This is a genomic window from Ralstonia pickettii (genome assembly GCF_000607165.1).
GTDB lineage: Bacteria > Pseudomonadota > Gammaproteobacteria > Burkholderiales > Burkholderiaceae > Ralstonia > Ralstonia holmesii.
This window is the reverse complement of the sequence record NZ_JFZG01000034.1, coordinates 1-55,526: the sequence shown is the minus strand read 5'-3', so window position 1 is coordinate 55,526 and position 55,526 is coordinate 1. Positions and strand designations below refer to the sequence as shown.

Here is a 55,526-nt window from a genome sequence, read left to right as displayed (position 1 = left end):
CACCGTCGCCGGCAGCATTCCGATCCACTCGTGTGCATCAGCAACTCCAACGCCGGAAGGACCAATGCGGTAACCGTTGTGCGCAGCTTGCACCGTCATCGCCTTCCACATCCCAGCACGATTGCGGAATGCTTCTTCTGCGAGTGCAACAACGCTCGAGTCGAGCAGCTTCGCGGTCGGAAACACCACTGCCTCTTTCGGCAAGCGCCCCGACAGCTGGGGACCAACTCGCCGAATCGACTTGATGCGGTACCGAGGGAAGTACTCGCTGAAAATGATCTGCTCTACAACGCCACGGTAGGTGACGCCGAGGACTACGCACCGCCCTTCAATTCGATCGCCAACGTTGATACGAGGCATTTGGGCGGAGCCGGCATCTTCAGCAGCAGAGTTCGATGCCAGATAGACGGCAGCGGGCCGGCTGCCAAGGAAACCCTGGAAAGAGGGAACAACAGTAGATTGAGTGGATGCTTGCAATTTCGACTCCTGGTAGAACGCCAGGCAGCCGACCCGTCATACGGGTGCGTGCCAAGCGCTAGGAAATGGGGTATGGGGGCCGGGAAGAGGCCATGGATTCACCTGCGCAAACGCGCAATAGATTTGATGCAACGCGAAAACGCACCTGCGCTGACCTCGATTCGAGGCGGCAAAGCGTATTTCGACTGGAGTGAGTGCGGGACGGTTGCGGCGCGCCGGGCAGCAGCTTCGTATCGATAAGTCGACGTCGCAAACTTCCGAAGGCGTCCAAAACGGCCGATAGCGACCGTAGTGTCCCAATACAAGCAGTGTGTACGCTCAGCTTGGAGCGTGCGGTCCCTTGAACCTCAAGGGTAAGTGATTCGCGACTGTGGAAGATCGCTTTGGCTGGATTAGGATCGGCCCAGCTACCGAGTACAACGGCACCACTATACTCGAAGAAATTCCTAACAGGAAGCTATTCCACCCCTACAAAAGGAGGGGACGGCGAACAGGCTTTCCGACGTAAAAGCCTGCGCCCCCCGTAATCCCGCAAACCCTGCATGGCTCCAATTCAGAGCTCGCGAATGTTCCAGTCGTCCATGTCGTCCTTGGATTCAAGCGGATAGCCGCCTTTCCAACCGGCCAGATTCGCCCGAATATAGGCGTCATTGTCCTCGCTCGCCTGCTCCGGAGTCAGGCTTGTCACGCGCCAAACGAGAAGCTCTTCATTGACCTGAAGTACTAGCTCGCTTCGATACTTTGCACGATTTCGATAGAACTCGGCCGGATCAATCTCCGACCGTGGCGGCAGGTTCAGTGCTACGGGAACGACTTGGCCTCCCGAAACCTCTTCCATCACACGGGCCGTGTAGCCTTCATTGGTCGACGTGATGCGAATCATGAATCTCCGCTCTCGCGCGTTCAAGAAATAGACTCTGCTCTTCATTCATAAATCCTTATGATTGCACTGCCGGAAGGTTAGCCGTTCTCTTGCGGTGGCAGAACGCCTGCCTTATCTCGACGGCGCGCGCAAAAGCCGACCGAACGGGCGCTCCGCCGGCGATCCAAGCCTGCGTTCCAATTACTTCCTACCGAACATTCTTCCCGCGCAGATAAAGAGCGGAATGCCCGTGACGACAAGTGCAACGCCGACGATGATGGGGTGCGCTCGCGAAGTCGAGACCAACCACGAAGCAAAGCCAGTCTCCACCATCAGGTAAGGGACACCCAGAACCACGCCCACAAACACCACAACGGCTACCACAGCTGGCAGCAGGTGCGCCACAACGTCTTGGGACGAATTACTCATTGCATCTTGTCCTTCGGCTACCGGCCGGTTGCGGGGTGCGCGATCGCATCCAGTCAATTTCTCATCTCCCGGGAATCCTGATTCGCGAGTCATTGGACCCCCATTGGATCGGTGTGGCTGATGTAGGTGTGCCCTTGGTAGTAAGCAAACCCGCAACGCAGAACCCACACATCGTCCTTCTTGTAGATCTCAACCGACTCATCCTTGCACGAAGTGGCCCGCAGCCTGGCGAGCCCCACTTCATCGAGGTTGCCGGTGTCTTCCGCGAGAAAGCTCGGATAACTGCTGCCGTTGACCAGATACAACCGCTCCAAGGTAGCAACAAGACCGACGGCCATTGCGATGACGATCAGGATGTTTATGCCAACTTTGATCATTTCGGATCTAGTCTCTCATCAATGAAAGATGCCATCACACATGCCACCTCCAGGCACGGCGAAGCTACACACTTGTCGCCAGCGCGCCGGCGACTCAATGCGCCCGCACTTTGAACACCGCACGGTCGAAGCATCTGGCAGCATCTGTTCCATCCCCGAATGCAAGATGAATGCTTCCTTGCTTACCTCCTCACCGTTCAAGAGGTACACAGGCGTTTCGCCCCGGAGCTGCGCAAGGAAGAAGGCTGTCTGCTTCTGACTCTTCGCTTCTTCAATCAACTCTTGCCGTTGCTGTTGCAGGTAGGCGATGTCTTCCGATTCCATATTTCCCCCTCAACCCTGACGACTTGGCGATAGCTCACGTGGCGACCAATGCATTAGCGGCTCACGAAGCGCTTGCTCCATTTGGGGCTGGCAAGGCGCCTGCACTGGTATGGTCAACGGGCAGGGCTGTGGGAGTCCCCCGGTGCAGACCGTCGCGAATCACACCGGCAAGGAGGATATCGACCAGCGTTCCCCCGCTGGCCCCACCGCTGCCGTTTGCAACCACATCGGGAACCAGCTTGACGCCGGCACTCGCAAGTGCCTCGGCCACCTGGACCACGGCGTAGTTGTCGCTTTGCATCGAATCAATCTTCTGCTTGATCACAGCGGCCTCGGCCATCCCGATTGCTTCGACCTTTTTCGCCTCCGCTTCACCGACGGTCTGAACGACCTTCGCATCCGCTTCGGCATTGATCGTCTTGGCCTTGGCCTCGCCTTCTGCGCGCTTCACAGCAGCCTGTGCATTGAATTCTGAGATGGAAACCTGGCGCTCGGCATCGACGACATTTGCCTGCGTGTTCGCGAGAGCAGTCGCTTGCTCAAGTTCCTGCCGCACAGCCTGAGCACCCTTCTGTGTCTCGTATGTCACTCGCTCCTGCTCAGCGAGCTTTCGATCCGTCAAAGTTTTCATCAACTGCTCAGGGGGAACGATGTCCCCGATCAGCGTGTCAACGGCACCGACGTTGTACTCACTCAACGCTGCGCCGATCGCCCCGCGCGCTTCATTCTGCCGCTTTGAACGCTCCCGCAAGAAGTCGATGATGTCCGAGTCTTGTGCGCTGTTGCGGAAGTAGTTGCCGATAGTCGGCTCAAGGACCTGCGTCACGAGCGCTGCCATATCGCCAAAACGGGCAATCACCTTCGGCGCATCGTTTCGTGGGATGTGGATGATCTGGCTGACATCGAGATTGAACTTGAATCCGTCAGCAGACCGCACAGTGATCGTGGACAGATTGGCGTCCAGCTCGTGTGCTTCCGACTTGCCGTTGGCCCAGTTGAGGACCACATTGGCAGTTGGAACGTTCTTTATATTGTGGGTGTACGGGTTGATCGGATATTTGCCTGGATCGAGCGGTTCAATCCATACGCCCTTCTCACCTCTCGAGACCAAGTTCGCGTGCTTGAACTCCTCACCGGTGACGTCTTTGCCGTCCTTACCTACGTATGAAATCACGACACCGACATGCGCAATGGGGACCTCTGTCATGTCGACCGTCTCGACGGTTGCAAAGCGCGGGTTGATGAAATAACGGCCTGGAAGTAGGACCTGCTCTTGCATCCCCTTGCAGCCGCCATTCCTAATGAACGCTTCAGGGTTCTGGAACATGTTGTGGTCGGGCACTTCAGGGCCAGCGATCTCTGCTCGCTGCAGTGGCTGGCCCTCGCGAGTCGTTACGATGCCAACCTTGTTGTCCGGAATATCAACCACCGAAGTAACTTCAATGGAAAACAAGATGGGGTTCACCCGATAAGAGCCTGCCGTAATGATGCCGCTTTGGGCGCCACGTTCACCACCGTTCTCGAGAAACGCCGCACCGTCCTGGTACGAGTCGCAGGACACTTGCTTGGCAATAACACGACCCGCCTGTAGCGGAGAACCATCGTGAGCCTCAACTACGCCGATCTTCCCCTGCGGCACCGACGTCATCTGGGCAAGCGTGATCTTGAACAGAAGCGGGTTAATACGGTACGTCCCTGGTGGGATCACGTCGAGCTGAGGACCGCGTTGACCGCCGTTCTGCAGAAACATGCGAGCGTCTTGGTACATGTCGCAATCCACACGTTTTGCCAGGATGCGGCCACTCGGGAGCGGTTGACCATCACAGGCCTCTACGACCCCTATGCTACCCACCGGAACCTCAACGAACTTGACCAGTTCGACAGCGTATTGCCAGGGCCACAAGGCCAAATGCAGACCCGGCGCGAGCGTATCAGCCTGGTAGCCTGCCTCTCCGTTGAGTGCAAGAATCCGTCCATCCGGCAAACTTCGATGCGAGCCAAGCAGGACGAACTTCTTCGTGACGACACCGACGCTATCGTCGGGGACAATGATGACACCGACGAGCCACAACACCTGGCGATAGGCAGCCAAGATGCCGAGAATCGCGACGGCGCCGACGATTTGCCAGACATGATCGAGAATGAAGTCCAAGATGGAGAGCCCCTTGTAGTGAACGTGATTTGAGTGGAGTCGCGTTGCCGCACGAGGCACAAGCCTCAAGCGTCGGACGTGTCGGCGATGTCGATCAACGTCAGGGGTGCTGAGCACACCACCTTTGGCGGATTCGATCCTTCTTGTTTGGTGTGTGCCGCCCGGAAGCCATTTACGCTGCCGTTGAGCACGTCTACGACGACCCCAGCCCTTTCGAACATTTGCTTGTTATGTGTGTTGGCGAGGGCGTTCGGTTCTTACCCGAATGTCGATTGGCTAGATCGACGGCTCGCTAATCGCCACGCTGGTGAGCCGGCGGCCCGACTCCAGCAGTTCCTGCGCGTCACATCCGCGCTGCGCCCTCGAAAGCTGTTGCGTCGGCGGAGTTGGCCAGCCACCTCAAACAGCAATCAGGAAGTCCTCCAGCTTGCGGCCGCTTTTAATGGCCGCATTCAGCCACCCGGGCCGATGTCCGCGGCCGGACCAGGTATTGCCGCTGTCGTCCTTGTAGCGGATGGGCACCTTCTTGCCAGCGAGCGAAGCTTTGCCCTTCAAACCGAGCTCTCCAGCCGTGAACTCGAATACGGCGATCTGCTCTCGGACCTCCTTCAGTACTTTTGACCGTTCTTCGGCCTTGAGCATGTCTGCTTGCTTCTGCAGCTCCTCGATCTGTTTGATGATGTCCTTGTAGCGGGGCTGAGTGCTAGTCATAGCGTGTGATAGTTGTTTGTCGTTGCGCCGAAATCAGATAACCCCGTGTAGGCACGTTTCCACGGGTCAAATTGCAACAGGGTGGCCTGTCACCGCCCTTCAATGGGTTGCTGGGAAACTCTGGATAGCCACACTGGATCAAGAGCCTTGATCGGCCCCACCAAAGGGGCAAGGGCTCTGGCCATTTCGCCATCTGGCAAACGCCCCATAATCCCTGCAGAGAAGCTACCCCACCACCTATCGACATGGCTCTCGAGCTTTCCCAACTCTTCTGAGGCTTTTGACAGCTCGCCCAGTTTCTTTTGGAGCTTCGTAACAGCGTTGTTCAACTCAATCTTGCGATCCTGTAAGCGGATAAGACGATGCAGGTGACCGAGCTTCGCAACCATTTGGAACTGCTTGTCATACTCGCCCCCATCCACGAACCCCGTAAAAAGCGCTTGGTAGCTCTCAACCTCACGGCTCATGTCTTTGGACACGTATTTGATGGTCGACGGATCCCAGTCAAGAAAAGAAGTTGCGGCCGCTCGAAGCTTGGCAAGGTCGAACCTCGACGCAGCAGAATCGAGCGCAGCGATCGTCGGCTTGCCTAACCCCGCACGTGCGTCCCAGAAGCCGGGCTCGATCAATTCTTCTAGAGCGGACAGGGGTTCAAGAATTGCAACAGCTGCGCTTTGCACCTGTTCGCGAGCAGTCCGAACTGCAGAGACCCGATCGGACAGCTTTTCCGATTCAGCTTGCAAACGGCCAATCTCCTCTCGGACAGCCTCAGATGTGACAGTGCGAGCTACGCGGGCCAAGTGGTCAATTTGGAATAGCGCCTGGTCTGAAGCATTCGCCTTAACAACTTGATCTGCGACCGCCAAGATTTCCTTTGCAACCCGAATAGGACCCCGTTCTCGAATGAGATTCACGAGAACTTGTGCGTTCTCCACAGCATCGTTTGCAAACTCTGGCATCGCGTTTCTTTGTATTTTGACCCTTATGTGGCCGCCCAGCACCACGGTGTCAGAAAATTATTAAGTTCCCAGCAGGAAGTAAGCGGACTATACACCATGTCAACCCTGTTCCCTGCCCCTAGGACGCCCCTTTTTAGGGGGGTATTCGCAAACCAGAAGGCTTTCAATAATCAGAAGGCAGCCATCCCCTCCCAAGTAGGGTGGCAACCGATAATCCTCCCGCTGGACAGTTAGTCCAGTGCTCGGACCCTCTCGATAGCCTCTTCAATCCGATCCACGGTAATGACATCCAGTCCATCAATGGGCTGCTTTGGTGCATTCGCGCGGCAGATCATTGCGGTTGAGAATCCTAGTTTCGCTGCCTCCCTAAGACGATCCTGTCCGCGTGGAGACGGACGAATCTCGCCAGCCAGACCCACCTCACCGAATGCAATAAGCCCCTTTGGAAGTGGTTTGTTTCGCATCGACGAGTGGATTGACAGCAAAACCGCCAGATCTGACGCGGGTTCCGTGATCTTCACGCCCCCTACAGCGTTCAGGAACACATCCTGGTCGAAACAGGCGACACCGGCATGGCGATGCAGGACGGCCAGCAGCATGGCGAGCCGATTCTGCTCGAGCCCCACTGCGAGGCGACGGGGGTTAGGGGCATGGGTGGCATCCACGAGCGCCTGAACTTCAACAAGCAGCGGTCGGCTACCTTCTTGCGTGACCATGACGCATGAGCCTGGCACCTGCTGATCATGCTGTGAAAGGAACAAGGCCGAAGGATTGGAAACGCTGCGAAGCCCTCGCTCGGTCATGGCAAACACGCCCAGCTCGTTCACTGCACCAAAGCGGTTCTTGAACGCACGCACGAGTCTGTACGACGAATGTGTGTCGCCCTCGAAGTACAGCACCGTATCCACGATGTGTTCGAGTACCCGCGGTCCGGCCAGACTTCCTTCTTTTGTCACATGGCCCACCATGATGATGGTGGTGCCGGAAGACTTGGCGATTCGAGTGAGTTGAGCTGCGCACTCCCTTACTTGGGCTACCGATCCCGGTGCGGACGTAAGGGCCTGTGAATAGATCGTCTGTATGGAATCGATCACGGCAACTTCTGGCTTTCCTGCCTCTATCGTCGCCTGAATGCGTTCAAGTTCGATTTCTGCAAGAAGCTCCAGGTCGCGCGCACGCGAGTCCGATTCGAGCAGCGAAAGACGCTGCGCTCGCAAGGCAATCTGTGAGTCCGATTCTTCTCCGCTGACGTAGAGAACCTTGCGCTGACTGGCCATCTGGCCAAGCGATTGCAGCAGTAAAGTTGACTTGCCGATCCCTGGATCACCGCCGATTAGTACGACGCCGCCGGCGACGAGCCCGCCACCTAGCACTCGATCGAACTCGCCAATTCCACTCGAGAAGCGAGGTACATCTGCCGCGTCGATATCAGCTAACTTGCGGACCGGCGCGCTTTTGGCAAGTGACTTGAAGCGATGCGCTCCGGTCTCCGCGACAGACTCTACAAGGGTATTCCAGGCGTTGCATCCAGGGCACTGCCCCTGCCACTTCGGCGCCGACGCGCCACACTCGGTGCAACTGAAGATTGTTTTCGCCTTGGCCACGGCTGCCTCCCGCCAGAGCGTGACCCACTGTCAAGTCGATGGATCACCTGGTTCATAGAACGAGAAGCAATGGTTGCAGATAGCAACCCGGATTCAAGCCTCGTCGATGTTTCCAGAGATGGCTTGCAAGACGGACTGAGATTTGAAGCGCCCACGTTCCAGTAGGGAGCGCAGGGCATCCGCGACCTGAATGGCGGCGCTTAAGCTGCGTCGGACGACGCGCCCTTGAACTCGGCAAGTTGGAAGTCTTCAAACCCCTTGCTTCTGGAGTGAATAGGCGCCGCGGTAGACGATGCTTTGCGCCGATCCAGAATGCGGTCAAGATGGCGAATAGACGCTGCCCTTCCGACTTCGTCGATAGTGGCGCGGGACCGACCCGCTTCCAGCAAGCCTGCGATTGCTCGCCCAATTCGAATGGAATTTAGCTTCTTCATGGGAAGTAATATAGCAAAAGTCCCTGCGAAAGGTTGTCCGCTCTCGCCGGCCGGCCCCAGCCGCATCTTGAATGGAGTCTGCTCACCCGAGCCGATGAAGCCTGCGGGGCGGCGCTGTCCGACACCGAATTGCAAATCTCGATCCCTCGAAATGCAAGACACCGGGTGCTCTTGCATCGAAAGGAGCAATGCCTGAGGTGCGTCGGTATAGTGATTGGGCCAGACGACGACAGCCGTTTCTAGAGGGAAAGAGAGTGCATCGGCCATAGCTTTCGTCTGGCCACTCGATCGTTTGCAATCGAGCGAGATATCCAGACGAATCGAGTGACGCAACTTTCTCGGTACCGGAGCCTATGGTGCTTCCAGCGTCACGTCTGTTCACTCTTGACGCTTACGAGCATGGCGCGCCGAGCTTGCCAAATTAGCCCGGCCTCGCGGCGCCCAACTTCTACTGCTCCCAACGATACAGCGTGGAGCCGTCGGCGCTCGGTCAGATCGTAGTGAGGTGCTACGGGCGGATGTTGAAACCAGGCACGCTTCATTCCAAGCAGTGCCGCAAAAGCGTGCAACTCAGAAAGATCCAGGCTTTCGGTAAACAAGTGGCATGATTTGACCTGGTGGCCCCTTAGAATCCATCCCCAGTGCCTAAGCGGGTCCACGTAGATAGTCACCTTCTCATCCCTACAGATATCGTATTCGAACGGCTGACCGCACGATATTCATCGCCAGCCTTTGGAACTCCTTCGCTTAGATCTCCAACGGCAGCTCAGAACACGCCCCGTATCGATCGGATGCCTCGCGCCTCTCTGCTGTGAACCGCCTCTGTAAATCATCGAGAAATGCTTCTCTCTGCTTGTCGGTCTGCTTGTGCGGGTCGATGAGGTACGCGAATCGCCCCGCCCAGTAGACCGCCCAATGCCCGCTTGGCCCTGATACAACTACGGTATAGGCCGGCGTCATAGCCTGTCCACCGAGGCCCCCAAAGCCGAGAGCAGTAGAACTCCACGTTTGCGCAAACATTGCGTATATCTCGCATTGCCGAACATCAGGCCTTCGAACCGCTGCTTTCTCGGGCGCTACGTTTGCCTTCACGGCATCGTAGCTCTCCTGAGACGTCCAGTTCTTCATTGCCTCATAGTCGCGGGTTCGATAGTGGATGTCGGGGAAGGCAGCAAGAGCCGCGTGATGCACCGCACTGGCCACGGCGTCAATTGGTGATGACAGTTGCATAGCTGGTCTTAGGCGTCATTGTGTGAGGGTACAAGCTGAATGCGTCTATTCAGGTGAGGTTTCGTTACATGCCTTCGCAGATTCTGGCCCCGACCCGGACCGCGCAGGTCCACCGGCCAACGCTGGCGCGATCCGGTTTAGATCAGGCGGAATAAACTTGCTCCATCGCCGTGCATTCTCATCACTTGCCCATACGGAATTCCACCCCAACGCATAAGAGCGCTCTGGCTCACAGAGGGCGGACTCATCTCGGGGCAAGATCGGTAGCGTGCCCGCATCCAATGCGGCCTTGGCAGCAATGCGACCAGCCTCATATGCTTCCGTTCGGGCCGGTTCAATCTGTTCCATCACGGGAATCTCTGCCAGCTCAGGGAGCGGTGGGGTCAAGAAGCGCCGATGGCACGTCGAAGAAACCTTGCATTCCTCTGAACGGAGCTGGGGTCGGCAACAGGACCGGGTCAGAGGCTCGCCATGCGAATCGGCCCGGGCTGAAGTCCCCGAAGTTCTTGTGGTTCTCGGCGGCCTGGGTCGGCACGCACTCAGACAAAACCACTGTGCCGAGGATGCACCCCCTCGGTAGATCGGCCAGTGTCGCGAATCCGCAGCCGGAAACTGCGCGCACGTAAGCCTCAATGCTCTCGTCCGCTTCCGATCCTGCTTGCCGTCCCAACAAGTACTTCTCGATCTCTCTCAGGTCGCCATCCGCTTTAGCCGCGTGGATGGCAACGCGAGTCCCAAGGATGGATCGCGGAATCGGCCACCCGCGCGTTTCGAAGGGCTTAAGACCAAGCATCAAGAGCGACGCGTGTGGCTGCCAGATGGAGATGGCTTTCATCGTGTCCTCGTTACCCGTTCTTTGCGGCCTGGCGCAGCCACGTCGCACCTAGCGCGGTCAGTTCAACCTCCCCGACGTGGCGCACAACCAAACCCTTCTTTGCCAGGCCGGATACCGCTCGCCCTTCCATGTGGTCGTACGATACGCTCGATCCGGCAGAAGCCGGCCCAGCTTCCTTAAGCACTGATTGCATGAATGCTTCTTCTCCGACCGACAGTTTGACCGTGCGCGAAGTCGAAGCGGAGTCTGAACCGGCCGGGACCGCCTTAACCCAGCAGTCGGGCTTCTGATCGTCCAAGCGCTTGATCACCCCCTGCCTCTCCAACCCCAAGAGCAGAGTTCGAACTGCAGCGCTATGTACGCGCCTGTTGTGGCCAAACTGGTAGTCGATTCGTTCGGCGACCTGCCCAGTCGTATAGCCACCAGGGCCGTCGAGCACTTTGAGAATTGCTGTTTCAAACTCTGCAAGCGGCATGGTGCTGGGACCTCCTAGGGGGCTATCGGAACGGGTGGCTGCGCGCAATGCGCAGATGTCCACCACATCATTCCGGAGCCGATTGCTATTTCTAGCCCCTTTTTGCTCCTACACCATCACCTCTCGTAGCAGGCACCCAAACTCAACAATCAGTCGAATTCCACCTGCCCGGAGCCAGATCGCTCCACTGACCTCCGCATGGGATTGCCCGCAACGCGGATATCACCTGAACCGGACATCGTCACCCGGGCGGCATCCGAAGCGTATGCCCGCACATTGCCACTACCCGAAATGACGCCGCTGAAGTCCTTGGCCTGCAATGCCCGTACATCCACATCGCCCGATCCCGAAACGGTGACACTCACCGAGTTCGCCTTGCCGGCGGCGACAACTGTCCCTGAACCCAAGATATTCAGATCGAGTGATTTACCTTGGAAGTCGTCCAATTTCATCGCGCCGCTGCCTACGATTCGCACGGCACGCAGGTCTGGTGCGACCACTTGGACTTTGAGCGGTTTTCGCATCGATACAGCACCTTCAATCCCAATCGTCAGCTTCCCGCCTCGAACCTTCGTTTCGATGAGTGGCAAGATGTTCTGCGGCCCTGAAATCGTGATGCTCGGGACTGCCCCTGGTGAATATGTCGCGTCCGCCGGGACAGCCAGCTCCAAAGAATCGAACAATTCAACCTTTCGGACATCGGTGCCGTCCGGGCCGGCCGCTTTAAGCACTTTCCCATCTGTGAGGGCCTGGCCATTCACAATGACGACGTTCGATGAGTTGCGACCACTCGACGACTGGACAACGGCATTTCCGTTTCCGGAAACGATCATGCTTGTGGTTCCTCCAGTGACGACAACATTTGCAGAGCCCGCCCCAGTAGATGACTGAACGATCTCGTCGGCATCGGTTGTCGCGACTGCTGTAGTCGGGCCGCTTGTCGATGAACCAGTTCCGGTCACGATAGTTCCATTGTTGACGGCAATTGCGGTACCGCCATTGGAAGCGGACACAGTCACATTGTCTGGCTCGCCGCTCTTGCTGCAGCCAAACAACGCGACCACCATCGCAACGGCGAAGTATGTTTTCAGGCTTCGTTGCTTCATATTGGATGCTTGTCCCATTTTAAGTTCTACCTGCGAAGGCGGCGAGTCTGCATTCCGCCCTGGAACCCCAAATCTCTGCACTTGAGGGGAGAGGTACCTTACGGCCGAGTTCCTACTTGCTATCTGCCTGCTTTCGTTTCTCGAAAGCAAGCCGGACAAAACGTTCGTACCACTCCTGTACCAGCGGAAGAGCGAGTTGGTTCAGCGGAAGGTCGCGAGCAAAGTACTCAGTGCCTGCTCTGCTGCAGAAGCGGCAGTCCACATCGCCTCCGGCGAACGCCTGGATGATCAGGGTGTACTCGTTCAATGGGCCAAACACCGGATCGTCGTTCAATTTCTCACCCGCACACGGGACGAAAGTGATCGACGCGCTCGCGCGTCCAGCGACGCCCTCAGCAGAGGATCGGCACCAGAAGCTCTCCGCGCGCATTGCTTCGGCTTCCTGGCTCAAGAAACTGTGGATGCCGATGTTCTGGAAATGTGCCTGCGCAGCTAGTACGCGTGATTCCAGTTCAGACGATGTGAGCGCGGCCTGAATGGTCTTTCTGGTTTGCTCGTGAGCATCAGCTTCGCGAACTTCTTGAAGGATTCTGTTGAATGAAGACATGGTTGGTCGTTCGGGTTCTTGATTGGAGTTCGTCGAGCGTCTGACGGCACCCCGTGCGGCGCGATTATTCCCGCGAGGCGATTTCTTCGGTGCCAGTGAATCATGATGTCACCAAGAGCTCATGCTAGAGCGATTTCGAGCCAAATCTAGCCTGTACCGTCTTCGCATGGGAGTGTCGCCCCCTTCGATTGGAGGGGGGGCAGACAAGGCTCACCTTCAACTCCTCTGTAACGGCAGGGCAGCCGAAAAATACAGCATTGTTTGTTCTTGATAGGAATCGAATGTGTGGCCAGCCGGCGGTGGGCAAACATTCGCCCCGGGGTAGCGGACTTGACGCACTTCAGACTGACGCTGGATCGACTACGAGGCCAGACCGTACCCGTTTCTGCGGATCCAGCGCTGTCCCCTGCACCAACGTGTGCAGACATACTGGACACGGATCTGGGCGCGCTTTCCTATGCTTGGCGTAGCAAATGACCCTGGTGGCAGTCCTTGCTGACAACACAGTCCATCTCCCACCCTGCATCCCGTCATCCAGTAGACAGGAAAGCGAACCCATTTCTGCGTAGGTCGCGCGATATTGACGGTTGGTTGGGCAAGACGCTGGGGCACGTTTTCGTGAGTGTCGTCGCCTCAAAAAGCGTAGAGACCGTCGCGCCAGCGTCGCGCGATCTGATACTGAGCCTGAGGCTGCGCTCACGATTGTCTCAATGCCATCCGTGTGGAGGTCATACTCGCGGCGCATTGAGAGGCCGGTGTGCCTCGGCTAGCGAACGGCTTGGGATGGCGCCATTTCAGCAACCAGTCTGTAATACTCGTCGTACGAGTGAGAGGCGGTCGGAGCGGCGTCGATCAGCGATCGGCAAACCCGAATCAGTGCCGCGTAGAGAGACGCTTCATCGCTCGGCACGCCACCTGCATCACGAAGCTTCTGGTACTTGCCAGTTTGTTGAAACCAGTCGAGTTCTGCTGCGTGCCACAAACTTCGCACAAACACGTCAATTGGTTCTGGATGCGAAGACTCGGTCTGCGCCAAAACTGCCGCTTGAGCAAAGGCCTCGAACTCCTTCGTCGGCCGGAGCATGATCATTTGGTCCATGTTTTTTCGTTCTGCAGTGTTGCCTTGGGTCGGGAACCTCATGCGAACGATACCCGCCAAGTGATGCCACGATTCCGACACTCCCGCCTGGTTACACCCTGGCGGGGCCGCAGTCCCAACCGCGACGAAGTCCGTAATACCTGCTTGCCTAATCCGGCGCTCCGCCTTTTTTCCGAGCGCCGCGACAATGGCCCCTGTAAAGAGACTGATCTGCGGAACCAGGAATCGATTCGCACACGCGCGCTCAACCTTTACTGGAATTCGTCCGCCCTCCTTCTTCGCAGAACACAGCACCGAATCGGTAATCCAGGTCCAGCGCATCTGCGTCTCGAAGTCGGCGCCCGGCCAGCACAGGTCGAGAATCGTTCGCAGATTCCGGTGAAATCGGTCGTTGCCATTTCGGACGCATTCCCATGCATAGCGAACGACAGAATCCAGTCTTCCCGCCGGCGTACCATCACTTGCATGGTTCTCCGATGGATGGGGGTCGCCTGGCTCAGCGCAGACCAGAACCAGCCGGATCTCGTTGGCTCCGGCGGTTGCCCCGCAGAATCCTCGAGGTACGTGCCCGGCATGTGGATCCCAGCTGTTTTGAGCGCAGGCTCCCTCCCGGAAGCCGACACAGGGCTCGAATGCGGGCTGTAGGAGGCGAAGAACGTCGCTAGTCGGAATCATAGCGAATCAGGGGCCTACAACTCGCCCGGCGGGCCTGCACGTGTAATTCCCATCGAACCGCTTCCCCATGTCGAACCTTCTAAGCTTCAGGTCGCCCGTGACCTTTTGCAGCGCGCCGATGCGCGATGGCTTTCCAGACCCGCAGATCTTCTCAACACCGTATTCGAATTCGATTTCGTCTCGGCTTTCCGAGCACACCCCGTACGCAACGCCATCAAAGGTGTAGGTGCTTCCGGGGCGTCCCTTGATCTCAATGGACCCATCCTCGATTCTCAGGAAAAACCGATCAGCAAAGGACACTTCCCCGTATTCGACATGGCCGGAACAGATCAACTCCCGTGCTTCTTTGCCGTGAGCACTAGCGAATGAGACTAGCAATCCGATCACCACAGCAGTCAATCTCCCAAGCCTTTGACGTTTCATTGCTCTCCCGCTTGCAGTTCGATGCCCCCAAGTTCGACTGGCCATACTGCTGTTGGCAAGCCTGCTGTCCGCTTCACTCCCTTTAGTAGGTGCGCGAGCTGCTCGAAATCAAGATATTCCGCCTCTTCCAGCCTGTCGGCTATCCTCATTACGGCGGCCCAGTTGACGCGCAGGAAGCGGGTGACCGCGACCAGCATTTGCTTTTTCAGGGTAACGAGCTCGCGCTTGTTGGATTCCATCTCAAGGTCGCTCTTGGGTTCCTCGAAGAAAGTGATGTCCGTACGCAAGAGCAAGTAAGGAATTGCCAAGTCCTGCCATACGCGCATATCGCCGCCGGCGCCGAACCCGTGCGTTCCTGAGTCGATCTTCTCTGCCACTAAACCCGCTAGGCAGGTAAACAACTTCCACTCGAGCAAGTCATAGGAGAAGTCACCGTTCCTTCCTCCCGGGAATGAGACTTGGCCGACCGAGGGAGAAAGCGTGTCGGTATCGATGAACGCCGAGGCGTCCTCCGGGATTCTCGCTCCGAGGGCGTACATCAGCGCATGGCCGGCCTCGTGGACAGCGGTCTGACGGAAACCGCCAGTTCGTGGCCGAACGGCAAGTATCTGGTGGTACGGCGTCTCGAAAGCATAGTGGTTTGCTGTCGCCCGCATAACCAGGAAACGAGCAAAAAGCGAGAGGGGATGTCCAAACGCCACCATCACCACGACCGACAAAAGAATGAAGGTTGTGAGCGATCGTGGATCGCGCGCAGCGAGGTCCACGGCATGCCGCCACCCAAACCAGCACAGCGCGACGCAAAGGAACCCGTAGCAGACCGATGCAACGACCTCGCCCAGCAGGACAGATCGTTGAAACGCGGGCATGAGGAACCATGTTGCGGCCACAAAGAGGAGCGCAAACCCGGTGATCGCTCCCCCAAGCCGGGCGGCGATTGACGTCGCCGTGGTACCTCCATCCATTCCGAATACGAGTGCCAAAAGGGCCACCCCTGCTACACCGAGCATGCCGTGGAAGGCAATGACCAGCGTCCGTGTGTTGTCGTCGTAAGTGGATCGTAGACGGTACCGCAACATCACGTAGATGAGCCGGAAAAGTTCAACCGGGCCGCGGTGCCTCAGGGTGTCCCACAAGGTCTTGGCGACAATAAAGCGGCCGTAAGGCTTCGAATTTGTGACGCGTTCGGGTTGGGTCTCGCTCATCCTGCATACTTAGGCGCCTTGGGCGCCGCACCAGCAATCAACTTATCGATCGTCGTGTGCACCGACTGCCGACGTTCCAAAGGGCGGCAGCAGCTCACCGAAGAGGCGCTGGAGAACGGCGTCGAGGGACGCAAGCCGCTCAAAATCTCCGCGGCGCAAGATTCTATGTCCTGAGCGGTCCGCCTTCACTCCGTCCTTGTTTGCTCTGGTCTGCCGAGCCTGCCTTTTGCCACCAATGTCAGGCAGAGCCTGTCCAGGCTGCCCACCAAACCATCGGTACCCGCGAAAGTCCAGTTGATCGTCCACAATGATCCAAAGGACGCATCCCGAGGGCTTCTCTGCAAGCTTCAGACTGACGCTAACCTCATTTGTCTTGCCGCCCTCGATCGCGGACTTCAACTGAACGTGGCGAACAACGTCTTTGTAGCTGAACACCACGTCATATCCGCCGGCGTCGAACTCGGAACGGAGCACTTCGACCTCAGCGACACCGAGCTGCCAAAGTCTCCGAAGGGCCTCGCCCACGAAGACATGCTCAATGATTCTTTCACGGAGCACCGATTGAAAGGAGTGCTGCTCTTTCGATCCGGTCCCGTTTCCTGTTTCGCGCATATCAGCTTCCCTACCTTGCCAGATCCCCCATTTCGCGGGAACGTCGCTGACAATCCTAATCGAATGCGGGAATGGCGGGCAGCTTCCGATCGTTGCGTCACTACGTGCCTTTGCGGCACCGTCCCCTACTTGCTCGTCCACGTCGCCCGAATTGAATCTGGCGCAGCGGCCCGAGCTTCTTTGAGTTGCCTCGAAAGTTCGCTCGACACGACAGGAAGCACGGCGACGATAAAATCCTGGGCAGCATCGAAAGAGACTCGATCCTGGTTGGCGGCCACTTCGATCGCCAGACCTTGAGGATTATTCTTGGCCTTGAAGAGGAATCCGGTACCGGCCAACAATGGAAGATCGAACTGATAGGAGTACAGGTTGCGAGGTTCCTGCTCGCCCAGCCGGTCAAAAGGATTGGAGGCAGGGCCGCCGATGGGGATATTCCAGCCAATGACTTTTCGCCCAACGTCTTTGGGCGCCTGCCCCCTCAAACTGGCGTTGCAGAGGACGCGATCCTGGAGGACTAGCGGCTTTTCAGCCCAGCATTGAAGTTGCTCAACATCGGCCGACAGACTCGAAAGTGGGCGGACTGCGTCTGTCAGTTTCTGGTTGAACTCAGTTGCCGGTGGCCAGTTTTCCTGCTTGCCGACGCACGCAGCAAGTGCCGCGCTGAACGTGACCACAGACAAAACCCGAATGGCTTGGTGGCTGATCATGGGCATCTTTCCCTTGAATTTCGAATGGGGGGCGCCGGCCATTGTTCAGCCGGCGGCAGGCCCGAACGCGCGGCCCAAGTAGGTGCCGCTCTAACCTCTACTTTGCGGGTGGCTTTTCACCTGCGGCGGCCGAGCGAAGGATGTAGCACTCACCCTCGACAGTTGTGATCTGACCTGAATCACTCAACGTCCAGCACGAAGGCCCCGCGCTCTTTACGCCACCGTCGACAATCTGAATCGGAGGCCGCCGTGGTTCGCGGTCTTGGGCAAGGGAGCCCGGAGCGGGAGTCGACTCACTGTAGAGAGTGACGACGGTCACATTCCGGCTGTCTTTGGAAGGAGCCTCTTGTCCTTCGGCTCCCCCCGCATACGCGAGACCGGAACAGAGATACAGGGCGGCAAGTGCTGGCAGATGAACTCGTTTCATGGCGTCGATAGAATTGTCGGGCGGTCCAGCCCACCATCCATATCGGCATGAGGGGAACGAACCTGTAGACACACTATCAACGTGGAGCCGTATTTCTACCCGCTGTATCCAACGCGCAAACTCACCATGGGTGTGGTGCGAGACCGAGTCCGGAAGATTTCTCACCAGGAAATCCACTTGGGAAACAGCCACGGTTACACCAAGAAGTAACCGCCCTGCACCGCCCTGTTCGGTGAGAAGTGAACATAGCCCATAGTCAGGTCGTAAGTTCCTGCCAGCGGCGGACAACAACTTTCCAATAAGTTTCTGGTGACACGCCGTCGTAGGCTCCAAACGAGAATCCGTCATTCATCTCGATGAGGGCCGTTTTGCCCGTGTCCAGGACGCCAAAATCGATCACGTACCCGGCCGGCGCGTGCCCGCCCTCCGTCAGGATGTTGATGGCTTCGCCGACCACGACCACTTCCGGATTGACCCCTCTGTCCCCACCACGATCCGCAAACCTCATCTCCAACAGCTCACCGTCGGCGACATAAACGCGCCATTCGCTGACGAAGTGGACCGGGTCGGAAATCCAGACCGGTCTGGCTTTCGACTGGCCATTGAACCGAGGGTCGTCGACAAATTCAGCGACGAATCCAGTAAAACGCTTCCATCCGTCTGCGGGCTTGATGAATAGGCTTCTGCCCGACGCCACAATATTCAAGGCGTCGCGAAGCGTGGAAAGTCGCCTCACTTGGCGATGCAGCATGTGCTCCAGGCATGATGGGTAAGGCGTATGGTTGGGTAAGTCCACACCGAGCTGCCGCAGCGCATACTTGACAAAGCGTACCGATCCTACAGCGACATACCCTTCGCCTAATCTAACTCGGCAGCGCTCAACCTGCCCGGTAGAGGCCCGCTCCACCGGAAGCCCATGCTTCATAGCTAGATCGGCCATCAGCTGTTCTTCCCGGTCTAGGGTTCCATCACCCTTTACTTGAACCAGCAGCCCTTTTGGTTCACTCACCTGCATTGCTCACCACCTTTGATTTGCTCTCCGGCTAAGCCCCTGCGGCACTTTTCATCTTCGATTCCGATACGGAACCGGCGGGGATTGGCTCCGCCTTTTTGAAAGACTTCTTGACTACCGCCGGGCAGCCAGCGACGACGGTTCTCGATTCGACGTCGCGCGTGACGACGCTTCCTGCCGCGATTACGGCATCGTCCTCGATACGGACGCCTGGCATAAGGATGGCGCCCGCACCGATCCAGACGTTCCTACCCACAACGATAGGCTTGGCCATTGCGGAGGGGTCGCGTGCGCGATCGTCGGGATCGACGTGGTGGTATGTCGTGCAGAACTTGACGCCAGGGCCGACAAACGTGCGCTCTCCGATGGACACCATGGCCCCGTTCGCAATGGTGACAGCAACGTTTAAGAACGCTTCCGGTCCAATGGATAGCAGATCTGGTCGTTCAACGTGCAGCGGTGCCCAGACCGTGCATTTCTTGTGCAAACCCGGGAAGGCTCTCTTGAGCACGCGGCCCTTCTTGTTCTTGGATGCAGCTGAGTGGTTGAAGAAGTGCAACGCCGCGCCTGGCGCGCTAGTGCCGCGTGCCAGCAGCCAAAGGTAACGCATGAAGGTAAACATCGTTCGGCGCCTTTCTATGGAGTTGTGGTGCCCTGTCTAGGGGTGGCCGATTGTAGCCGCGGCGGCAGAAATCGCTCAGGAGGCAACGGCTTGGAGTTGTCTTGTGGCGCCGCCCGCCTAGCGGCTTAGAAGCGCACGTGATCGGGCTTCACACCGTCGGCCAACATGTTCGCCTCAACATGGTTGATCAGCTTGTTTCCCCGCCACTCTTTGGGGAAGCGATAGCCAGTCTTCCGCATGATTGGAGCCGCAATGCGAGCCATTGCATGCATGAACAGGTAGTGAATTCTGATCATCGAGGTATGTCGTTGGTTGGATTCGCTTAAACGTAGAGCGAGCCTCATTCATAACGGCGGTCCGTCGTGGACGCCCGCCTCATGTGGGGTTATGCCCGTCGCATCTTCGCGATCAACACGATCAGCGCCACAACCAGTACCCCAACAAAAGCAAACTTGTGCTCACAGGCGAACAGAAAAGGCTCCGTCCCGAATCCGGTCCAATCCGAGGGGCCGCTGCCTCGGGTCGGCAGTGAGAGTGCCTGGGCAATGCCGAAGAAAACCCAGGAGATCAGCAATGGCAGTAATACGCTCTTCATTTCAATTCACTCCAAGCAAACCCCATGTCGAACAGGGACTGGACAAGAGGCCTGATGTCGTCCGCATCCCACCACGCCAGTCCCCCCTGCCACGCGCGGACCCATCTCATGTCTTGGATGACGGCAACTGCCTGACAGCCCCCGCAAGATGCGGCTTGTCAGGTCCGCAGATCCTGCTTGAGAATGGCCCATGCAGTTGCGCTCACTATTCTTCCCTATCGATGGTGGTCGTGCCGATTATTCTGAGCTGCATGCTCGGCGTCCGCAGCATCGTTGCGCCGCCGTTCCGCTTCGTCCGATTGCCTGCGAGCGCGATCAGCACGACTCTCTTTCGAACCAGGCCTGCTAAAAGTTAGCAGCCAAAACGCCAGAGCGATCCCGCCGAAGATGAGGCATTTTTGAAGGAAATCTCGCATGCTGTAGTTCTAGAACCTTGCCTGTCAGCCTTTGGAGCAGGCCGTACTTGTAATTTCCCAACCGAATTCGTTGAGAGCCGGCTTTTTGACGAGCGAGTAGCGACAGGATTGAGCATACTTGTTGGCCGAAGCAGCCCTTACGATAACGATGGCCTTATCGGCTTCGGCGGATTGAAGGGTCGACGTGAGCTTGTCGCTTGGCACACCCGTCGTAAGGCTCATGAATGTCCTTGCTGCGTCTTGCGCTGCTTCCAGCGATCCGGACGGCCCCGAACCGGGTTGCATTTGTGCGGCCACTGCTCGAGCCTGCGACACGTTCGCTGGGACTGCGTTGTCGATTACTGCTTGGCCTTGTGCGAAAGCATGCGATGCGCCGATTGCGCAAAAGAGAACTGCGGTCAGATGAAGTGCGCTTTTCTTAATCATGGTTCGTGAATTAGATTGGTATCCATGGCTGCGCGCCAACTGGCTGGCTCAGAAGTGGACGCGCACGATTTGTCGGCGATCGGAAGCGCCGGTACTCCTGACTTATTGCAGGTCGGTTCGCTCGTGCTGCAAGCACCTCGTGCACTGGTATCGCACTACTGTTACGTCGTATCGACTCTCAACCCTGGAGACTTCTTCGAATTTGTGCCCCAGAAGCAAGCAAAGGATGCGTTTCATCTCCAATTTCCATTAGGGTTCTCAGCCTTCCGCCACGCGCGCCACTCCATGTGCCTCCTGTACCTTTTGCAGATGTAGTGCCCTTTCGGGGACATCAGTAAGATCGAGAGTATCGAATACTCGCAATGCTCGGCGGGATGGCCCACCGGAAACGCTGTGTGTACGCTTATGCTGAGAGAACGCACAACACTCAGGGTAGTCATTACCGTTCTGCAGGGAGGCACCAGTGCCACAAAAGCGTGATTAGAAAAGGCACCCCGGACCCAAAGCAACAGAAATTACCCCAACCCGGCGACAACGTGATCGCGGTTCCGTACTTCAACGCTTCAATCTGCATCGAGAAGCCCCATAGGGCCCACGCAAGGAGCGCAACAACAGAGGATACGACTGCGATCGTCTTCAGCACCTGAACAGAATCTGGCTTTCTATAGCCGCGTCGATAAGCCAACTGCTCGCTCACGCATTGCAAGTCACGAGCGCGGCTCGGCATACCGAAACGTGCATCTTCCCTACCTTGGCGCATCAGGTATGTGTCACGCTCGAGAGATATCATGTCGCTTCTCGTTACAGAGGCACAGTGACTGCATTGCTCAACTTTGAGCAAGTGGCTTCGACTAATTCCGGACTCGTAACATTCGTGCCGTTAACTTGCACAGGTCTGTGAGTCTCAAGCATCCGAGTTGCGACTTTCGTGCAGTCTTTCTTACCGAGTGGCCACGTCGTAACGCCATCCTTTGTAGTCCGCACGACAGCCTCTTTCCTGACGAATGCGAGCTTGATTCCGTCATGGCAAATACTTGCGTCCGGCACCAGGATGCGGCCGTCGAAAGCGAACTGCTGGGAAGCACTAACGGGCGACTCCAGAACAGCCTTGCACTCCTTCGCTGTCAACGTCCCCAGATGGATATATGACGTGCCGCCATCGATGGAGGTGGTGATTGCCGCGTGTGCTGCCTGGCAAAAAGCCAGCATTGTGAGTAAAAGAAGCGAGGCCTTAATGGTGGAAGTCATGGGTCAACCTTCTCAATGTTGATGACATAGTCGAATGAGACGGGGCCCGCCACCTTCCGTGCTTCCGAAAGGGCACTCCCCACAGCCTGCTCAAGATCGCCGTCCTTGGAAACCGTGTAAACGTGCGAAAAAAGCTGAGCACCGCCACGCGTCACTGTCACTCTGATTTGCATAGTTACCCCCTTTCTCCCTCGAACCTACAGTGAACCAGCCGAGCTAGCTATTCCCTCGAAGCGGGGGTCTTCCGACAATCGCCGGCAGCCCACCTTGCAAATTTGTGGCGCGAATTGACTGTGCTTAGCGCTCCCGACCTTTCCGCTTGCCGCAGCTACTGGAGCGTGCCCCCCATGTCGCATGGCCGGCTCACCTTCGGTTCACTTGAAGGAGCGCGTCAGATTGATCACAAACGCCAGAATCTCGACGACCAAGAGTGCGACAGCGAACCAATCGGCCACACGATTGCCAACCTGATTCGCTACGTTATTTGCACCGACACTGCTCATTTCCATCACTCCATCGCTGGTTGCGGCCCTTTTTGGGGTAGTCCACGACAGCTGTTTCCAACCTACCTGGACAGGGCGTCTCGCCAGTTTAACGGTCAGGTTGATTCAGCTGCGGAATTGCAGACGCGACGCAGTCCACAGGCGCAAACGGGGCTACTCAACGGCGCTGCACCTAACCAGCGCTTTACCGGCATCTGTGACCGTCCAATCGTTGAGGCCGTTGCACTCTTGCTTCGCAAGCCACCCCTTTTTCGTCATGCTGGCCAGGGTGGTGCCGTTCGCCCCCAACTCGCTGGCCTGGTAAAAGTCAATCGTGCCGTGTTGGCTAGCGAACGCCAAAACCGCCTCCTGCTTGTCCGTCAGCTTTGTAGTCATTGCATTCTTCCTTAAGTCGGGCGCTAACACGCCGGCACCGCTCTCTGCGGAGTTCTGGAGCGCCCTACCTGAAATTGTCCCAGCCCGGTAGGCATTTTCTAGCCTTCGTGACGCAAATCGTGCGAATTCCTGGTTGTATGGCGTCGCACTCGTGAATGCTTTCGCCCCGTCTCTTAACGGCGCAATCGCCAGAAACTCCAATCGCTACCCTGGCGGTGCCCGGAGGGTTTCCGGTCGCGTCGTGCGATTTTTTTCGGGATTTGAGGTGACCTGCGCTTTCAGTCGACCAGCGGCAGCCTCAAACCTCCACGACGAACCCGAATCGGGGGCCACGTCCTGCAATGTCGCCGGGCCTTGGAGGCTGGACAGTAGCTTGAAGCATATTGCGGGGAGTAGCATTGAGATGAACGACCCCCGCCCTATACTGCCTTGCCAGAAGGCTATGCTCCGAACCACGCGTTCCAGGCATTGCGCAACAGGTCCCCTGCTGCACCGGCACAGAGGTCGAGGAACCAAACCCATGCCATAACGGTGCCAACCCACAAGAATAGGTTGTGGCGGCGGAGGTAGGTGAAGGCCGTCAAGGCGACGACCAGGAACAAGACAATGAACAACATGAGGCATTACTCCAGTTCGGCCCCTGCGAATGCAGGGCGCTCCATTCGTATAGGAAAGCCGAGTGGAGATAATTGGAGTACGTGCGACGCCTACTGCCCCGCCACTTACCGATAGGCTAACAACCCCCGGATGGCATCTCCGTCGGAGTACTTGTCCTTTGGCGCCGTACCAAACAAATTTGTGGCTATGAAGAGCGCAAACGCCATAACAGTTTCGGTACGAAGCAAATCGAGGTGATGGGGAATGAAGTTCCACGCAACGATTGCGGCGACGCTGGAGGCCGCGACACCACCCGCATACATCACAATCCGCTGCCGCCGTGAGATCGGCAAATACCGAAACTCCACGTAACCGCCGCATGGCAACAACCCCAATGAAACCGGAACGTGACCGTCTTGCCAGAGATGGATCGACGGGCCATAGCCCACTTGGATTCTGGAGGGCGGCACACCGTACAGCAGGCCGCAAATAACGTGGCCACTCTCATGGATGAAACTCTCGGCTACGAAGAGCACGCCGAGAGCGACGATGAAAGAGAAGATTTCGCTTACGTCCATCTCTTGCATCAGGGCTCGATACAAGAACCATCCGACGAACACCAGCGCGAAGGGAACCTCGACCAGCATGGTGCGGAGGATTCGTGCCCTTTTTTGTGAGTCCATTTTTGCGCGTACAAATTAGGTTCGATTCCGGAAGGAGTGAACCAGTGTCAGGTTTTCCACCCGTGTCTCAAACGTTGCCGACCAACATTGGCTCAAAAAGGAAATCACCCGGATCGCTTGCCTTCCAAATCAGCGTCCTGAGCACCAATTTCCGCTGCCACGAGCTCATCGCGCGTCCCCACGTCGCTTCGCCTCGCCTATACCTGAACTGTCACTGATCGAGAATTACACACTGATGCCAGCGCACGATGCCCCATATTGAGCCAATGTCGGAAATCGACCATGACCTGAAGCGAGCACTGATAGTCAATGGTCCGCACGCACACGGAGATGCCCCCCATACTTAACGCGAAGTGCCTCGGCATTCAGTGGAAAGCCAACCTCGTTTCCGATTTCGACGACGATTTCCCACAACGAAAGGGCGCCTTCTTGAGCAATGTAGTCGGCATAGTCGCTCAGCGTCCAACGCGCGACGCGTTGAGCATCGTCGTCCAACTCGAGAGCCGCCAACTGCGTGTAGCGGCCGTGGACAAATTGACCGGTAAGCAGGTCGTGCGACGCGAAGACTGGGCCGCCGGTCTGGCCTCCTATAGCGCTCGGAAGGCAGACGGCCGCGTCATATATGCCTGGTCCGTACTGCACCCACGAATGGTCAAATTTTTCTCCGTCCGGAGAAAGCACGACTCCGATCCGCAAAGACACCTCGTCCGCGTCCCCAGGCAGCTGAGCCTCCAGTTCCGAAAGCAGGACGTACAAAATTGCAGAGTACTTGTGGCAGGCGCCGGACGCTTCATGCCGAACCAGGTGGCGCAGTACTTCGACATAGACGATGACACTAGGCTGATGGTCGCCCATTTTTTCCGCTACGATCGCGACATCGCGTTCGAATTTCGGCAAGTGCAATCGCACTTTTTCTAGGTCCATAGACGATTTGAAGATCCGGTAGAAGCGCGGCCGGCATCCGACTGTAGAGTCTGCGGGTGTGAACTAGTACGTGACGTAAGCACAGATAGCAATGAGAGAATCAAATCGGTCATCTGCTTCCGGAGGTCCGCGTGTGCTTCGGTTCTCCGGCTCCCGAGGAACGCTAGCTCCCAACGCCTTGAATTGCGCTGATGGCCTGGTAGGGTCTTAAGTCTGGCGGCTGCGCCCATTGGGCATCATTCACCTGGACAGCGTTTGTGCTCGCGCTGCCGCCAGACCCGGCCTTGGCGCCAACGCTGTACGCCCCCTCAGTCGCTCACTTCACCCATCGACTTTGCAGAGTCGATATCGGCCGGTTCGAAGCACGGGACCAAGATTGCGTGGCGCGCTTTTGCGTCCGCCAGTGAATCGAACGGACCGTGAATGGCGCCATTGCGCGACAGCATGTACGCTGGCTGCCCTCGCACGTTCATGAGGGCGATCGCCCATCCACTTGGGTGTTCCCAACCATAGCCCGAAACTTGATCCCAGTTGTCCATTTCGGCCTCCGATACGTGCCGCCTGCAATCGAATTCGCATCGAGTTCACCACGGGAACCTCTAAGGAGGCCGAGGGAATACGCCGTATACTACTGTGTTTTTATACAGGGTCAACTATGCCGGCTGACGCACAAGCGGCGGTATGTGGAAGGCAGCGTACCGGCTACGCCCGGGAGCATCACGAAGCTTCCGAGCAAAAAAAAACCGCCGGCCCCCATGAACGGGAGCGCGGCGGCGCACTGATGCGTGGCGAAATGATGTCGCTTGCCTATCAATGAAGTTCTTGATGGTGTCCAGGCACTGAAGCGCCTCAAGATCCAAACTGCCGATCCGCCTTCGAAATCGCCTGTCGCACCAAGAGGTACGAATAGTCCGGATACTCGAACTCGGGGCCCGCGAGCGCGCGCAGCGCACTCGCAAACTCGGGGTTTTGGTCGTACAGGTCAGCGACTCGCTGGTAGCCATAGCCTGAGAGGATCGCACGCGCCTTGTCGCGGTCCGAGCCCCTCTGTTCACTATCAGCAAGCTCCCAGCACCAGCCAGTGCCCACACAGAACACGTCGAGGGTCCGTCCATCGACTTCAATTTGCTCCATTGAGGACTCGAAGACAGCGGCGGGCTCCTCGTGCACGTCCGTGACCCGCACTACACCGGCCGACTCATCGAAGGCCACTTCTGCTGGCATCAGCTGTGCGAGCATTCGGACCGACGCCGTCGGAAATAGCGGCTGCTGCCATCCGTTCCAGCGAACCCCGTTGGTGTACGCAGGGATGTCTTGGCCAGCGGCAAGCCATTCTCCGGTTACAGCGGTCAGCCGAAACGGTGGTACGTCCGACAGGTGCGGTTCACTGGATCCAACGGGCACGACCGTTACGGAAGTTGCACCGTCGTAGGTAGCGCGGTACATCTTGTTCGCGGGATCCTGTTCGCAAACAATGCTGGTAGCGCCACCGATCTCCTGCAGCAAATCGTCAAGATACTGGTCGCAATTAAAGTTGGTCCAGCACGTTGCTGACTCGCGCAGCACCTGCAACACCCGGTCGAACTGCTCCGGTATGCCGGCCGCCTCTGCAACAGCCTTGATCGCGTGGAACGGATTTTCAAACCAATCCGTCCACACACGCTCCTGTGGACCTTCCCCGCCATTGCCTTGCGAACTCATGAGTGCGCCATCCGGCTGACGATTCTGGGCCTGATTGTTGGTCATATGCTTGCTCCAAAGAAATTGCGAAGCAGGCACTCCCATTCGGAGTTGCGTGCCCCGCTTGGGTTACCAAAATCACCGGCAGGCCGGTGAACAGAGAAAGGCGTTCAACCCTACCCCATGGGGCTTTGCCCAAAAGTAGAGTTGCGCTTCATTGTTGAGGATGCGGAATCCGTCAGCCGTAGAACCAGACATGGCACTGATCCACGCCTATTGCCTTCAGTTCCTCGACGTTGTAGGTCTCCATCTTCGCTTTCGCTTTGATGATGGCCTCGAATTGCTTGAGCAAATCAACGACCGCTCGTCCCACGACGGTGTCCTCTTCAAGATCCGCGACCGCCGGCGCCAGCTGACACCAGATCTCCATATCGACGTGATCCCGAACGAATGGCCCCTTCCCACCGGCGATCGAGTGCTCGATTGCCTCCGTGTTGGCTCCGCTTCCAGTGGGAATCACAGCGCCTGCCGCCGTCGCATCCAATGGAACGTCGCTGATCTTCTCAACGGTTCCCGCATCAGAGCACGAGTAGTCGACGTGTTCGGCATCCGGCGCGACGAGGTTTCCTTCCTCATCCAAGACAGAGATCTCGAAATCGTCCAGGACAGCGATGCCCTGCTTGGAGTGAAAGATGTCCAGTGCAATGGCCGCCTTTTTCGCGTCAGTCAGTTCGCCTGCATCTACGGTAAAGAGCACACCGTACACACCCGCGACATCCTCGTCCTCGACAGACGAAAGGTCCGACGTAACCTGCCGCACATTGATGCGCAGCGGGTTTCCCTCGCCCAAGGAGAGGCCTTCGGGTTGCAGATTCGGAACGAGTCCGAGGATCCGCGCGTCGGCAGCCAGTCTCGCCAGGCGCGCGGACGGCGACATATACAAGCCAAGCAGACCAAGGAGCTCGCTGTACTCGTCGCCACCTGGACTGATCTCCCGGTCAGAAATCCGCTTCTCGAGAAGCAGGATATGCCGACGTGCTTCGACAAGCGACGACAGCGCCTCTTTGTAGACCCGATAGTTTGGGTCGCCTGGATTCTGGCAGGCCAGCTGGAGAGCATCGATGGCCTTTCCAATTGGCGAGTCAAACGGGACGGTACCCAGCCGTTCGTCGATGAACCGTGACAGCTCACCTAGATTGCTCGAGATCTGCAGTTCCGCCTCGAAGTGAGACGGCAGCACTTCTACGGCCGTGACCTTCGTCGGATAGAGCCCAGCTGATGACAGCTGCTGAACGAATTCCGCTTGGCTCGCTTGAACCGCTACCCAAACGATCAGGTGATCCGTTTTGCTCGAAGAGCCGTTGAAACCGGCAAGGGTCAATTCGAAAACATGCATTTGCCTACTCCTGAATGGAAACGCGGAGCAGGCAACCCCGTCTGGGGCTGCAAGCCCCGCAAGGGTTGGTGACTCACCGATGCCGGTGAAAATGAGAATCGGCGCTAACGCCGTTTTGGCTGAATTTAAGGCCCAGCTACCGTGCGAAATACCGATGAAGGGTACCACGATTTCCCAACAGGAAACTGCCGCCAGCGCTGTGTCACGGTGCCTACGCCAGGGCTTGTGCCGATTAGTTTCAGGGTGCGAGCACAACGCACAAATGAAAAACGCCCGCACCATCCTTTCTGGACAGTACGGGCGCCAGGCCGATATCGGCCTTCGCCGTTATCAACCTTCCTTCTCAACCTCGGCCAGCAAATCCTCAACCGAGTACTCCCCTCGCGCTCCGAGGTCGACAACATCCTCGACCTCCGGACTCGCGGCAAAGGCTTCCTTCTGCGCCGGCGTCATGAGGCGCCAGCACAATTGGAGGAGCCCCTGCAGGTCGCCGACCGTATGGTCGGCATCACCAGCATCGTCTCCGTGATTGTCTGCTGCTTTGCAGAGCTTATCGATGACCGAATCGTTCGCGGGCATTTCCTTGCTTCCTTGACAGAGAAAGCAGAGCAGACAACCCCGACGGAGTTGAAAGCCCCGCTGGGTAAAAAGTTCACCGCCTGGCAGTGAACGCAATTGGCGGCCGAGACCGTATCAGCTCTCGCGTGAAAACTTATCGCATTGCTGCACATAGCCGTCGCGATCTTCCCGTCCTGGCCAGTCCAACTTACAGCCACTCATCGAGCCTGGAAGGTAGTCGCAATTGGCGCATCCAGCACACATATCGTCGTCACTGATCGACTTCTTTCCGCCAGACACGGTGATCGGGCGCAGTTCTGCGTCCTCGTTTGGCATTTGCCTGCTCCTGAATTGAACTGCGGAGCCGACAACCCACACGGAGTCGAAAGCCCCGCTAGGGTTAAAAAGTCACCGCGGTGCGGCGTACAAAATTGAGGGCGGCACGACCTTAGTCTGCCTTCTTCTCAATGCTGAAGAAGCCGTCAAACTGGTACTTTGGAAACATCTGGCGCCACGCCCACAACTCTTGCTCCAGTTCCGCGCGCGACGGAACATACTCAAGCTTCCGGCCAGTTTGCGCATCCATCATCGCCCTGTAAGCCTCGGCAATTGCTACGCCGAGACCAGGACAAGCTGAAGCTGCGCCGCCAGAGGTACAAATTCGGACGCCTTCTAAGGTGCGCCCGTGCTCCGGTGCTACTTGGACGTACCAGTCGCCGTTGCCACCGGGGAAAATAACCAGCGCCCGCAGCTCGTCCTTCGGAAGATCGCGATCGTCGGTCAGGTACATTGCACGTTGGATATCAGTCACGATGCAGCTCCTATGTGATCAGATGTCCAGGCGACAAGTACCGGTTACCGGAACCGGAGAGGCCAGAGCTGTAACCAAGTGGTAGCCAGGGTTCTCATCACGCATTTTCGCGGCGAAGAAATCGATGGCCTCCGTTTGCGATCTCGCGACATAGATGCCGTGAGTTGGACGGATTTCCGTGGTGCTGCCATCCTTCAGCAGGACGCCCGACACCACAAATTGCATCGGCTGGCTCACGTACCAACCTAGGTCCGCACCCCGGCCACCGACACTTTGGGCGTGCACAGCAAACGCCGCCATGGCGCATGTCGCCGCGACCAACAACGTCTTGCAAAAGTTCTGCATGATTTTCTGCTCCGAAAAGGAATTGGCGGAGCAGGCGACCCCTACAGGAGCACGCGTGCCCCGCAAGGGTTTAGTGGCTCACCACGAATGGTGAAATTGAGTCGCGCCCAGTAGTAGAACGCGTTGGCTGGAGTTTCGGTCCAGCTGCCGAGTAAAAGCACCGTAAGGGTACCACGCCCAATTCCTGGTGGGAATCAGACGCGCCCAGCATGTTGGTCGACACAACTGCCCTGCTTGCCGCGGTGCCAGAGCGCCCGGCGCCCAAAAAAATCGCCCGCTCTGTCCAAACTGGACAGGCGGGCGTTGATTCCACTGAAATGGGACTACTTGCGCAGCGCGAGAAGCGTGCTGCGATGCTCGCCCTTCCCTTCGGATTCGAGCGATTCAAGCATCGCATTGCAGCGATCCGCCCATCGGTCCGCCTTCTCGGCCCCCATGCTGCACCGATCGGCACTGCACGGATCGGCCAACAGCGCGGCCAAATTGCCAAGCGCCAACTGTAGGATTTTTGCATCCTCGCCAGTCCACAGCACGTCTTTGCCGTGCAACTGGTTGACCAGCGCGCAGACCAGGTCATGCTGTGCACTCAAACCTACTCCCTCGATGCCCAGGCGTCGCTCGTCAACCGAGCTCGTCGAGTGCATGTATCGGACGCCGGATCCGTGCCGACTGCAGGACACGAAAAACAGGCCCTGTTTCGGGTTCGTTACGGCAAACGCGAAAGGCTCCTTGTCGTTGCCGAAAAACAGAATCCCATTGGGCTTCTCACGGTAGAACCCGCTTTGCTCTTGTCTGGCTCGGCCTTCAAAATGCACGAATCGGCGCCCATTGACGTCCAGAACAGGGGCCTCGGTCGGCCGGCGGTCGGGCATTAGGAGAGCCACTTCCTTCATGGCTTCCACCTCGGTCAGATAGAAGAGCTCGGCATTACCCCAGCCTTGTCTGCCATCCGAACCAACGAATGTCACCGACGGTGCGGTTGCGCCGACTTCCGTTCGGATGCCATGCCAGGTGATGGTTACGGGCTTGACTTCAGCGCTGACGAATACGTCGTCCCGCATGGTCTGCACAACCTCGTACAGGGTGAACGGCACTTCCTTTCCGACGAGATCTGCCGCCGTTGCACGCGTAGGAGGCGAAACTTTGATTGATTGCATATCCTGCTCCTGAATGTAGTCAGCGAAGCAGGAAGCCCTCTGCGGGACAACTTGCCCCGCGTGGGTAATGGACACACCGACTGGCGGTGTATAGGAATCGCGATCCGCGTCGGGTTCGCGTTGGCTGGAGATGGACCAGCGGCCATGGAAAACAGCGCAAGCATAACACGCGAATTTCCTGATGAGAAATTGAGGCGCAGCAGTGACGGAAACGCCTTAATCACCTGCGTTCCTTCTTCTCTCAGCTGCGTGTCGTGCTGCCAGACAAAGAAAAACCCGCCGCCTCCTATAAGGAGGCCGGCGGGCTTGTGCTGCTGGGCCGGACTTGCGTCAGCAACCAGCGTTCATGGCTTGGTCATGGCCGTCATTCGGCATCCATTCGGGAATATCCTGCACGGCGCCGAGTACAGATTGCAGCTGCGCAATCGCGATCTCGATCCGCGCACTGGCCTGCTCGCCTGACGAGCAGTCTTCCGCGCTCGAAAGTTCGGTCATCAGGAACTTCAAGACACCATCGCCACAGCGGGCCACTGAGCTCCGGAATTCCTCCTCCGATTTGCTGCAAGCCAGATATGAAAATTGACCCCTCGCATACTTCTCAAGTATCGCCCGCTGGCCTGGATTCAACCAACCCAGCGTCTCGTCAACGACGGCGGGTGGCGAAATCGCACCATAGTCGCCCTCCACCTGCGCATTCGCGTAGGTCATCAGAGCCCTGGCGGTGCCTGGATCAACGCTTGCGTCGAACGTGAGGTCGAACAGACCGGCGATATCAAGTTCGGTCGGTTTTGTTGTGGCCGCATACCGCGCGAAAATCTCAGCGTCCACAGGCTCTTCTCTCTGGAAGAACACGGCCAGCCTTGCACCAGGGCACTCCACGTGCTCGACCATCGCAACCCACAGGCGCGGCTCTTCAGCCGCTTTCGCCGGCGAACCGAGCGAAGGGTCGTCGCGAAGCGCGCGCACTACATCCGCCCATGCTTCTGCTTTGGTCGCAAAGTTGCCGGCGCTTGACTCCACACTCTGCCAGCCGGGCTGGCTCAATGTCCACCACCACCGACCAATCAGGTCTAGGCGATGTTCAGCCGTTCCTAACTGGACCTGGAACCCCGCGTCCCGCGCGGCCACAACATCGGCAGCGGTGATGCGCACTGGCGCGTCGAATGGGGGCTCAACCCAGCTAATCTGATCTGGTGTCAGGCCGTGCTTGCTGGCTGCTTCCGTCTTTCGCTGGATGGCGTGAGCTGAGGATTGATACGCCCGGGCGACCGCAACATGCTGGGCGTGAAGCACGGCGTTCGCGTCGGCTGCGATCATTTCTTCCACGCTTGCGTGGCCGAGGGCCTGTGCCTCTTCCAGTTCAGTTACTGCGTTGCTTGCTTGCATCTTCTTGCTCCATATTGGATCTGCGAAGCAAGCAACCCCATTCGGGGCTGGTTGCCCCGCGAGGGTTGGTAATGGTCACCGGTGCCGGTGAATATGAATGCCGTTAGGTCGATCGAAATCAACGTTCCGAGCTTAGGGATCAACTAGCGGCTGTTCGTCTAGGACGGCGCGGCCTGTACATCACCGCTCCCGGCCGCACTCCGTCTGGCGGGCGATCGGCTGGCCACGGAAGTTACGCCAATCGGTGCTGTTGCTGCTGCCGGCCGGAAGGATCTCCGGTGCATCCAGTGGGCCGCCGGCGTCGAGGTCGTCGGACATCTGACCGACTGGCCCATACAAATGCGACCGACCTGGCATGTTGAGACAACGCACACCTTGTCGCTGACGGTGCCCGCCGGTACAGATGGAGTTCACTGACATGTCCTGCTCCTCGCATTAGATTGCGAAGCAGGCAACCCCTTGCGGGACTGCGTGCCCCGCGTGGGTTATGTAGATCACCACATAGTGATGAATTTGAATAGCGGTGGCCCTAGGTCGAACCACCTGGCTGGATATCGGACCAGCTGCCGGTAGAGGTACCTCGCAAGGGTATCACGGATTCCTGCTGGGAAGCAGGGAGTGTTTTTAGGCAAAGAAAAAAGCCCGCCATTCCCCATTTTCAGGAGAACGACGGGCTTTGGGGCTACTGCACCAAGAGTGGTCGGGGCCTTTTCCAACTAGGAACGGCAGGCACAGGCCGGGGCAGTCGGCGTAGTTCGACGTCCCAGTACCGGCTGGTACTGCGTACCATCCCAAACTTCCAGATCCTGCTCCAGGACATCCGCCCTGGACCTCCGGGCCTCGCGCAGTGCGTCGCGGTCGTCAGACGCACCAATCATGATCCAGCCATAGCCAGACCGGCAGCGATAGGACGTGAGCCCAGGCGCGGCCAAGGCCCGACCGCACTGATTGAACTGACCGTACTTGCTCATGTCGTTCCACCTGCGCGATCGGCCAACTGAGTGTACGCCGCCGTAATGGCCGGGTGCACTTTGCTTGGCGCTGCACGTACGAATCGGACCGCCGCAACATCGTGGTCTCCGATAAACGCCGTCATCGTCCGCACGATATCCGTACAGAACGGGCTCGTGTGTTGTCCGAGCCAAAAGCAGAACACGGAACCATTGATGTTACCCGGGCCCTCACTGACCGGCAGACCGTCGGCCATCTGGGACGGCCACGAGTCGGTCCAATCAGCTGCCGATGCCTCTTTGACGCTGAAACTGGCGCCCGTGCGCGGGTGCGTGATCTGCAGCTTTCGCGTGACATCGGGCAACGGCAATGCTTCACCGCGGAGTTCGTCTGCCAGCATCCAAGCTTTCGCGCCGTCGAAAGTAGGGAAATTCACATCCAGGCGGCTGCCAGGCTCCTTTCGTTCCCAGCAAACACCCAATCGACCAGACGGATAGAACGGGCACTGCGTCAGCACTCCCTTGCCTTCGGCCTCCGGAACATGAAACGGGTTACCGGGACGCCAGCGGGGGTCATGCTCAGTGGGGATTTCGCACCAGTGCGTTGCCTCGAAGCCAGACTCCACATAGGCGGTACGCGGTGCGTCAACGCGACCCTCAGCGCACCAGGTGGAAACCCGACTGTCGTTGGCGTTGAAGAACACATAGCGCTTGCCCGGCACCGGCTGGCGCGCTGTGACCGTGTTGACGTGCTGCAGCCATACGCCCTCTGGTACACCGACGCGCGGAGCCTCATGTTCGCGCAGATTGTGGATGCCATACTGTTCGAGCTTCTCGCCGGTATTTTCGGAAATTCGCGTCTGCGTATTCCACTGCAACACGCAGCCATCGCGATCGAGACCGACAACCTCTTCGTCCTCAAGGGTATCGATGGGGATCAGTTCGTCCTCGAACGCATCCTGCTCAGCGCCGTCCTCGAGACGAATTTTGAACATTGGGCCGACTTCTTCGATATCCGCTTCCTGCTCGGTTAGCGGACGAATGACAGTAGCGGTGACGTTCCGCTTTCCTTCTTGTGCTGTCGAGAAAAACAGCACTTCCTGGTGCTCGCCCGGTAGACGATTTTGTGACATACCTGCTCCTATGGGATACGCGAAGCAGGCATCCCCAGTCGGGACACTCGCCCCGCATGGGTTCAAATTCAATTTGATGGTTAGCTGTCCGCCAAGACGTTCAGCTACCGTCCAGCAAATGCCTCACGCTTAACGTGGCATGTCGACAGTCGCCAGTTCAGGCGCTCGTTCGACGCCCGGCCAGCACCGCACTGTAAAGTGCGACGACATCCAGCTCTCCGCTTGCGATTTCCTTGAGGGCGTCATCTGAGAGTGCTGTGAGAATGCCGATCGAGCGAGATTGCCGCCCGATTTCAGCAGCTTGCCTCCACTGCTCCCGGCTCATTTGGGCCGCTGCAGCGTTGGGATTCGCGGACACAAAGCCCACCAGAGTGTGCTTCACTTGCCAAAAAACACTCTTCTTCATGGATCATGCTCCAAGATGGATGCGGAGCTGACATCCCCAAGCGGAGGTATGCTCCCCGCTTGGGTTGATTGAATATCACCGCATTACGGTGACGCGGCCAACTTCGGCCAGTATCGGCTAGTTGCGGTCTAGCTACCGTTGGAATACTGCGCAAGATTACCACGGAAGAATTCCTATCAGGAAGCTAGCCAAGGCGAAGCTCAGTACAGTTTCCGCCACGGCACTTCCCTCCCCGGCCCCTCGGAGCCGCAGCACGTTTCTCAGATCGAAATGAAAAAGCGCCCACCGCCTCCCCGTGAAGGGAGCGCGGCAGGCGCCAATTGGTACTGATCAGCTCTGCTGCGTACTCGCTGTTGCAAGCTTGCGAGCGCGTAGCTCAAGGTGCGGATAAAGCGGCAATTCCTTTAGCATCTCAACTGCCTTGTCAGCGACAGCAAGGCGGTCACCCCAACGCAGGAGGTCCTCTTGCGAGTAGTCGTTGTTGATCTCGACCTTCATGTCTCTCAACTCGAGCGCATCCGTCAAGAGCGACTCGAGCACACCTGAAGGTTCAACTGCGACATGTGCGGAAGTCTCATCTTCGTAGTGACGAACAGCGCGCCCCATCTCCGACAAGAAATCCACACCCGTTCTGTCGCAGTGGTGCATCAGATCGCACAGAAGATCTCCGACCACGCTCTCTTGCTCGCAGTTGGTTGCGCGCTGAAATGCGTCCAAAGCTTGGCGGGCCCACATTGCGCGTTCATCGTTCAAGCCGTCCAGGTCAGGAACGCCTTGCACTACGTCCGCCGGCTCACCTTCAACCGCGGCATGCGGCGCGATGTCGATGAGGAAAACGCTGCCGGGATAGCGCTTCACCAATTCTTCTTGGACCGCGCTCGCGTCGGAAAGACAGACAAATCTCACCGCCTCTTCTATGTTCGACGTCTGCGGCGGCGTTGCCGCTGGCTCGCCGCCGACGTCTTCAGGACTATGCGCTACATAGGAATTCGGAGGAGTCTGACTGGATAGAATGACATAGTCTTCCCCGCCCTTCGGCTTACGGTAACGTCCCAAAGTTTCGGGGAAGTCGTCGAACTTCACGATCTCGATGCCCGGACCTGTGTACGAACCGATTTCACAGTACACATGTACGTTGTCCACAGCGACGCCGGCCCCTTGCATTTCAGAGATCAGGGCCTTGTAGGCGTCACGATTGAACAATCCATCCACGACCGCAATTACCCGCTTGGCTTTTGCATGACTGGCAACAAGAAACCGGTACCCGTCGTGCAGTGTCAGACCAACCATACTGCCCCAGTCGCTCAGGACCTTGCGCTTCAGCAGCGCCGACGGAATGCGATCTTGCAAGGCCGACCACATCGCCGCAGTCCTGGCGGCATCCAGTTGATCCTGATCGATCTCGCCCAGGCTTCGCACACCGAAGAATTCCAAGACGCTGCTGACGACCGCGACCGTGTACGGGCCGTTGTGCCCCAACTTGACAGCGTCAACCAGTGCATCCGTGGAATCCCGGCAGTCTTGCAGCTCATGGATCTGAGTCAGCTGCAATGACAGCACCTTTTGCGTGACGTCGATGCCGTAGCCTTCGTCAATGTCCGTGGCGTAGTCGTTGATCCACGCCTGAGGCTGAAAGAATGCCTCGATTAGCTTGGTGTGCACCGTGCCAGTGTGATGTTTTTCCATGAACCTGCTCCTGAATTGGTATCGCGAAGCAGGCAGACCCTTTCGGGGCTGCGTGCCCCGCTTGGGTTTAGAGACTCGCCTTGGCGGCGAGGTACTGATCACCGATTAATCGACGACGGTGTGGTTGAGTCGATATCGGTGGTTAGGATTCCAGGCGGTTAGTCAGCCGCACCAGGATCTGGTCATCAGGGCTCGTCCCCGGCCCGTAAATGTCGAAATTCTCGACGCAGAGCCGGAAGATGAACTCCCACGCATGGTCGGGCATCTCATGAGCTTCGGTGCCGTCAAAGTCCGACGCAGGGTTGACCAGCACAACGACGTCGGAATGCTCGGTCGGCTCCCCGCCTTCGTGCCAGGTGAATTTCGTCTGGCCGTTGTTCAACCACGCGATGAACGCTGGGTCTTTGAACAACGCGGGCGCGTTCACAACCAAAGACTGGGCGCGTTTGACCTTCAGCTTTGGATCACGCAGCAAATCAAGAACCATTTTGATGCTCCTGTTGAAACGTGCGGAGCAAGTCCCGCGCAGGGCTGCTTGCCCCGCTTGGGTTGATAGAGTCACCGGAGAACGGTGAAATTGAACGAGGCCTGATCAGGCTTCGCTTTGGCTGGTTCTGGCCCAGCTACCATGCAAAATCCGTATCAGGATAGCACGAAATTCCCAACAAGAAGCTGTGGCACCTTTTGCCAGTATCGTCTAGCCGCATCCTGCGCGACTGCGCTGTCACGCTCAAATTTCACAGCTCTGTGTGACGGGATCATGCTTCTCATTCGGCCTGTACCCTGTTTGGTGCGGTAGTGGATCTGCAGGGAAAGGGAATACCCCTCTACAATGCTGGCAGTCCGTCCCCGGTCCGTGTTCGCAGAACGGAGATAGCGGCTCTCCCCAGTGAGGTGGGCGTCTGCTTGACATCGCGTGCCCCTGCCTTAACGGGGACGCATCCAACCGTCTGGACCATTCTCGAAGCCGCGCTTATCAGTACGACTGAGCGGAATGCTCTTAAGGCCCGGAAGCCGCTGCCGAATCATTGCAAGGGCTTTTCGACGCACTCTGTATTCCTCAAAGGCGTGCCAAGCGCAACGAAGAAGCGCGCCTGAGGTAGCGACAGCGACGATTGAAGCGATAGTCATGAGACCCATTGGAAGCCTTGCGGTTGTACTCCAGATGCAGAGACCATCAGCGATTGCACGTTGATGAGCTTGGATTCCAGCTCACGGTCGGCCATCCTGCTTCGGGGGCAAAAACGACTTTCCCGCACGGACCGCACCGTACACAACGGTATGCCCGACATCGCCAGTATGGAAGTTGAACTCATACGGCACAGCGGGACTCGGCTGCCAGGCGGGAACGCCAGCAGCTACGCATTCTGCGATAGATGCGCTGGACGCTGAGGTAGCAACTTCGGGGAATGACAGATCTTCCGGAAAGCACTCGACAAAGTTCGAAGTGCTGTTCTTGATAGCCTCAACGTACGCTCGGGCAGTTGCCTCGTCCGCAAACGTCATCGCATGGTCGATTGGCTGATGCATGGTCGAAAACAATGCCGTATCGAACGCGTGATAGAGCAATGTTCCAAGTGAGGCCGAATGAATGAGGACCCGCATACAATTTCCTATTGTTCAGTCGGCTTATCGTACTGCCGACAGTTGTCGCAGTATCCATCCACAACACCATTGTCGTCCAACAGTTGATGGCTATCCGTGTACCAGTGGCAGCATGGACATTTCTCGACGTTGTGATCCAACAGCAAGGCGGTCAACTCTTTCTGTGTCATACCGTTCGCTTCAATGACCCTTTCAAACCCATTTCCGAAGCCGGTCACCGTATCAAGAAGCTCAGCGATTTCCACGTCGTATCCTATGCAGTCCGGCGGGGTATCGCCGATTCTTGCCGCCCCTGTCGGCTATTCGTCGCTATCAATCGTTCCATTGCCAGTCGGTGATTTCGCTCTGAAAGGGCGACGTTCATCAGTGCTCGCCGCTCCTTCACCGCTGGCGAGGCGAACCTTTCAATGTGCGCGTCAATCTCGGAAGTGGTCATCTTCTGCGTCTGCCTGACAGTCAGGGCAAATGACAAGCGCGACCAGCGCGTAGGCATCAGTGGGACGTCACTATCGATGTCCCAAGCCGCAATGCCATCTGGTCCAAGTACTACAAAGCCCTTCGGCAGACTCTTGCGCCCTGCAAGTCGATCCCACAATTGCATCAACATATGAAAGTCCTCTGAGCCTACTTCCAGGTGCCTGAAACGATGTTCGGATGAGTACGCATCGAAATTTGCCGTGCGCCGTCCTGAAACCTCGACGCATCCTCTTTGGCCAAGCGCACGGCCTCGGAATCTGGAAACGTAACGGCGACCGTATCGGCCGCTGCCTCGTACCATCTGGCCATCGCCTCGTAGTACATCTTCCATATCCTCGCTTGCTTGCAATCCCGCCGTGGCGGCTTCGGTTGCCCCGACGAATCTGACTTCTTCATATGCGCTCGCCACTTATAGGTTCGCTTTGGCTGAATCGACGCGGAAACAAAGTCCATCCACCGCAAAGCTTCCAGATGCACTCAAGGCTGTCGGTTTGTGTGCTGGTGAGCCGCAGCCCTCAAGATGCCCGAGACCACCTCAAAGACACATGCAGCAAGTGCAGTAGCAAATATCACTGCATGAAGAGGATGTTCCACGTACCAGTCTGGTTGGAACACGCGGACAAGCAAGCACAGGACCACCTGAATATAGGTGAAGCGCAAGAGTTTTTCGAAGAGCTCATCCATTCGTGTCTTCCCTCTAGTGTTGACCTCGTTTGACGTCGGCGACCCGGCGCCATATCAGCCCGGCCTGACAGCACCCTGCCAGGACAACGAGAAGTCCCCAAATGCCAACAGAAAAGTCCCGCTGTTGAATCAGTAGCGCCGCAACAGCGAGCGCGGCAGCAAGGGTCAAGCGCAAAGCCCAATCGCACTTGGATTCCCGACTGAAAAGCAGCAAGGCGACGTCACCAATCGCCAAGACAACCAGCCCTACAGCGGCAACATCAAAAACACTCATCACCCGTTTCTCACAAGTTCGGCCTGCCAGAGTTGTGTTACCCCGACAGATACCGAGTGGTCGCGTATAGCGCAATGGACACTATCGACGAAAATGCCCCTTCACTTGAGCATCAAGCCCATCTTCTGCTGCCTTTGAACGCTGAAACGGCTAACCGCGGCGCATCCCGGTCCCGTTCAGCACACTCCGTAATCATAGGCAACAAGGCGTCCAGCACGATTGACTCCGACTTGGCCTCCATCCACGCTCATCACCCAGTCAGGCTCATGGCCAAATCGACTCACAATTTCCTGGCTGGAAAGCGGGTTCACGAACTCCATGAAGACGACCGGCACCTCATCGAACACGGCCAAGCGTGTCCGGGGATACTGAATATGCCATTCGCAGCCTAGACTTTCCGGAGCGTTCGACACGGACCCTTCCCAGTCATTGTCCCGGATTCCAAGAAAGTTCTTGGGCAATTTGACGACATAGCCGCCCCGCATCTGGAACACGTTGCGGGTGCGGCCCGCCCATGCAGCAAAGGATCGGCGGGCAAAACGTTCATGGAGCCCCATTAGGACACCGTCTACGTCTTCGTCAACGTAAACGAAGATGCCATTAGGGTGAGAGAGCTCCTGCTCATCGGTTGGGTTGATGATGATCGATTGCATCGTCACAGTCTGTCACGTGGCACTGGCAATATCCCGATGATTTTCTCAAGCGGAAGACACGTCGATCGGCATCTTCCTAAGCAATGTGGTGCACAGTGAGAAATAGCCGTTCTCCAAGCGCGGCGCAAAGTCACGTACCCACTGCGCCGCGAGCGGCGAGCGCAGCGCCGCCTCCACACGGTTGAGCACTCCCGGCTCAGCAGAAACGATGCTCAGGTTGTGGTTGATGGGCAAGATTCCCGGCGGCACGCGCACAGCCTTTGGCGATGTCGCGATCCTCGGCACCAATAGCGACTCACAGGACAAATCCATGCGGTGAAACGTCTCCGGTGGCATCCAAAAGACCCCACGCCTGCCGCGAGCTGCCATTTTGTGCATATTGCGCTGCAAATGCTCCATCACGACCTGACAAGGCTGTTCGCCCGGCTCAGTCTTTATCGCAAATCGCTTAGGCACTCCAAGACTGCCACCGTCGATATCGTCGGTATCAACGGCCGGCACCAAATACTCACCAGGTAGTTGTGCGGCAACGTCTTCGTCCACGACGAAAATTCCTGGAGTCCCAAGCCACGGCGCAATTCGTACCTCGGCGATTTGTTCAAGCGTAGGCATGCCCTCGTAGCGGCTTTCATCAACGCCTGGATAGATGGGCCTCTCGGTTAGGACACGGACGTCCTGGAGAACTTCGGAGCCCTCGTCCGACTTTGCTGTTGCATTCAACACGACAGAAACTGGGTGGATTCGTGGCGGCGTTCCAGCGCGACGATTCTTGGGGCGGTAGAACACAGAGCCGGCATCCAAGCGCTCAAGATGGGAAATCGCCAGTCGGGCCCCCAATTCTGCTCGCAGCTGCGACGCACCGGAATTGAAGAGCCATCGATCCGAAGTCACCAGACCGATCTGGCCATTGGGATGGATGGATCGACTGCAGCGCTCCAAGAAGCTATGCAGAAGATCATAGGCAGCGAACGCCGGAACGTGTCTGGAGTATTCGTCCTGCAGAACACGCGGGACATTCACCCAGCGCAAATATGGAGGATTGCCGGCCACCGCATGGTAAGTAGGTGTTCGAGGCCCTTCTGTGAGGAAATCGCGGTTGTGAACCATCGACTCAGCCGCCTCGGTGGCAAGGGTATGGTCATAGCCATGTCGGCTTAACGTAGCCGCTACTCGCGCACGTGCTTCGATGCACGCGCCTGCGTGAACCTCCCAACCTTCGACTTGGGCCCGCAGACTGTCAACACTCGGACGAGCCTGGCCGCTGGCGGCAAGCAATTTTCCAAGAGCACGCTCAAGGAACATTCCGTCACCGCAACTTGGATCGACCAACTTGCGCCCATCACGTGGCCAGTCAAGCCGACCAAGGAGGTCATCGACGACCGGGGCTGCCGTGTAGATAGCCGTCGCGTGATGCAACCGCTCTACCGCTTCTGTTCGCGCCAGATCTACTTGTGCGATGTGCGAATGTTGATGATCAATCGTTTGTTCGGGCATTGCGAGTTCCTCTAGGCACCTGGCACTCTGCATCTACCTCTGGGTTGACGTGGGGGTGCGGCGCGGCGTTTGCGATTGAAGCCATCATGCCGCGGCTTGATGTGAATACAAGCCCGCACGGATCCGCGAAATGCGGGAAGCAATCAGGAAGCGGTGCCGAGCGCCTAGTCGCTCCAGCACTCGTACCACCGCCTCATGCCGGAAAACTCCCGAGATAATGAGGGACTACTACGCTTCGGACCCACTTCGAACGGTAGCCCAATCGGCGTCGCCTTTGTCGACGGCTTCCAATCTGTCGAGCACCTTCCCAATCCAATCGCGCATGTTGGGTGTGAACATTCGGATCGCACTTCGCAGGCCTGGAATGTCGAGTGCCTCAAGTGACGCTGCGTTGTTGCGCCGCGTCGCCAACGTCTTTGCGATCAAGTGCTGCAATTCCGAACGGAACTGCTCGATATAGGCCTCCGGCTCCGCCCCCCAATTGAGTTGGCACTCCTCACCAGGCTCGTCGGTCCCTTCGTCTGATTCCGACTCAACAGTGAAAAACGCCCGCTCTACCGCCGCCAAGCACAAAGATCGGCGTTGCGCATTGGCTGCATTCGCGAGAAGGATCGGCAGCGTTCTCGCCGCCGGTCCTACGCCGAAGATTTCGAATAGCTTTTGCAGCGCTTCTGCATTCGCCCGCTGGGCCGGAATCGATTCCGACGTAGCGGCCGCGTTGGCTTCATGCCCCTTGCAGCAAGAGATGGGTGCAGTCTGCTGCAACTCGTGCAGGACGCTTTCCTCGATCACGCGCAGATTGATTGACTCGTCGTCCACCCATTCGCCACGATCGTGGTCATACCGGTGGACAAACAGGCTACGCTCATGGAGCTCTTCGGTGGGCTCGCCCTCCATCTCTGGGATGGTGTAGCTATCGAGTGGCCCGCCATAGGTCGGGAGCAAGCCCAGCTCGGGATGTTCCAACACCATGAAGAAATCCCGGCGCGTAATGGGGCACTTTGATGGGAATGCAGCATGCTTCGCTGCCCCGTGGATGAGCTCGCTCGCCGATGCCCCCTCTGAAGCTAGAAGCGCCCGGGCAACAGCGGCCCAAGTTAATGAATCAACCGGAGTCTCCGCGGATGGCGACCGCTCGATGATGCTTTTGGCCACCTTGAGTAGGTAGTCGCTCGCAGTGGTGCCCCTGGTGTTTGCGAAAATCGTCAGGACGTCGTCGTTAGTGAGCTCCATCGGCTCGGCCTGCGGGCCGGGGCCGGAATCGACCGGGTCACCCACTTCCTCGGCCGATGGCTCGGTACTGCCCCCCCACAGAGCCTTCAATATTTCCGGACCGGACGGTAAGACCTGCGCCGATGCATGGGACAGGTAGGCCGCGATCACAGCTTGGCTTTCCCGCGCCGTCGCCTGCTCACCAAGCATTTCCGTGAGTTGGAGTTCCGACGTACCGAGGCGCGCGCGCACCTCCTCAAGCGCCATTTCGAAACCTGCCAACTCAGGGGCATTCCGGGCGCATGCGAGAGCTTCTACATCCGCCAGGACCTTGAATACGGCGGCAGCTACGGCGTCGGCGCGCAAGTACTCGATATCGCCCCCTCCGGCACTGTGCGCACACCACGTGACGTGCTTAAGAGCCTCGAAATCTGCATCACGCGGGCAATCATCTCCAATTTGAAGAAAGACCCGTTCCGGACAGTTCGTCAGCATTTCGTTCCCTCGCGTTTTGTCCAGTACTTAGTTGAGCACGACCTGATGTGCCGCTTCCCGCTCGCGACGGTGCAGCGCATGTTCAGCGTCGACTGCAGTGGGTCCAAGAAATGAGCCGCCTTTTTCCGGGGAGTGCACGTCCCAGGCAATGAGACCATCCTTGTAACGGGCGATCGCGACTTCCAAGTCGAACCCGCCGAAGAACTTTAGCAAGGCCTCCGTTTGGCGCAGCGTGATAGTGGTTTGCGTGGACATCAACTTGATGACGTCGGCGCTCAAGTGCTCAAGGCGGGAGGTCTCGTGCAAACCCTCTTGCAACTTCATGACCCCTTCGACGCAGTTCTCCATGTTTTCGAGAGCCTGAGCTGGCTGCGACACGTTATCCTTGATGTTGCGCAACCACTGCAGGCCATTGGTGGCCACATCCGCCCACTCGTTGGCCAGAAAGCGCCAATCAATTGCAGGACTTTGGTCACAAGGTTGCGGCTTAAGGGCCGCGACTCGCTTTGCGATTCTCTTGCAAAGGTCGAAGTCTTCGCGCGACAAAGTGCGGCCGGCCTCTTCGTTAATGATCTGAAGCACTTCAGCATTTCCGCTTCGCCCGGGCTGGTGCGATTTAGCATCGCTCGCCACGGGCCACGGCTCATACATCCAGTGCGTTACGTTGCGTGCCAACCCGGTGCCCGGCTCCCCGTCGTCAGGGTTGCACTCGTAGAAATCGGACACCTTCATATGGTGAAACCGGACGCCGCCGTAGTCGTGATCTTGGGTAAAGCCAATCACTTTCGCCTTCTCGTCGTACGCGGGGAAGCGGTCGGTAACCGGGATCATGCGAAATTCTGGCGATCGTTCCACCACGTGCGCAGGTAAATGCACTACAAAACGCGGTGCGTCCGCCCCTGACGACTCCAGCTCAAGCTTGATCGCGTCCCTGTGCGGCATGCACACGAGGATTTCCTCCCCGGATTTGGCGTCGCCCTCATCGTCGGCCAGTTTTCCGATGGCGTCAGCGCACTCGCCGGCAGCTTCCAGGCTTACCCACCTCGTTCCAGAGAGCGCCTCGATTGCCCGCTTAGCTTCGCCAAGCGCGTGCTGGCGGATGTACCGTGCCGAAGGCGTGCGCCACAGTGCCGCCTTGGCAATTGACCGAAACGCCGCTTCTACCTGCTCAGGCGCAACCCCGCCCGTATCGTGGACCAGCCGTTCGACAGTCGCTACTTCCGGGACCATCATTAGAAGGGTATCCACTGCGTTTTCGTCAGCCCTCACCAGATCAGCGATGGGCTGGATGTACAGATGGGTTCCGACTGGCACCTTTGCAGCCTCAAAGCACGCCATGGTGAACCCGCTAGTTCCAGGCATGCCGCCGGCGATACCGACCATGCTTGCTTCGACGTGCCGACGGTAATCTTCAAGGTGATTTGGGCACAGCGCCTTGATGACAACGTCCGGGCCGAGGGCTTCGGCCGCCTTCAAGACAGCATCGTAGAGTTCGGCCTTAAGTTTCTCGGTGACAGTCAGCATGAGCGCTTCTCCATGGTTGTCGATTTGGCGACTTGTTCTGGTGCTTGTCCGTTGGAAGCGGCCATCGGTCCATTGATGGCCAGCTCAGGTGCTTGAACAACCGGCTTCAACAAGCTGATCGTCGTCGGAAGGACGTCGAGTACTGCCTCGGCGATCAAGGCAACTTCTTCCCGACCCGTCTTAGTCGAGCAGTCGCCGGGCGCGGAGAGCTTGTCGACAAGGGGATACTTCTCGTCGATGTCATCGCACGTGTACGAGAGACTGTGCTCGCTCAGTACACCGTGGATCAGGTCATACAGTGCTTTGCGTGTATCCGTAGGTGTTGGTTGCGCTTCCGAACACGGGCTGTATGCAATCACCTCATAGCCATTTGCCTTCCACTGTTCGGCGACATCCCTGTCCTCAGTGATGGGGACGCACACGGCCTTGTGGGTCGTTTTCCAGATCGAGGTCGACACAGAAGCCGCGGGACGATCAGCGCATTCAACGATTGGGGAATCGTTCTTGCCTTTCGTTTTCACCGCCTTGACGCCATTTGTCTCGACATCGCAAGGCCGCCACTGATGGCCGCAGTTATGGCAACGATGGGACCGGTGCGGAGGATTGGTCCAGCGCGGTACGCCAGCCATAGCCGTGCCGGGCTCGTCCGCCGCATCGATATGCTGGGTGTTGCACTTCGGACATAACAGCACCATGTCGATCGGTACCGTCACAGCCTCAGAACCCACGCGCGACAGCATCGCATGCACGACTTCGCTTGGCATCCAGACTGTGATGCCGTCGCTTTCATCCAGGTACGCTTCGAGTGCGGCCTTCAGTTTCTGATCGTCGGTTAGCATGCACGGCTCTCCTTTTGTCCGGAAGTGATAGCCGCTTCGATGGCGGCTTTGGCGCTGTCGTACCGGCATCGTGACAAGTAGGCATTGCCGCGATTGCTGGGAAGCATCTCCGGCTCCCATTCCCCCTGTTTGTTGAGGCACTCGTCCATGCGCTGCACCTTCCATTTGTCAGCGCCGCCGGCTTGCGGGCAACGCTGAATCAGGGTGGGGTTCGTCGGATCACTTCCTATGAGCACGTAACGATCGACCGTTACGCAGGCGGCCTCGACGGCGCCGACGAACTGATTTGCACTGAAAGCCCGCAGGGTCGGTGAGAACAACCAACAGTTCCAGCCATTCCCTTCGGAGATCGCGAACATCCGACGCGCTTCATGTTCGCTGTCGTAGTTGCATGCTCCTCGCTCGGCGTCATCGAACATCAAGAGCCAACGAGGATCTCGCTGATCGCCTGGCTGACAGTACACGCCAACACCAGTCCTAGCGGGCTCGGGTTGAGGCATGCCTTTTTGGTCCGCTAGCCAGTTCTCGACCAGTTGATTGAGTCGGTCCACCATGGCATCGTCATTGTCGGCACAGCAATGGTCGCAGTTGCTCGAGAACTTCCCACCCTCGAATGTCAGCTCCGTATGTCCGTCGATGCAGTGTTCGCAAGCACGTCCGTCCAACCCGTGGGAAGGCATGTCGGCGGCTGCGCGCTCGCGAACAAGCATTTCGAGGCAGGCCTCCCGATTCCTGCAGGCGTTGAAGGGGCTCTCAACGTCGGCAGCCTGCTGTGGCGTCACCGTACCGGGCAGGAACAATTCAGCGTGCCTGCGTCCGTCTCCTGCAGCCTGACCCATTGCAGCCGCAACTAGGTCACGTAAGACAGCGATCGCGTTGACCCCTCCTCCGAGAATCCCCGCGATGTTTGTTGGCGCACCCTCTACGCCGGCGAGAAGATCGCTAAGTTGATTGACGGTCAGGCCGCCGTATTTCGTTTCCATGAATCGGTCCCTTGTGTCGCGCCATGCCTTCGCCAGCACATACCTACGTGGACTCAATATACGGAGACGCATCGCAGGTTCTAGGGCCGGTGACTCAATGGGACGACGCCAATTTCGGTATTCGTACCCTTGCCGGGTTCGGGCTCCAATCGGGAATCGATCATTGGCGTCACACCAATCCGATGCTTCGGCTGCAGCCCCTTTGACTTTGATGGAGCCACCTCACGCGGGGCCGCTGCACTCCAAGTTGGAATCTTGGACTTTCTAGCAACGCCACCTATCTAGTTCCTTACGCCCCAGACCCAAGAAGTAACCGCCCTCATTGACCAACCATTTTACTTCCCATCACGAATTTATGAACACCAAGCACGAGGGGAATCTTGGTTTCTCGCGTAGACGATTCGTGCGCGACCGACTTAACGCCAGAGAGTGCGCGAAGGTCGGAAACGAGGCTACCTATCGGATCTACCGGCCCAGCAAACCCTGAGCTCGATGGCGTGCGTGGAATCAGGTCTAGTGCCCTTTGACACACAAATTGAGGCCCAAAAGCTCAAAAAAAAACGTCGCGCTTCTCAGCACGACGCGGGGGAATGATTCTCGACGACAGATGGGGATCGCCGTAGAACCTGCGGGTTGCACAAATCGAGGCCTATTCGCCCATCAGGTGAGAGGGTCCATGGACGAACGGGTCAATGGCTCCGACTTGCACAGGGCAGAGTATGCCACATTAGTTCTTGTCAGGAACTTGTTTTGTTTCATCTCAACCACACCACATTTCTTAAGCACCTGCGTGCGCTTTACATCTGCTCGTTGCAGGTGTTGTCTGCACGCTACTCCAGAGCGAGGATCGAGAGACCCGTGGGCAGCGCTATTGGGAATTGCGTTTGGGTTTTTGCCTCATCGGCGGCTTAGTGCGACCGCCTACGAGGGCCCGAACGGAACTCACTGGTGCCGCATGAGGAACGCAGCCCCTGATAGCCGCGACTACAGCTCGTGAATTCCCGCGTCAAAATTCGGAATGCTCGAAGGGCTTGGCCAGTGTTGGCCCCGAATCCGTAACGATCAGTTCTCTACCGGACTTCGGATTTGGAGAAGGTTTGTCCAAGCCCCTTCGAATCCGGGGACCGGTGACCGAACAACTGCGCCGCTAGGTGCGAACGCGTTATTGGTCACATCGGGCCTGAAGTGAACTTAGCGCCACATGACCCACGTTAGGCGACTGCTTACCGGGATGCGGCGCAATCCCAGTACAGCACGATCACGTAAGTGCCTCACGAACCACTTTTAGCAGCAAAAGCAGCGCTTCCCGCTAAACTAAAGCGTCACCTTTTAGTTTTGCTGTACAGCAAAACTAGCGATTTTTGCTAAACTAACGCCATCCTAGGTACTTTTGCTGTACAGCAAAACTAACGAATCCGTCTTCACATGATCGAAGATCCTCAATCCGCAGCAGAGAGCACTCGTCTCGCACACCAGTACGAGATGGGTGACCTCCTTTGCATCGCATTGACCGAAAGGACCAACGGCAGGATCGTCAGTCGCGCAGACGAAGTGGAGACGGGCCAAGGCATCCGGCTCGATCTTCTTCTAAGGCTGGAGGCGGCCGGCGAAACTCTCAATATTGCGGTCGAAACGCTCCGCCACGCCTACCCACGCGACATCCAAGGCGCGGTGTGGCGGCTCGAAGAATACAAGCTGGCTGCTGGTCCCGATATGGAAATCATTCCCATGGTGGCAGCCGAGGCGCTTAGTCCAGGCGCCCGCGAGCAACTTCGGAATCGAGGGATTGCCTACTTTGAGCGAAATGGCAATCTGCACCTGCGCCGGCACCACTGGTGGCTCGACATAGAGCGTCCGCCGCTCACTGTTGCAAAGAGAGAGGCAACTACACTCTTCACGGATGCGAGGGAGATGGTCGTCCACGCTTTGCTCATGCATCGTGGCGAATGGCTCACGGGCAGCGAACTCGCTCGGGTTTCCCAAGCGTCTCAGTACACGTGCTCATTGGTTTTGCAGGACCTCGAACGTCGTGAGTGGTGCGAGTCGAGCGGAGCCGGCCGCACCCTCCGCCGCATGCTCACGCAACCGCGACGACTGCTCGATGCATGGGCGGAGCAATGGACAAAGCGCAAGGAGCAGCGGCACCGCTACTACGTGTTCACCCAGAACCCAAAAAACCTGATCTTTGAGCTATCTGCGCAGGCCGACAAGTCGGGGACCAACTTCCCATGGGCGTTCACTGGTACCGCAGCGGCCAATGATTTCGCACCGCTTCTTACCAGCGTCGATACCGCTGAAATCATCGTGCCGCCCAATCGCGTTCAAGAGCTAGCTGACGCCTTGAGGCTGAAGCCCGTCAGCAAGGGACACAACGTCACCCTGATAGAGCGCACCGGCGCGAGCCTCATGTTCAGCGAAGTCCATCCGCTGTATGAGGCCCACTCAGCGAGTCCGTTCATCCTCTATTTGGATCTGCTCGACGGCCGAGGTCGCAACAAAGAACTGGCCGCACACCTACTAGAGAAACTGGGGATCTAATCCATGTCTGCAATCAAACCGACAAGTGCCGCCGGCTATCAACCCGAGGTGACCATTGCCTGCGAACGCGCATTGCTCACGCTTATGGGGGCATTCGGCAGCCTCAAAAAATCACTGCGACTTGTTGGTGGCCTGGTGCCCCGCTACCTCACTCCTGCTGCGCCGCCGGATGTGCCAGCTCACGCCGGTACGTCCGACGTCGATGTAGTCCTCAACATTCGGGTGCTCGCTGACGGTGAGGGCTACGCATCGTTAGCCGATCAGTTGAAGAAGCGAGGCTTCGAGCGGCACGTGAATGCCGAAGGCAAGTCCACTGCGTGGCGTTGGAAGCGGAAAGTGGACGAACACCTGCACGTGGTGATCGAATTCCTACAAGATGCCGGGGAAGCGAATCCTGGTAGGCCTGTAAGCATCGACGGCGAGCGCGTTTCGGCATTGACCGTCCAGTACGTCGGGATCGTTCACGACTGGTACCAGGAACGTGTAGTCACCGCCGAGCTACTTGACGGCGCTGGGACGTCGACTGAAACGGTGCGGTTCGCAGACGTTCCGGCCTTCATCATTCTGAAGGCGCTGGCACTGGACGATCGCCACGAGAACAAGGATGCGGCGGACCTTATCCACGTTCTGCGTTACGCCGGCACGCCAGAAGAGGTAGCCAAGATGTTCGTGGACCGGGAGCAGTCCGGGCTCCACCCTGGTGCGATCCAAGCTGGCCTAGAAGCCCTGCGCCTTCGCTTTTGTGATGATGAGCACGGCGAGGGTTACCTTAAGTTGGGGCCGATTTCGTTCGCGCACTTCTACGGCGATAGCGGAGATGACGATGATCTCGTCCGTGAACAGCGCTTTGCTTCAGGCCTCGTCCAAGCGTTGCTTGACAGCATCCAGGCCACCCGCAGAAGCGTTGTTTCAGCCGATTAGTCGGTCCGACTGGCCTTCCTCAAGCGGCCATGCGTTAGACGGATGAAGGACTCGCAATCCCTCAACCGTCAAGGACTGCTCTGGAGTGAACAGCATCATTGCAAGAGCCAACATTGCTTTGACTGCCTCCTCCGGATCACTGGGCAGGACAAAGCCGTGCGCTTCAGCCAGCTTCTGCGCCTCGCCCCGAGCGGATGCCGCCGATTCCGGAAAGGCCGGATCGCTCCAGTGGCGCTTTCCACTGAGAAGGTAAGGCAGAACGTGACCCAAGGTCCTTAGTGCATCGCTCGTCTGCTCATCCTCCCTGGCCAGGACGGAAGCGCCAGACTCGAGCACGTAGCGCATCTCTTCCACGAAATCGTGACGTGTGCGCTCCAGCATCGCTATCCGTGCCGCCAGCCCATCTATCACCTGGTCTTGTTCCCGCAGTTGGGAGGTCAGCTTGTCAGTTTCAAGCCGATGGCGCCGTGAGCTTACAAACATGAAGCAGATCTCCTTGTCACTCCGAATCCCCTTTTTCAGTTCGGTTTGCGTGGTCACGAAGGCCGATGCAATAAAGGCTAACGCTCGACAGCGTTTTGCTGGGCTTTTGAGGACTTGGACGTGCCCCGCGGCAATTCCAAGGCCCAGGATAGGAGAGGCTATGCCCTCTATTCCGAGCTGCTTTAGGCCCAGCCGATACGGCTAGGCCAATTACAGTCTGACCCAGACATTTGGAGACCAGTACGCGCCAGGCAACTCCGAACCGTCTTCAATCATCACACCGTGCCCATCTCGCACCTCGACCACTCGCCCGCCAACGAACCGGCACACCAACTCGAGTTGCGAGAATTCAAACTCACTGCCGAGATGAATCCAGCCGTTCAGTTCCGGATTCCAGAAACGCCCGCGATCGTCGATGCGGACGAAGCGTCCAGTAGCGTCAATCTCCCCGTCGACGCAGCATGAGTACTCTTCGTCGTCTGGCATATCCTTTGACTGGAAGGACCAGCCCGTACGGGCTGCCACGGGAAACAGATCGCAGTCTTGCGCGATCTTGATAGTCGAAAAATCGCTCATACCTGCGTCACCTTCAATTTGTCGATGGAGCCGCTTCGGCTCGCCAGGCTCACTGCCTGAGTTCTGGCGTACGGCTATGAGGATTAGCCACTCTTATGCTCTTTCAGAACGGCATCGAATGCCGCCGTACCGGAAGTGCGCGTGCAACCGAGCACGGAGCGATGATTTCCAAGGGGGGGGCATGAACCGGCTTGGGAGTACGAAACATAGCCCCCTTGATGGCCGACATTCACCGCCTGCAGAAACTCTATCTCGGTCACTTGCAGCGCCATAAATTCGGCGCGCGTGGACTGGCTCAATTCCGCCGGCGGGAGGCACATTCGACTGACCATAATTTCTGTCATACCGGGCTTCCGGCCCTTACGCGGGGCGCCACGCGCCAATCGTTGATAGAGTTCAGCGAATGCCCTCTACGTAGTGAGCCTCTAAGTGCTCGGGTGTGTCGCGCCAATAGCCGATGCGCCTGACAGCCTTACATACTTGCCGGCAACGCGATCTGCGGCACTTCAATCAGGAGGTCACCGTTTCGCACGGTTTCTAACCCACGCACATTGGCCGGACGAACTTCCATCTGGCCAGGAGAAAGAACTGATTCGCGCGCCTTACCGAGCTTGTCGCAGATTTGATCGACGCGGATGTTAAGGCGCCCAGCCGAATCGCGCGACGTGCTGGACAGATAGCTCATACACACTGAGCCGTCAGACTTCTGCAGAGTAGGTAGGTTGACAACAACGTCACTGACTCTGACTTGGCGCAGGTAGAGAAGCTGCTCAGGTACATCAGCGAACGCCGCGCTCGCAACGAACATCGTGGCCAGCGCCGGGGCAATATATCTCTTCATTTTATTCTCGATTTCCATTCGGCAAGCCGGCCGATTCGGGGCGCTCACGCGCCAGGTAGTCATGTCACCTCTCGGATCTCGCGCCCGACCTGCAAGCGCCGATCATCAGCTTTTGGTCGAAAGGTGGTGACGATCATGGATCGTAAGACCGCCGATCATCGGCAGATGGCGATCACCGATGCAGGCACTATCTCACCACGGTTCCTGCCCGCTTCATATGGGCAAAACGGACGTGCGCCAGCGCGATGTAAATCCGGCCGACGGTTCGGCCGATAAGAGTGTTTGCCCTGAAAGTGGCAAGCGACCAATGCTCGCGCTCCAGCCCATTTGTGTCGATCACCCTTTGACATTGCGCATAGGCGTAAAAGTGGCGCCCCTGTGCTGGCGCGGACGCTACCGCAAGAAGCAAAATGAGCACCACAGCGGCGCTAAACACCGAAATCAGCTCGCACGCGTTCATCCCATCCCCGAAAAATCTGCTCTGCAGCGCCGGTTTGGTACGATGGAACGTTCCTTCGAGGCCTGCCAAACAGAAATATAACTTCTCCTCAGGAAATAGCATCACCCCCCGAACGGGTAGCTCTACCCCACCTGCGCTGGTAGCGCCCCGCGGCATCGCTTGCTAGGGGGCGGGATGAACGCGAAGAGCGTCCTCGCGCTGGCTAGATCAAACGAATCGCTGCATGGAGCGACTGGCCTTCATCAATGCAGAAGACGCTCACGCTGCAACCATTCCATTCAGCCCGATCCTGGCCGCCTTTGGACACCGCTTTCGCACGTTCTTCACCAAGCACCAGTTCGGCAAACGTCAACATCTGGAAGTGCGTTGGTGACTCGAGCGGACTGATACCCGCTGGGCTGCGCATATGGGACGCACCCTCACCTACCAACGCCACATCGGTTGCACCGCTGGCTCGCCAGTCTTGTACTGCGGCATTCAGGCCTGCAGCAAACGCATCATTCAAAGTCATGGAACTGTCCCTCGCCCTTATCAAGCCAGTTCGACTGCGCCAAACACTTGCTCATAGAGCTTGACGTTGTAGCTCAGCCATCCTCGGGCCTCACTTTCGAGTAGAAGCCTCATGCGGTCGCCGAAAATGCGCCGGGTTCGACTCAGCGAGAACGAATATTCGAACCACTGTCCTTTCGCTGTACGGCACAATTGAGCCACCTCAATCGGACCCGGTTCGGTCGGGAGATCAACCCTGCGCCAGTCGACGAGTTCGGAGTCGCGTCCAATGATGCGCAGCCCTCCGACTATGGCGTCGAGATCATTCAATGCGCTCTCAATGGCTCTCAAGTTCCTGTCGCTTTCTACGCTCCGCAAGAATTTGCTTAAGCTGAACAGGGCCACTCCCGAGCCCAGTATTACCATCCATCCGGATAGCTTGAGCAACATCCCCAAAATGACACAGAGCGTCCCCAACGCGAATAGGCCGATAGCGGTAGTTTTCTTCATTTTCATTGTTTTGGAATCCTTTGGTAATGCCGGGCCGACCGGCGTGTCTCGTTGTTGGCAGCGAACACCGGAGTCTCCCGAATCGCGGTCAACAGGCGGCGCTAGGTGAGATCAACGGTAAGGCGGGAAAGCCCGATCTTCAGACACTCACCCAGCATCTCCAACACCCATGGCACATCGTCGTAGCATGGGCCGAAATTCGGCGTTATCGACCCGTCCGCCTCTTCTACAAATTCATGATTGAGGGCGTACAAGGTGCTGTGAGCCCCGCTGCGTGAGAACCCCCGGTACATGGTTTCGTACAACTCGACCAGGTCCGCAGCCTTTGCAGCCTCGTACGCGCCAAACGATCGCAGTTTCTCAGGCCTGGAATCGATCATGGTCTGAATTTCCTGCCGAACCTCGGGCGTCAGATGGGCAGTGATAGTTGGAATCGCCAACATGCCGTTGGCCTGCTTACCTTGCTCCAACTGATCCTGCTCGACCAAGCGCTGCACAAGCTCAGGCTTTCTCACCAACGCGACCGCATGAAAAAGACTTTCCACTGCGCTGCGCGCCAGCGTCAGCGCGTCAGGCACCATGCCCATTTCCGCAAGCAGGATGCCACCCTGGCAAGAACGTACGCATCGGATCCAGAAACCGGCAGCAAACAGGAAAGCAGCGGCCTTGCCGTCCAGACTTAACTGATTCAGCATGCCAACGGCCCTCTCGGACCACAACTCACATGCCCGGAACTGCGCCGCGAATTGACTCCGGGCGAGGCGCTTCTGCTCTTCTAGTTCCGAGGAGAGAAAACCCCTCTGCTGAATATCGCTCATGTTTTGGCGGCAGCAACTTCGCCCAGAAGAAACTTCACAAAGCTCGTCCGATCGTTAGCCAAGTCGACCGTCGTCAACTCGTCGGCAACCGCTTTGATCTTCAGCAGCTTATCGAGCGTTCCGGAAGAATTGTTGAGATCTTTGGCATCCTGAAGTAGTTGCAGCAGCTTCGCGAGTTCGTCGCGCCGGTCCTTTGTCCACATGATTGGTCCTAAAACGCTAATTCGAAAGTCGTTCGGTGCAGCATAACCGGATGCCCTGACATCTCAAGCCCACACACGCACACAAGCTCTTCGGGCAGACAGACGTTTGCTGTAGCCCCACTAAAGAAGGGGCACTGAAATCACGCTCGGGATTCAAGTCTGAAAAACTTGCAGCGACCACTCCATTGCAGGTCACAGCGAACCATCATGCGCTATCAAACGTTCGCAACAGTGCATCCCGAGCGTCAGTCACCTCCACCGCCTCCGCCACAGTCTCCTCCGCCACCACCATCATTGCCTCCGCCACCGCCGCAATCACCGCCACCGCTTGAACCGCCGCCGTCACCGGTGTCCCGCGGCGTGTAGCAGTCTGCAGGGGCTCGCCGGCTGTCGTCATCGCCACCGGGGGAGAACACCGACGAGATTGATGTGCCACCGTTGTCGCTCGGACTACTACAGTGGCGATCGCTCTCGTCCCGATGTCCGGGCTCGGCTTTCCAGAAAGCCCAAGGGCTGACCGTGGCTGCGAGCGGATTAAGTGGGCTGAAAGGGTTGAGAGGATTCAGCGGATTGATCCAATCCTCGTCACTCGATACTGAAGTTCGCTGATTCCTACTCGTTTCTGCGAGACTCCTGACGGCTGGCTCGCCCCTCAGGGGGCGCGACTGCGAATGAGACTGAACTTCTCTCGGGCTGTCCCGACTAGCGATAGCTGATTCAGCCAGCGTTGCGGAAAGGTCGAAGTACTGCCCATCCGGCCGCTGCATGCATCGGTTCAGTTCCTTTCTGAGAAACGTCAGGTGTTCGG

Annotated in this window: 64 protein-coding genes (1 of these 64 running past the window's edge); 3 read left to right on the top strand and 61 right to left on the bottom strand. The window is 57.7% G+C overall.

Annotated features, from left to right (window positions below; translation table 11 throughout):
• From BG83_RS29145 to BG83_RS0126075, 54 genes are all read right to left on the bottom strand, one after another.
• On the bottom strand, nt 1–477 hold the 5' portion of the coding sequence (locus BG83_RS29145; protein WP_080693754.1) for a hypothetical protein. The gene continues 300 nt to the left of window position 1, outside the view; the window shows 477 of its 777 coding nt (coding positions 1–477); it begins with the start codon at nt 475–477; the stop codon falls past the left edge of the window.
• 553 nt (nt 478–1,030) lie between these two features.
• Complete coding sequence (locus BG83_RS0126365; RefSeq protein ID WP_231973479.1) at nt 1,031–1,360, bottom strand: hypothetical protein; 330 nt, start codon at nt 1,358–1,360, stop codon at nt 1,031–1,033.
• Between the two features lie 180 nt (nt 1,361–1,540).
• Nucleotides 1,541–1,768 carry a hypothetical protein gene (locus tag BG83_RS0126360; RefSeq protein WP_024979567.1) on the bottom strand — a complete coding sequence of 76 codons (228 nt, stop codon included), beginning with the start codon at nt 1,766–1,768 and terminating at the stop codon, nt 1,541–1,543.
• Between the two features lie 89 nt (nt 1,769–1,857).
• A complete protein-coding gene (locus BG83_RS0126355) occupies nt 1,858–2,145 on the bottom strand; it encodes a hypothetical protein (protein ID WP_024979566.1) in 288 nt (95 codons plus the stop codon).
• Between the two features lie 18 nt (nt 2,146–2,163).
• Nucleotides 2,164–2,469, bottom strand: coding sequence for a hypothetical protein (locus tag BG83_RS0126350; protein WP_024979565.1), 306 nt, complete (start codon nt 2,467–2,469; stop codon nt 2,164–2,166).
• 61 nt (nt 2,470–2,530) lie between these two features.
• Complete coding sequence (locus BG83_RS0126345) at nt 2,531–4,621, bottom strand: SPFH domain-containing protein (protein ID WP_024979564.1); 2,091 nt, start codon at nt 4,619–4,621, stop codon at nt 2,531–2,533.
• A gap of 399 nt (nt 4,622–5,020) precedes the next feature.
• Nucleotides 5,021–5,332: an H-NS family nucleoid-associated regulatory protein gene (locus BG83_RS0126340; RefSeq protein ID WP_024979563.1), complete on the bottom strand. Its 312-nt coding sequence runs from the start codon at nt 5,330–5,332 to the stop codon at nt 5,021–5,023.
• An 89-nt stretch (nt 5,333–5,421) separates the two neighbouring features.
• A complete protein-coding gene (locus tag BG83_RS0126335; protein WP_024979562.1) occupies nt 5,422–6,291 on the bottom strand; it encodes a hypothetical protein in 870 nt (289 codons plus the stop codon).
• 230 nt (nt 6,292–6,521) lie between these two features.
• The gene (radA, locus tag BG83_RS0126330) at nt 6,522–7,895 is read right to left on the bottom strand and encodes a DNA repair protein RadA (protein WP_024979561.1); all 1,374 of its coding nucleotides are present in this window, start codon (nt 7,893–7,895) and stop codon (nt 6,522–6,524) included.
• Between the two features lie 200 nt (nt 7,896–8,095).
• Complete coding sequence (locus BG83_RS0126325) at nt 8,096–8,596, bottom strand: hypothetical protein (RefSeq protein WP_024979560.1); 501 nt, start codon at nt 8,594–8,596, stop codon at nt 8,096–8,098.
• Between the two features lie 101 nt (nt 8,597–8,697).
• Nucleotides 8,698–8,988, bottom strand: coding sequence for a DUF4031 domain-containing protein (locus BG83_RS29140; RefSeq protein WP_231973589.1), 291 nt, complete (start codon nt 8,986–8,988; stop codon nt 8,698–8,700).
• A gap of 938 nt (nt 8,989–9,926) precedes the next feature.
• Complete coding sequence (locus BG83_RS0126310; RefSeq protein WP_024979557.1) at nt 9,927–10,394, bottom strand: hypothetical protein; 468 nt, start codon at nt 10,392–10,394, stop codon at nt 9,927–9,929.
• Nucleotides 10,395–10,404: 10 nt separating this feature from the next.
• Entirely contained in the window at nt 10,405–10,869 is a 465-nt protein-coding gene (locus BG83_RS0126305; RefSeq protein WP_024979556.1) for a hypothetical protein, read from the bottom strand.
• Nucleotides 10,870–11,018: 149 nt separating this feature from the next.
• Nucleotides 11,019–11,975 carry a head GIN domain-containing protein gene (locus tag BG83_RS0126300; RefSeq protein WP_027692859.1) on the bottom strand — a complete coding sequence of 319 codons (957 nt, stop codon included), beginning with the start codon at nt 11,973–11,975 and terminating at the stop codon, nt 11,019–11,021.
• A 112-nt stretch (nt 11,976–12,087) separates the two neighbouring features.
• Complete coding sequence (locus tag BG83_RS0126295) at nt 12,088–12,582, bottom strand: hypothetical protein (protein ID WP_024979554.1); 495 nt, start codon at nt 12,580–12,582, stop codon at nt 12,088–12,090.
• 766 nt (nt 12,583–13,348) lie between these two features.
• Complete coding sequence (locus BG83_RS30005) at nt 13,349–14,002, bottom strand: hypothetical protein (protein ID WP_231973481.1); 654 nt, start codon at nt 14,000–14,002, stop codon at nt 13,349–13,351.
• 360 nt (nt 14,003–14,362) lie between these two features.
• Nucleotides 14,363–14,779: a hypothetical protein gene (locus BG83_RS0126285; protein WP_024979552.1), complete on the bottom strand. Its 417-nt coding sequence runs from the start codon at nt 14,777–14,779 to the stop codon at nt 14,363–14,365.
• Complete coding sequence (locus BG83_RS0126280) at nt 14,776–15,984, bottom strand: hypothetical protein (protein WP_024979551.1); 1,209 nt, start codon at nt 15,982–15,984, stop codon at nt 14,776–14,778. Before BG83_RS0126280 ends, BG83_RS0126285 begins: the two co-directional genes overlap by 4 nt.
• A 42-nt stretch (nt 15,985–16,026) precedes the next feature.
• A complete protein-coding gene (locus BG83_RS0126275; RefSeq protein WP_024979550.1) occupies nt 16,027–16,596 on the bottom strand; it encodes a hypothetical protein in 570 nt (189 codons plus the stop codon).
• A 125-nt stretch (nt 16,597–16,721) separates the two neighbouring features.
• Nucleotides 16,722–17,303 carry a hypothetical protein gene (locus BG83_RS0126270; protein WP_231973483.1) on the bottom strand — a complete coding sequence of 194 codons (582 nt, stop codon included), beginning with the start codon at nt 17,301–17,303 and terminating at the stop codon, nt 16,722–16,724.
• 683 nt (nt 17,304–17,986) lie between these two features.
• Nucleotides 17,987–18,745: an ATP-grasp domain-containing protein gene (locus tag BG83_RS0126265; protein ID WP_024979548.1), complete on the bottom strand. Its 759-nt coding sequence runs from the start codon at nt 18,743–18,745 to the stop codon at nt 17,987–17,989.
• A 28-nt stretch (nt 18,746–18,773) separates the two neighbouring features.
• A complete protein-coding gene (locus tag BG83_RS0126260; protein WP_024979547.1) occupies nt 18,774–19,364 on the bottom strand; it encodes a sugar O-acetyltransferase in 591 nt (196 codons plus the stop codon).
• A gap of 125 nt (nt 19,365–19,489) precedes the next feature.
• Nucleotides 19,490–19,660: a hypothetical protein gene (locus tag BG83_RS29605; protein ID WP_156669043.1), complete on the bottom strand. Its 171-nt coding sequence runs from the start codon at nt 19,658–19,660 to the stop codon at nt 19,490–19,492.
• 89 nt (nt 19,661–19,749) lie between these two features.
• The gene (locus tag BG83_RS0126250; RefSeq protein WP_024979546.1) at nt 19,750–19,959 is read right to left on the bottom strand and encodes a hypothetical protein; all 210 of its coding nucleotides are present in this window, start codon (nt 19,957–19,959) and stop codon (nt 19,750–19,752) included.
• Between the two features lie 440 nt (nt 19,960–20,399).
• Nucleotides 20,400–20,801 carry a hypothetical protein gene (locus BG83_RS30000; RefSeq protein WP_231973491.1) on the bottom strand — a complete coding sequence of 134 codons (402 nt, stop codon included), beginning with the start codon at nt 20,799–20,801 and terminating at the stop codon, nt 20,400–20,402.
• Nucleotides 20,802–20,903: 102 nt separating this feature from the next.
• On the bottom strand, nt 20,904–21,038 hold the full coding sequence (locus tag BG83_RS30135; RefSeq protein ID WP_375139976.1) for a DUF1660 family phage protein: 135 nt from the start codon (nt 21,036–21,038) through the stop codon (nt 20,904–20,906).
• A 564-nt stretch (nt 21,039–21,602) separates the two neighbouring features.
• Complete coding sequence (locus tag BG83_RS0126235) at nt 21,603–22,049, bottom strand: hypothetical protein (RefSeq protein ID WP_024979543.1); 447 nt, start codon at nt 22,047–22,049, stop codon at nt 21,603–21,605.
• Between the two features lie 374 nt (nt 22,050–22,423).
• On the bottom strand, nt 22,424–22,552 hold the full coding sequence (locus BG83_RS30075) for a hypothetical protein (protein ID WP_257784479.1): 129 nt from the start codon (nt 22,550–22,552) through the stop codon (nt 22,424–22,426).
• A gap of 153 nt (nt 22,553–22,705) precedes the next feature.
• The gene (locus tag BG83_RS0126220) at nt 22,706–22,927 is read right to left on the bottom strand and encodes a hypothetical protein (RefSeq protein WP_024979542.1); all 222 of its coding nucleotides are present in this window, start codon (nt 22,925–22,927) and stop codon (nt 22,706–22,708) included.
• A gap of 722 nt (nt 22,928–23,649) precedes the next feature.
• On the bottom strand, nt 23,650–24,171 hold the full coding sequence (locus BG83_RS0126210) for a site-2 protease family protein (protein WP_231973493.1): 522 nt from the start codon (nt 24,169–24,171) through the stop codon (nt 23,650–23,652).
• A gap of 342 nt (nt 24,172–24,513) precedes the next feature.
• Nucleotides 24,514–25,104 carry a transposase gene (locus BG83_RS29125; protein ID WP_231973495.1) on the bottom strand — a complete coding sequence of 197 codons (591 nt, stop codon included), beginning with the start codon at nt 25,102–25,104 and terminating at the stop codon, nt 24,514–24,516.
• Nucleotides 25,105–25,439: 335 nt separating this feature from the next.
• Nucleotides 25,440–25,670 carry a hypothetical protein gene (locus BG83_RS0126200; protein ID WP_024979539.1) on the bottom strand — a complete coding sequence of 77 codons (231 nt, stop codon included), beginning with the start codon at nt 25,668–25,670 and terminating at the stop codon, nt 25,440–25,442.
• 310 nt (nt 25,671–25,980) lie between these two features.
• Nucleotides 25,981–26,877, bottom strand: a complete 897-nt coding sequence (locus BG83_RS29995) for a hypothetical protein (RefSeq protein ID WP_024979538.1) — start codon at nt 26,875–26,877, stop codon at nt 25,981–25,983.
• A 172-nt stretch (nt 26,878–27,049) separates the two neighbouring features.
• Nucleotides 27,050–28,207: a hypothetical protein gene (locus BG83_RS29990; RefSeq protein WP_024979537.1), complete on the bottom strand. Its 1,158-nt coding sequence runs from the start codon at nt 28,205–28,207 to the stop codon at nt 27,050–27,052.
• 330 nt (nt 28,208–28,537) lie between these two features.
• Nucleotides 28,538–28,786, bottom strand: coding sequence for a hypothetical protein (locus BG83_RS29120; protein ID WP_182557884.1), 249 nt, complete (start codon nt 28,784–28,786; stop codon nt 28,538–28,540).
• 114 nt (nt 28,787–28,900) lie between these two features.
• Nucleotides 28,901–29,101, bottom strand: coding sequence for a hypothetical protein (locus tag BG83_RS29115; protein ID WP_080693751.1), 201 nt, complete (start codon nt 29,099–29,101; stop codon nt 28,901–28,903).
• Nucleotides 29,102–29,213: 112 nt separating this feature from the next.
• Entirely contained in the window at nt 29,214–29,576 is a 363-nt protein-coding gene (locus BG83_RS0126180; protein ID WP_024979536.1) for a hypothetical protein, read from the bottom strand.
• Between the two features lie 18 nt (nt 29,577–29,594).
• On the bottom strand, nt 29,595–29,921 hold the full coding sequence (locus BG83_RS0126175; RefSeq protein ID WP_024979535.1) for a hypothetical protein: 327 nt from the start codon (nt 29,919–29,921) through the stop codon (nt 29,595–29,597).
• Nucleotides 29,922–30,244: 323 nt separating this feature from the next.
• Complete coding sequence (locus BG83_RS0126170; RefSeq protein ID WP_024979534.1) at nt 30,245–31,078, bottom strand: hypothetical protein; 834 nt, start codon at nt 31,076–31,078, stop codon at nt 30,245–30,247.
• A 330-nt stretch (nt 31,079–31,408) separates the two neighbouring features.
• The gene (locus BG83_RS0126165; RefSeq protein WP_024979533.1) at nt 31,409–32,464 is read right to left on the bottom strand and encodes a hypothetical protein; all 1,056 of its coding nucleotides are present in this window, start codon (nt 32,462–32,464) and stop codon (nt 31,409–31,411) included.
• A gap of 180 nt (nt 32,465–32,644) precedes the next feature.
• Nucleotides 32,645–32,782 carry a hypothetical protein gene (locus BG83_RS29985; protein WP_231973502.1) on the bottom strand — a complete coding sequence of 46 codons (138 nt, stop codon included), beginning with the start codon at nt 32,780–32,782 and terminating at the stop codon, nt 32,645–32,647.
• A 649-nt stretch (nt 32,783–33,431) separates the two neighbouring features.
• Nucleotides 33,432–34,547, bottom strand: coding sequence for a hypothetical protein (locus BG83_RS0126155; protein WP_024979531.1), 1,116 nt, complete (start codon nt 34,545–34,547; stop codon nt 33,432–33,434).
• 157 nt (nt 34,548–34,704) lie between these two features.
• Nucleotides 34,705–34,953, bottom strand: coding sequence for a hypothetical protein (locus tag BG83_RS0126150; RefSeq protein ID WP_024979530.1), 249 nt, complete (start codon nt 34,951–34,953; stop codon nt 34,705–34,707).
• Between the two features lie 330 nt (nt 34,954–35,283).
• Nucleotides 35,284–36,639, bottom strand: coding sequence for a hypothetical protein (locus tag BG83_RS0126145; RefSeq protein ID WP_024979529.1), 1,356 nt, complete (start codon nt 36,637–36,639; stop codon nt 35,284–35,286).
• Nucleotides 36,640–36,781: 142 nt separating this feature from the next.
• Nucleotides 36,782–37,126 (bottom strand): hypothetical protein, encoded by a 345-nt coding sequence (locus tag BG83_RS0126140; protein WP_024979528.1) that lies wholly within the window; start codon nt 37,124–37,126, stop codon nt 36,782–36,784.
• Between the two features lie 725 nt (nt 37,127–37,851).
• The gene (locus BG83_RS0126130; RefSeq protein WP_024979527.1) at nt 37,852–38,244 is read right to left on the bottom strand and encodes a hypothetical protein; all 393 of its coding nucleotides are present in this window, start codon (nt 38,242–38,244) and stop codon (nt 37,852–37,854) included.
• Between the two features lie 8 nt (nt 38,245–38,252).
• Nucleotides 38,253–38,489 (bottom strand): hypothetical protein, encoded by a 237-nt coding sequence (locus BG83_RS0126125; protein WP_024979526.1) that lies wholly within the window; start codon nt 38,487–38,489, stop codon nt 38,253–38,255.
• Between the two features lie 379 nt (nt 38,490–38,868).
• Nucleotides 38,869–39,045 (bottom strand): hypothetical protein, encoded by a 177-nt coding sequence (locus BG83_RS0126115; protein ID WP_231973504.1) that lies wholly within the window; start codon nt 39,043–39,045, stop codon nt 38,869–38,871.
• A gap of 810 nt (nt 39,046–39,855) precedes the next feature.
• A complete protein-coding gene (locus tag BG83_RS0126100) occupies nt 39,856–40,332 on the bottom strand; it encodes a hypothetical protein (RefSeq protein WP_037032544.1) in 477 nt (158 codons plus the stop codon).
• 45 nt (nt 40,333–40,377) lie between these two features.
• A complete protein-coding gene (locus tag BG83_RS0126095; protein ID WP_024979520.1) occupies nt 40,378–41,826 on the bottom strand; it encodes an Eco57I restriction-modification methylase domain-containing protein in 1,449 nt (482 codons plus the stop codon).
• A gap of 228 nt (nt 41,827–42,054) precedes the next feature.
• Nucleotides 42,055–43,533 carry a hypothetical protein gene (locus tag BG83_RS0126090; protein WP_024979519.1) on the bottom strand — a complete coding sequence of 493 codons (1,479 nt, stop codon included), beginning with the start codon at nt 43,531–43,533 and terminating at the stop codon, nt 42,055–42,057.
• A gap of 27 nt (nt 43,534–43,560) precedes the next feature.
• Entirely contained in the window at nt 43,561–45,057 is a 1,497-nt protein-coding gene (locus BG83_RS0126085; protein ID WP_024979518.1) for a hypothetical protein, read from the bottom strand.
• Nucleotides 45,051–45,896, bottom strand: coding sequence for a hypothetical protein (locus BG83_RS0126080; protein WP_024979517.1), 846 nt, complete (start codon nt 45,894–45,896; stop codon nt 45,051–45,053). The genes BG83_RS0126085 and BG83_RS0126080 overlap by 7 nt, the downstream gene beginning before the upstream one ends.
• A complete protein-coding gene (locus BG83_RS0126075; protein ID WP_024979516.1) occupies nt 45,890–46,879 on the bottom strand; it encodes a hypothetical protein in 990 nt (329 codons plus the stop codon). The genes BG83_RS0126080 and BG83_RS0126075 overlap by 7 nt, the downstream gene beginning before the upstream one ends.
• Nucleotides 46,880–48,304: 1,425 nt before the next feature.
• On the opposite strand from BG83_RS0126075, the gene BG83_RS0126070 reads away from it, so the two are divergent.
• Nucleotides 48,305–49,417 (top strand): type IV toxin-antitoxin system AbiEi family antitoxin, encoded by a 1,113-nt coding sequence (locus tag BG83_RS0126070; RefSeq protein ID WP_024979515.1) that lies wholly within the window; start codon nt 48,305–48,307, stop codon nt 49,415–49,417.
• Nucleotides 49,418–49,420: 3 nt separating this feature from the next.
• Nucleotides 49,421–50,338 carry a hypothetical protein gene (locus BG83_RS0126065; protein WP_024979514.1) on the top strand — a complete coding sequence of 306 codons (918 nt, stop codon included), beginning with the start codon at nt 49,421–49,423 and terminating at the stop codon, nt 50,336–50,338.
• Here BG83_RS0126065 and BG83_RS0126060 read toward each other — a convergent pair.
• From BG83_RS0126060 to BG83_RS0126045, 3 genes are all read right to left on the bottom strand, one after another.
• Entirely contained in the window at nt 50,327–50,878 is a 552-nt protein-coding gene (locus BG83_RS0126060; RefSeq protein ID WP_231973512.1) for a hypothetical protein, read from the bottom strand. The genes BG83_RS0126065 and BG83_RS0126060 overlap by 12 nt on opposite strands.
• Before the next feature lie 153 nt (nt 50,879–51,031).
• Nucleotides 51,032–51,397 (bottom strand): hypothetical protein, encoded by a 366-nt coding sequence (locus BG83_RS0126055; protein WP_024979512.1) that lies wholly within the window; start codon nt 51,395–51,397, stop codon nt 51,032–51,034.
• Nucleotides 51,398–51,869: 472 nt separating this feature from the next.
• Complete coding sequence (locus BG83_RS0126045) at nt 51,870–52,256, bottom strand: hypothetical protein (protein ID WP_024979510.1); 387 nt, start codon at nt 52,254–52,256, stop codon at nt 51,870–51,872.
• A gap of 160 nt (nt 52,257–52,416) precedes the next feature.
• On the opposite strand from BG83_RS0126045, the gene BG83_RS29600 reads away from it, so the two are divergent.
• Complete coding sequence (locus BG83_RS29600) at nt 52,417–52,779, top strand: hypothetical protein (protein ID WP_156669044.1); 363 nt, start codon at nt 52,417–52,419, stop codon at nt 52,777–52,779.
• Nucleotides 52,780–52,900: 121 nt separating this feature from the next.
• Here the strand turns inward: BG83_RS29600 and BG83_RS28165 are convergent, their stop codons facing one another.
• The 4 genes from BG83_RS28165 to BG83_RS0126020 all read right to left on the bottom strand — a co-directional run bounded on the left by BG83_RS28165 (nt 52,901) and on the right by BG83_RS0126020 (nt 54,718).
• A complete protein-coding gene (locus BG83_RS28165) occupies nt 52,901–53,209 on the bottom strand; it encodes a hypothetical protein (protein ID WP_037032542.1) in 309 nt (102 codons plus the stop codon).
• Between the two features lie 20 nt (nt 53,210–53,229).
• The gene (locus tag BG83_RS0126030) at nt 53,230–53,703 is read right to left on the bottom strand and encodes a hypothetical protein (protein ID WP_024979509.1); all 474 of its coding nucleotides are present in this window, start codon (nt 53,701–53,703) and stop codon (nt 53,230–53,232) included.
• Nucleotides 53,704–53,798: 95 nt separating this feature from the next.
• The gene (locus BG83_RS0126025; protein ID WP_024979508.1) at nt 53,799–54,515 is read right to left on the bottom strand and encodes a DUF5677 domain-containing protein; all 717 of its coding nucleotides are present in this window, start codon (nt 54,513–54,515) and stop codon (nt 53,799–53,801) included.
• Nucleotides 54,512–54,718 (bottom strand): hypothetical protein, encoded by a 207-nt coding sequence (locus BG83_RS0126020; protein WP_024979507.1) that lies wholly within the window; start codon nt 54,716–54,718, stop codon nt 54,512–54,514. The genes BG83_RS0126025 and BG83_RS0126020 overlap by 4 nt, the downstream gene beginning before the upstream one ends.
• Between the last annotated feature and the right edge of the window lie 808 nt (nt 54,719–55,526).

Excerpts from the sequence above, each read along its gene's own strand:
- BG83_RS0126350 (WP_024979565.1), bottom strand. The coding sequence starts at position 2,469 with ATGGAATCGGAAGACATCGCCTACCTGCAACAGCAACGGCAAGAGTTG.
- BG83_RS0126150 (WP_024979530.1), bottom strand. The coding sequence starts at position 34,953 with ATGAAGAAGAGTGTTTTTTGGCAAGTGAAGCACACTCTGGTGGGCTTT.
- BG83_RS29995 (WP_024979538.1), bottom strand. The coding sequence starts at position 26,877 with ATGACCAACAATCAGGCCCAGAATCGTCAGCCGGATGGCGCACTCATG.
- BG83_RS0126365 (WP_231973479.1), bottom strand. The coding sequence starts at position 1,360 with ATGATTCGCATCACGTCGACCAATGAAGGCTACACGGCCCGTGTGATG.
- BG83_RS29115 (WP_080693751.1), bottom strand. The coding sequence starts at position 29,101 with ATGCCAAACGAGGACGCAGAACTGCGCCCGATCACCGTGTCTGGCGGA.
- BG83_RS0126340 (WP_024979563.1), bottom strand. The coding sequence starts at position 5,332 with ATGACTAGCACTCAGCCCCGCTACAAGGACATCATCAAACAGATCGAG.
- BG83_RS0126175 (WP_024979535.1), bottom strand. The coding sequence starts at position 29,921 with ATGCAGAACTTTTGCAAGACGTTGTTGGTCGCGGCGACATGCGCCATG.
- BG83_RS29600 (WP_156669044.1), top strand. The coding sequence starts at position 52,417 with ATGCAGGCACTATCTCACCACGGTTCCTGCCCGCTTCATATGGGCAAA.
- BG83_RS0126235 (WP_024979543.1), bottom strand. The coding sequence starts at position 22,049 with ATGACTTCCACCATTAAGGCCTCGCTTCTTTTACTCACAATGCTGGCT.
- BG83_RS0126335 (WP_024979562.1), bottom strand. The coding sequence starts at position 6,291 with ATGCCAGAGTTTGCAAACGATGCTGTGGAGAACGCACAAGTTCTCGTG.
- BG83_RS28165 (WP_037032542.1), bottom strand. The coding sequence starts at position 53,209 with ATGACTTTGAATGATGCGTTTGCTGCAGGCCTGAATGCCGCAGTACAA.
- BG83_RS0126090 (WP_024979519.1), bottom strand. The coding sequence starts at position 43,533 with ATGCTGACGAACTGTCCGGAACGGGTCTTTCTTCAAATTGGAGATGAT.
- BG83_RS0126280 (WP_024979551.1), bottom strand. The coding sequence starts at position 15,984 with ATGAGCGAGACCCAACCCGAACGCGTCACAAATTCGAAGCCTTACGGC.
- BG83_RS0126325 (WP_024979560.1), bottom strand. The coding sequence starts at position 8,596 with ATGGCCGATGCACTCTCTTTCCCTCTAGAAACGGCTGTCGTCGTCTGG.
- BG83_RS0126360 (WP_024979567.1), bottom strand. The coding sequence starts at position 1,768 with ATGAGTAATTCGTCCCAAGACGTTGTGGCGCACCTGCTGCCAGCTGTG.
- BG83_RS30135 (WP_375139976.1), bottom strand. The coding sequence starts at position 21,038 with ATGAAACGCATCCTTTGCTTGCTTCTGGGGCACAAATTCGAAGAAGTC.
- BG83_RS0126145 (WP_024979529.1), bottom strand. The coding sequence starts at position 36,639 with ATGGAAAAACATCACACTGGCACGGTGCACACCAAGCTAATCGAGGCA.
- BG83_RS0126085 (WP_024979518.1), bottom strand. The coding sequence starts at position 45,057 with ATGCTGACTGTCACCGAGAAACTTAAGGCCGAACTCTACGATGCTGTC.
- BG83_RS0126305 (WP_024979556.1), bottom strand. The coding sequence starts at position 10,869 with ATGCCGCTTGCAGAGTTTGAAACAGCAATTCTCAAAGTGCTCGACGGC.
- BG83_RS0126270 (WP_231973483.1), bottom strand. The coding sequence starts at position 17,303 with ATGATCAGCCACCAAGCCATTCGGGTTTTGTCTGTGGTCACGTTCAGC.
- BG83_RS0126170 (WP_024979534.1), bottom strand. The coding sequence starts at position 31,078 with ATGCAATCAATCAAAGTTTCGCCTCCTACGCGTGCAACGGCGGCAGAT.
- BG83_RS0126025 (WP_024979508.1), bottom strand. The coding sequence starts at position 54,515 with ATGAGCGATATTCAGCAGAGGGGTTTTCTCTCCTCGGAACTAGAAGAG.
- BG83_RS30075 (WP_257784479.1), bottom strand. The coding sequence starts at position 22,552 with ATGAGCAGTGTCGGTGCAAATAACGTAGCGAATCAGGTTGGCAATCGT.
- BG83_RS0126210 (WP_231973493.1), bottom strand. The coding sequence starts at position 24,171 with ATGCTGGTCGAGGTTCCCTTCGCGCTGGTGTTCGTCGGATGGTTCTTG.
- BG83_RS0126260 (WP_024979547.1), bottom strand. The coding sequence starts at position 19,364 with ATGTTTACCTTCATGCGTTACCTTTGGCTGCTGGCACGCGGCACTAGC.
- BG83_RS0126250 (WP_024979546.1), bottom strand. The coding sequence starts at position 19,959 with ATGAAGAGCGTATTACTGCCATTGCTGATCTCCTGGGTTTTCTTCGGC.
- BG83_RS0126285 (WP_024979552.1), bottom strand. The coding sequence starts at position 14,779 with ATGAAACGTCAAAGGCTTGGGAGATTGACTGCTGTGGTGATCGGATTG.
- BG83_RS0126020 (WP_024979507.1), bottom strand. The coding sequence starts at position 54,718 with ATGTGGACAAAGGACCGGCGCGACGAACTCGCGAAGCTGCTGCAACTA.
- BG83_RS29985 (WP_231973502.1), bottom strand. The coding sequence starts at position 32,782 with ATGTCCGACGACCTCGACGCCGGCGGCCCACTGGATGCACCGGAGATC.
- BG83_RS0126080 (WP_024979517.1), bottom strand. The coding sequence starts at position 45,896 with ATGCTAACCGACGATCAGAAACTGAAGGCCGCACTCGAAGCGTACCTG.
- BG83_RS0126200 (WP_024979539.1), bottom strand. The coding sequence starts at position 25,670 with ATGGACAACTGGGATCAAGTTTCGGGCTATGGTTGGGAACACCCAAGT.
- BG83_RS29990 (WP_024979537.1), bottom strand. The coding sequence starts at position 28,207 with ATGCATGTTTTCGAATTGACCCTTGCCGGTTTCAACGGCTCTTCGAGC.
- BG83_RS0126140 (WP_024979528.1), bottom strand. The coding sequence starts at position 37,126 with ATGGTTCTTGATTTGCTGCGTGATCCAAAGCTGAAGGTCAAACGCGCC.
- BG83_RS0126155 (WP_024979531.1), bottom strand. The coding sequence starts at position 34,547 with ATGTCACAAAATCGTCTACCGGGCGAGCACCAGGAAGTGCTGTTTTTC.
- BG83_RS0126355 (WP_024979566.1), bottom strand. The coding sequence starts at position 2,145 with ATGATCAAAGTTGGCATAAACATCCTGATCGTCATCGCAATGGCCGTC.
- BG83_RS0126070 (WP_024979515.1), top strand. The coding sequence starts at position 48,305 with ATGATCGAAGATCCTCAATCCGCAGCAGAGAGCACTCGTCTCGCACAC.
- BG83_RS29120 (WP_182557884.1), bottom strand. The coding sequence starts at position 28,786 with ATGCCCGCGAACGATTCGGTCATCGATAAGCTCTGCAAAGCAGCAGAC.
- BG83_RS0126130 (WP_024979527.1), bottom strand. The coding sequence starts at position 38,244 with ATGCGGGTCCTCATTCATTCGGCCTCACTTGGAACATTGCTCTATCAC.
- BG83_RS0126115 (WP_231973504.1), bottom strand. The coding sequence starts at position 39,045 with ATGTACTACGAGGCGATGGCCAGATGGTACGAGGCAGCGGCCGATACG.
- BG83_RS0126030 (WP_024979509.1), bottom strand. The coding sequence starts at position 53,703 with ATGAAAATGAAGAAAACTACCGCTATCGGCCTATTCGCGTTGGGGACG.
- BG83_RS29605 (WP_156669043.1), bottom strand. The coding sequence starts at position 19,660 with ATGATCAGAATTCACTACCTGTTCATGCATGCAATGGCTCGCATTGCG.
- BG83_RS0126055 (WP_024979512.1), bottom strand. The coding sequence starts at position 51,397 with ATGAGCGATTTTTCGACTATCAAGATCGCGCAAGACTGCGATCTGTTT.
- BG83_RS0126295 (WP_024979554.1), bottom strand. The coding sequence starts at position 12,582 with ATGTCTTCATTCAACAGAATCCTTCAAGAAGTTCGCGAAGCTGATGCT.
- BG83_RS0126075 (WP_024979516.1), bottom strand. The coding sequence starts at position 46,879 with ATGGAAACGAAATACGGCGGCCTGACCGTCAATCAACTTAGCGATCTT.
- BG83_RS0126220 (WP_024979542.1), bottom strand. The coding sequence starts at position 22,927 with ATGACTACAAAGCTGACGGACAAGCAGGAGGCGGTTTTGGCGTTCGCT.
- BG83_RS0126165 (WP_024979533.1), bottom strand. The coding sequence starts at position 32,464 with ATGCAAGCAAGCAACGCAGTAACTGAACTGGAAGAGGCACAGGCCCTC.
- BG83_RS0126065 (WP_024979514.1), top strand. The coding sequence starts at position 49,421 with ATGTCTGCAATCAAACCGACAAGTGCCGCCGGCTATCAACCCGAGGTG.
- BG83_RS0126100 (WP_037032544.1), bottom strand. The coding sequence starts at position 40,332 with ATGCAATCGATCATCATCAACCCAACCGATGAGCAGGAGCTCTCTCAC.
- BG83_RS30005 (WP_231973481.1), bottom strand. The coding sequence starts at position 14,002 with ATGCGCTGGACCTGGATTACCGATTCGGTGCTGTGTTCTGCGAAGAAG.
- BG83_RS0126045 (WP_024979510.1), bottom strand. The coding sequence starts at position 52,256 with ATGGAAATCGAGAATAAAATGAAGAGATATATTGCCCCGGCGCTGGCC.
- BG83_RS0126275 (WP_024979550.1), bottom strand. The coding sequence starts at position 16,596 with ATGCGCGAAACAGGAAACGGGACCGGATCGAAAGAGCAGCACTCCTTT.
- BG83_RS0126310 (WP_024979557.1), bottom strand. The coding sequence starts at position 10,394 with ATGAAAGCCATCTCCATCTGGCAGCCACACGCGTCGCTCTTGATGCTT.
- BG83_RS0126095 (WP_024979520.1), bottom strand. The coding sequence starts at position 41,826 with ATGCCCGAACAAACGATTGATCATCAACATTCGCACATCGCACAAGTA.
- BG83_RS0126300 (WP_027692859.1), bottom strand. The coding sequence starts at position 11,975 with ATGAAGCAACGAAGCCTGAAAACATACTTCGCCGTTGCGATGGTGGTC.
- BG83_RS0126265 (WP_024979548.1), bottom strand. The coding sequence starts at position 18,745 with ATGCAGGTGAGTGAACCAAAAGGGCTGCTGGTTCAAGTAAAGGGTGAT.
- BG83_RS30000 (WP_231973491.1), bottom strand. The coding sequence starts at position 20,801 with ATGATTAAGAAAAGCGCACTTCATCTGACCGCAGTTCTCTTTTGCGCA.